This window comes from Streptomyces sp. RK62 (genome assembly GCF_018070255.1).
GTDB lineage: Bacteria > Actinomycetota > Actinomycetes > Streptomycetales > Streptomycetaceae > Streptomyces > Streptomyces nigra.
Map to the genome: position 1 here is coordinate 55,812 of NZ_JAGPYD010000018.1, position 55,568 is coordinate 111,379.

General features: G+C 72.8%; 53 protein-coding genes and 1 riboswitch (2 of these 54 cut by a window edge). Of the genes, 26 read left to right on the forward strand and 27 right to left on the reverse strand.

Annotation, left to right across the window (positions count from 1 at the left end; all coding sequences use genetic code 11):
• From KBY32_RS30240 to KBY32_RS30270, 7 genes are all read right to left on the reverse strand, one after another.
• On the reverse strand, positions 1–1,157 hold the 5' portion of the coding sequence (locus KBY32_RS30240) for a putative cobaltochelatase (RefSeq protein ID WP_210982344.1). It extends 838 nt beyond the left edge of the window; only the first 1,157 of its 1,995 coding nucleotides appear in the window; the start codon lies at positions 1,155–1,157; its stop codon lies off the left edge, out of view.
• Positions 1,154–4,807 (reverse strand): cobaltochelatase subunit CobN, encoded by a 3,654-nt coding sequence (gene cobN, locus KBY32_RS30245; protein ID WP_210982345.1) that lies wholly within the window; start codon positions 4,805–4,807, stop codon positions 1,154–1,156. The genes KBY32_RS30240 and cobN overlap by 4 nt, the downstream gene beginning before the upstream one ends.
• Positions 4,804–6,312 (reverse strand): cobyric acid synthase, encoded by a 1,509-nt coding sequence (locus KBY32_RS30250; RefSeq protein WP_210982346.1) that lies wholly within the window; start codon positions 6,310–6,312, stop codon positions 4,804–4,806. Before KBY32_RS30250 ends, cobN begins: the two co-directional genes overlap by 4 nt.
• On the reverse strand, positions 6,309–7,271 hold the full coding sequence (locus KBY32_RS30255) for a cobalamin biosynthesis protein (protein ID WP_210982347.1): 963 nt from the start codon (positions 7,269–7,271) through the stop codon (positions 6,309–6,311). The genes KBY32_RS30250 and KBY32_RS30255 overlap by 4 nt, the downstream gene beginning before the upstream one ends.
• A gap of 100 nt (positions 7,272–7,371) precedes the next feature.
• A riboswitch (cobalamin riboswitch) is annotated at positions 7,372–7,524 on the reverse strand.
• Positions 7,525–7,619: 95 nt separating this feature from the next.
• Positions 7,620–7,841 carry a hypothetical protein gene (locus tag KBY32_RS30260; RefSeq protein WP_210982348.1) on the reverse strand — a complete coding sequence of 74 codons (222 nt, stop codon included), beginning with the start codon at positions 7,839–7,841 and terminating at the stop codon, positions 7,620–7,622.
• Positions 7,842–7,881: 40 nt separating this feature from the next.
• Positions 7,882–9,114 carry an inorganic phosphate transporter gene (locus KBY32_RS30265; protein WP_055621370.1) on the reverse strand — a complete coding sequence of 411 codons (1,233 nt, stop codon included), beginning with the start codon at positions 9,112–9,114 and terminating at the stop codon, positions 7,882–7,884.
• A 153-nt stretch (positions 9,115–9,267) separates the two neighbouring features.
• Positions 9,268–10,035, reverse strand: coding sequence for a lysozyme (locus KBY32_RS30270; RefSeq protein WP_210982349.1), 768 nt, complete (start codon positions 10,033–10,035; stop codon positions 9,268–9,270).
• 198 nt (positions 10,036–10,233) lie between these two features.
• Between KBY32_RS30270 and KBY32_RS30275 the strand changes: the two genes are divergently transcribed.
• The 3 genes from KBY32_RS30275 (at position 10,234) to KBY32_RS30285 (ending at position 13,890) form a co-directional block, all read left to right on the forward strand.
• Entirely contained in the window at positions 10,234–10,953 is a 720-nt protein-coding gene (locus KBY32_RS30275) for a class II aldolase/adducin family protein (RefSeq protein WP_210982350.1), read from the forward strand.
• Positions 10,954–11,023: 70 nt separating this feature from the next.
• Positions 11,024–12,148: a S9 family peptidase gene (locus tag KBY32_RS30280; protein WP_210982351.1), complete on the forward strand. Its 1,125-nt coding sequence runs from the start codon at positions 11,024–11,026 to the stop codon at positions 12,146–12,148.
• A gap of 338 nt (positions 12,149–12,486) precedes the next feature.
• Positions 12,487–13,890 (forward strand): hypothetical protein, encoded by a 1,404-nt coding sequence (locus KBY32_RS30285; protein ID WP_181890299.1) that lies wholly within the window; start codon positions 12,487–12,489, stop codon positions 13,888–13,890.
• A 16-nt stretch (positions 13,891–13,906) separates the two neighbouring features.
• On the opposite strand, the gene KBY32_RS30290 is transcribed toward KBY32_RS30285, so the two are convergent.
• The gene (locus KBY32_RS30290) at positions 13,907–14,320 is read right to left on the reverse strand and encodes a VOC family protein (protein WP_055621366.1); all 414 of its coding nucleotides are present in this window, start codon (positions 14,318–14,320) and stop codon (positions 13,907–13,909) included.
• 208 nt (positions 14,321–14,528) lie between these two features.
• On the opposite strand from KBY32_RS30290, the gene abc-f reads away from it, so the two are divergent.
• The 3 genes from abc-f to KBY32_RS30305 all read left to right on the forward strand — a co-directional run bounded on the left by abc-f (position 14,529) and on the right by KBY32_RS30305 (position 17,655).
• Entirely contained in the window at positions 14,529–16,127 is a 1,599-nt protein-coding gene (abc-f, locus tag KBY32_RS30295) for a ribosomal protection-like ABC-F family protein (RefSeq protein ID WP_055621365.1), read from the forward strand.
• Positions 16,128–16,462: 335 nt separating this feature from the next.
• Complete coding sequence (locus KBY32_RS30300) at positions 16,463–16,684, forward strand: helix-turn-helix domain-containing protein (protein ID WP_004002281.1); 222 nt, start codon at positions 16,463–16,465, stop codon at positions 16,682–16,684.
• Between the two features lie 167 nt (positions 16,685–16,851).
• A complete protein-coding gene (locus KBY32_RS30305) occupies positions 16,852–17,655 on the forward strand; it encodes an enoyl-CoA hydratase/isomerase family protein (protein ID WP_055621364.1) in 804 nt (267 codons plus the stop codon).
• Between the two features lie 12 nt (positions 17,656–17,667).
• Here the strand turns inward: KBY32_RS30305 and KBY32_RS30310 are convergent, their stop codons facing one another.
• The gene (locus KBY32_RS30310) at positions 17,668–18,396 is read right to left on the reverse strand and encodes a nucleopolyhedrovirus P10 family protein (RefSeq protein ID WP_210982352.1); all 729 of its coding nucleotides are present in this window, start codon (positions 18,394–18,396) and stop codon (positions 17,668–17,670) included.
• 87 nt (positions 18,397–18,483) lie between these two features.
• Here KBY32_RS30310 and KBY32_RS30315 point away from each other — a divergent pair, with 87 nt between their 5' ends.
• The 5 genes from KBY32_RS30315 to amaP are packed head-to-tail and all read left to right on the forward strand — an operon-like array spanning position 18,484 to position 20,794.
• Complete coding sequence (locus KBY32_RS30315; RefSeq protein WP_055621362.1) at positions 18,484–18,930, forward strand: Asp23/Gls24 family envelope stress response protein; 447 nt, start codon at positions 18,484–18,486, stop codon at positions 18,928–18,930.
• 49 nt (positions 18,931–18,979) lie between these two features.
• Complete coding sequence (locus KBY32_RS30320; protein ID WP_055621361.1) at positions 18,980–19,165, forward strand: hypothetical protein; 186 nt, start codon at positions 18,980–18,982, stop codon at positions 19,163–19,165.
• Positions 19,162–19,545, forward strand: a complete 384-nt coding sequence (locus tag KBY32_RS30325; RefSeq protein ID WP_210982353.1) for an Asp23/Gls24 family envelope stress response protein — start codon at positions 19,162–19,164, stop codon at positions 19,543–19,545. The genes KBY32_RS30320 and KBY32_RS30325 overlap by 4 nt, the downstream gene beginning before the upstream one ends.
• Positions 19,542–20,210, forward strand: a complete 669-nt coding sequence (locus KBY32_RS30330) for a DUF6286 domain-containing protein (RefSeq protein ID WP_055621359.1) — start codon at positions 19,542–19,544, stop codon at positions 20,208–20,210. Before KBY32_RS30325 ends, KBY32_RS30330 begins: the two co-directional genes overlap by 4 nt.
• Positions 20,207–20,794 (forward strand): alkaline shock response membrane anchor protein AmaP, encoded by a 588-nt coding sequence (amaP, locus tag KBY32_RS30335; protein ID WP_055621358.1) that lies wholly within the window; start codon positions 20,207–20,209, stop codon positions 20,792–20,794. Before KBY32_RS30330 ends, amaP begins: the two co-directional genes overlap by 4 nt.
• Before the next feature lie 21 nt (positions 20,795–20,815).
• On the opposite strand, the gene KBY32_RS30340 is transcribed toward amaP, so the two are convergent.
• The 5 genes from KBY32_RS30340 to KBY32_RS30360 form a co-directional block, all read right to left on the reverse strand.
• Positions 20,816–21,571, reverse strand: a complete 756-nt coding sequence (locus KBY32_RS30340; protein ID WP_210982354.1) for an SDR family oxidoreductase — start codon at positions 21,569–21,571, stop codon at positions 20,816–20,818.
• A 5-nt stretch (positions 21,572–21,576) separates the two neighbouring features.
• Positions 21,577–23,364 (reverse strand): glycoside hydrolase family 15 protein, encoded by a 1,788-nt coding sequence (locus KBY32_RS30345; RefSeq protein ID WP_210982355.1) that lies wholly within the window; start codon positions 23,362–23,364, stop codon positions 21,577–21,579.
• 84 nt (positions 23,365–23,448) lie between these two features.
• Complete coding sequence (locus tag KBY32_RS30350; protein ID WP_210982356.1) at positions 23,449–24,252, reverse strand: SURF1 family protein; 804 nt, start codon at positions 24,250–24,252, stop codon at positions 23,449–23,451.
• A 49-nt stretch (positions 24,253–24,301) separates the two neighbouring features.
• Complete coding sequence (locus KBY32_RS30355) at positions 24,302–24,535, reverse strand: hypothetical protein (protein WP_079033591.1); 234 nt, start codon at positions 24,533–24,535, stop codon at positions 24,302–24,304.
• A 79-nt stretch (positions 24,536–24,614) separates the two neighbouring features.
• Positions 24,615–25,604, reverse strand: a complete 990-nt coding sequence (locus tag KBY32_RS30360) for a DEDDh family exonuclease (RefSeq protein ID WP_055621353.1) — start codon at positions 25,602–25,604, stop codon at positions 24,615–24,617.
• Positions 25,605–25,786: 182 nt separating this feature from the next.
• Here KBY32_RS30360 and KBY32_RS30365 point away from each other — a divergent pair, with 182 nt between their 5' ends.
• The gene (locus tag KBY32_RS30365) at positions 25,787–26,497 is read left to right on the forward strand and encodes a VIT family protein (protein ID WP_210982357.1); all 711 of its coding nucleotides are present in this window, start codon (positions 25,787–25,789) and stop codon (positions 26,495–26,497) included.
• Positions 26,498–26,661: 164 nt separating this feature from the next.
• A complete protein-coding gene (locus tag KBY32_RS30370; RefSeq protein WP_055621351.1) occupies positions 26,662–27,705 on the forward strand; it encodes a zinc-dependent alcohol dehydrogenase family protein in 1,044 nt (347 codons plus the stop codon).
• 4 nt (positions 27,706–27,709) lie between these two features.
• Here the strand turns inward: KBY32_RS30370 and KBY32_RS30375 are convergent, their stop codons facing one another.
• The 3 genes from KBY32_RS30375 to KBY32_RS30385 all read right to left on the reverse strand — a co-directional run bounded on the left by KBY32_RS30375 (position 27,710) and on the right by KBY32_RS30385 (position 31,740).
• Positions 27,710–28,723, reverse strand: coding sequence for a CopD family protein (locus KBY32_RS30375; RefSeq protein WP_210982358.1), 1,014 nt, complete (start codon positions 28,721–28,723; stop codon positions 27,710–27,712).
• A gap of 85 nt (positions 28,724–28,808) precedes the next feature.
• Entirely contained in the window at positions 28,809–30,176 is a 1,368-nt protein-coding gene (locus tag KBY32_RS30380; protein ID WP_210982359.1) for a CoA transferase, read from the reverse strand.
• 22 nt (positions 30,177–30,198) lie between these two features.
• The gene (locus KBY32_RS30385) at positions 30,199–31,740 is read right to left on the reverse strand and encodes a S8 family serine peptidase (RefSeq protein WP_210982360.1); all 1,542 of its coding nucleotides are present in this window, start codon (positions 31,738–31,740) and stop codon (positions 30,199–30,201) included.
• A gap of 367 nt (positions 31,741–32,107) precedes the next feature.
• On the opposite strand from KBY32_RS30385, the gene KBY32_RS30390 reads away from it, so the two are divergent.
• From KBY32_RS30390 to moaA, 4 genes are all read left to right on the forward strand, one after another.
• A complete protein-coding gene (locus tag KBY32_RS30390) occupies positions 32,108–32,464 on the forward strand; it encodes a DUF485 domain-containing protein (RefSeq protein WP_115506198.1) in 357 nt (118 codons plus the stop codon).
• Positions 32,461–34,080 carry a cation acetate symporter gene (locus KBY32_RS30395; protein ID WP_210982361.1) on the forward strand — a complete coding sequence of 540 codons (1,620 nt, stop codon included), beginning with the start codon at positions 32,461–32,463 and terminating at the stop codon, positions 34,078–34,080. The genes KBY32_RS30390 and KBY32_RS30395 overlap by 4 nt, the downstream gene beginning before the upstream one ends.
• A 121-nt stretch (positions 34,081–34,201) precedes the next feature.
• Positions 34,202–34,567, forward strand: coding sequence for a DUF2750 domain-containing protein (locus KBY32_RS30400; RefSeq protein ID WP_210982362.1), 366 nt, complete (start codon positions 34,202–34,204; stop codon positions 34,565–34,567).
• Between the two features lie 148 nt (positions 34,568–34,715).
• On the forward strand, positions 34,716–35,705 hold the full coding sequence (moaA, locus tag KBY32_RS30405; protein ID WP_181890300.1) for a GTP 3',8-cyclase MoaA: 990 nt from the start codon (positions 34,716–34,718) through the stop codon (positions 35,703–35,705).
• Between the two features lie 38 nt (positions 35,706–35,743).
• Here moaA and KBY32_RS30410 read toward each other — a convergent pair whose 3' ends face one another.
• Together KBY32_RS30410 and KBY32_RS30415 are read right to left on the reverse strand one after the other, a co-directional pair.
• Entirely contained in the window at positions 35,744–35,968 is a 225-nt protein-coding gene (locus tag KBY32_RS30410; RefSeq protein WP_079033590.1) for a hypothetical protein, read from the reverse strand.
• A 214-nt stretch (positions 35,969–36,182) separates the two neighbouring features.
• Positions 36,183–36,581 (reverse strand): DUF3099 domain-containing protein, encoded by a 399-nt coding sequence (locus KBY32_RS30415; protein ID WP_210982363.1) that lies wholly within the window; start codon positions 36,579–36,581, stop codon positions 36,183–36,185.
• Between the two features lie 245 nt (positions 36,582–36,826).
• Here KBY32_RS30415 and KBY32_RS30420 point away from each other — a divergent pair, with 245 nt between their 5' ends.
• Complete coding sequence (locus KBY32_RS30420; protein ID WP_055621342.1) at positions 36,827–37,108, forward strand: GlsB/YeaQ/YmgE family stress response membrane protein; 282 nt, start codon at positions 36,827–36,829, stop codon at positions 37,106–37,108.
• Positions 37,109–37,179: 71 nt separating this feature from the next.
• On the opposite strand, the gene tyrS is transcribed toward KBY32_RS30420, so the two are convergent.
• From tyrS to KBY32_RS30435, 3 genes are read right to left on the reverse strand one after another with little or no spacing between them, the layout of a single operon-like run.
• Positions 37,180–38,448 (reverse strand): tyrosine--tRNA ligase, encoded by a 1,269-nt coding sequence (gene tyrS / locus KBY32_RS30425; RefSeq protein WP_055621341.1) that lies wholly within the window; start codon positions 38,446–38,448, stop codon positions 37,180–37,182.
• Between the two features lie 55 nt (positions 38,449–38,503).
• On the reverse strand, positions 38,504–39,898 hold the full coding sequence (locus KBY32_RS30430) for a metallopeptidase TldD-related protein (RefSeq protein ID WP_115506202.1): 1,395 nt from the start codon (positions 39,896–39,898) through the stop codon (positions 38,504–38,506).
• Entirely contained in the window at positions 39,895–41,418 is a 1,524-nt protein-coding gene (locus KBY32_RS30435; RefSeq protein ID WP_115506203.1) for a TldD/PmbA family protein, read from the reverse strand. Before KBY32_RS30435 ends, KBY32_RS30430 begins: the two co-directional genes overlap by 4 nt.
• Positions 41,419–41,657: 239 nt before the next feature.
• On the opposite strand from KBY32_RS30435, the gene fabG reads away from it, so the two are divergent.
• From fabG to KBY32_RS30450, 3 genes are all read left to right on the forward strand, one after another.
• Positions 41,658–42,377 carry a 3-oxoacyl-[acyl-carrier-protein] reductase gene (gene fabG / locus KBY32_RS30440; protein ID WP_055621338.1) on the forward strand — a complete coding sequence of 240 codons (720 nt, stop codon included), beginning with the start codon at positions 41,658–41,660 and terminating at the stop codon, positions 42,375–42,377.
• Positions 42,378–42,382: 5 nt separating this feature from the next.
• Positions 42,383–43,150 (forward strand): enoyl-ACP reductase FabI, encoded by a 768-nt coding sequence (fabI, locus tag KBY32_RS30445; protein WP_055621337.1) that lies wholly within the window; start codon positions 42,383–42,385, stop codon positions 43,148–43,150.
• Between the two features lie 160 nt (positions 43,151–43,310).
• Entirely contained in the window at positions 43,311–43,655 is a 345-nt protein-coding gene (locus KBY32_RS30450) for a hypothetical protein (RefSeq protein ID WP_210982364.1), read from the forward strand.
• On the opposite strand, the gene KBY32_RS30455 is transcribed toward KBY32_RS30450, so the two are convergent.
• Positions 43,633–44,325: a FadR/GntR family transcriptional regulator gene (locus tag KBY32_RS30455; protein ID WP_210982365.1), complete on the reverse strand. Its 693-nt coding sequence runs from the start codon at positions 44,323–44,325 to the stop codon at positions 43,633–43,635. The two genes, KBY32_RS30450 and KBY32_RS30455, sit on opposite strands and share 23 nt — an antisense overlap.
• Before the next feature lie 70 nt (positions 44,326–44,395).
• On the opposite strand from KBY32_RS30455, the gene KBY32_RS30460 reads away from it, so the two are divergent.
• From KBY32_RS30460 to KBY32_RS30470, 4 genes are all read left to right on the forward strand, one after another.
• Complete coding sequence (locus KBY32_RS30460) at positions 44,396–45,724, forward strand: CynX/NimT family MFS transporter (RefSeq protein WP_210982366.1); 1,329 nt, start codon at positions 44,396–44,398, stop codon at positions 45,722–45,724.
• Positions 45,725–45,772: 48 nt separating this feature from the next.
• Positions 45,773–45,889 (forward strand): SGM_5486 family transporter-associated protein, encoded by a 117-nt coding sequence (locus tag KBY32_RS35745; protein ID WP_107096728.1) that lies wholly within the window; start codon positions 45,773–45,775, stop codon positions 45,887–45,889.
• Between the two features lie 194 nt (positions 45,890–46,083).
• Entirely contained in the window at positions 46,084–46,290 is a 207-nt protein-coding gene (locus KBY32_RS30465; RefSeq protein ID WP_115506207.1) for a hypothetical protein, read from the forward strand.
• A 65-nt stretch (positions 46,291–46,355) separates the two neighbouring features.
• Entirely contained in the window at positions 46,356–46,874 is a 519-nt protein-coding gene (locus KBY32_RS30470; RefSeq protein WP_055621332.1) for a histidine phosphatase family protein, read from the forward strand.
• Between the two features lie 72 nt (positions 46,875–46,946).
• On the opposite strand, the gene serB is transcribed toward KBY32_RS30470, so the two are convergent.
• Positions 46,947–48,155, reverse strand: coding sequence for a phosphoserine phosphatase SerB (gene serB, locus KBY32_RS30475; RefSeq protein WP_055621331.1), 1,209 nt, complete (start codon positions 48,153–48,155; stop codon positions 46,947–46,949).
• A 480-nt stretch (positions 48,156–48,635) separates the two neighbouring features.
• Positions 48,636–50,672: a streptophobe family protein gene (locus KBY32_RS30480; RefSeq protein ID WP_210982367.1), complete on the reverse strand. Its 2,037-nt coding sequence runs from the start codon at positions 50,670–50,672 to the stop codon at positions 48,636–48,638.
• 239 nt (positions 50,673–50,911) lie between these two features.
• On the opposite strand from KBY32_RS30480, the gene KBY32_RS30485 reads away from it, so the two are divergent.
• Positions 50,912–53,446: an FHA domain-containing protein gene (locus KBY32_RS30485; protein ID WP_210982368.1), complete on the forward strand. Its 2,535-nt coding sequence runs from the start codon at positions 50,912–50,914 to the stop codon at positions 53,444–53,446.
• 102 nt (positions 53,447–53,548) lie between these two features.
• Here the strand turns inward: KBY32_RS30485 and KBY32_RS30490 are convergent, their stop codons facing one another.
• Positions 53,549–54,310, reverse strand: a complete 762-nt coding sequence (locus KBY32_RS30490; RefSeq protein ID WP_055621328.1) for a transglycosylase SLT domain-containing protein — start codon at positions 54,308–54,310, stop codon at positions 53,549–53,551.
• 297 nt (positions 54,311–54,607) lie between these two features.
• Positions 54,608–55,568, reverse strand: partial view of an S-adenosylmethionine:tRNA ribosyltransferase-isomerase gene (locus KBY32_RS30495; protein ID WP_210982369.1) — the 3' portion only. 161 nt of this gene lie beyond the right edge of the window; the window shows 961 of its 1,122 coding nt (coding positions 162–1,122); its start codon lies beyond the right edge, outside the window; its stop codon occupies positions 54,608–54,610.

Genomic DNA, 55,568 nt, shown 5'->3' on the forward strand with positions numbered 1-55,568 from the left:
CCCGAGGGCCGCGGCTGCCCGTTCTCGCCGGCCTCGGGGCGGGCCGCGGTGTCCCCGTCGCCCTGGGGCGCGTCGTCGGGGTCCGGCTGACCGCCGCCCCCGCCGGGGCCGTCCGGGCCGGGGTCCGGGTCCGGATCGTCGTCCGGGCCGCCGAACTCCTCCAGCGTCTCGTCCAGCTTGTCCTCGTCCAGGCCCGGCGCGTCGAAGGGGTTGCGGCGCCTGCGGTGCGGCAGCGCGAGCAGCGCCGCCTGCCGGACGTCCTCCGCGAGCACATCGGTGCGCCCGGCCCACGCGGCCAGCGCGACGGCCGTCCGGGCCATCACGATGTCCGCCCGCATACCGTCCACCTCGAACGCGGCACAGGTCGCCGCGATCTGCCGCAGCGCGCCGTCACCGAGCCGCACCGACGGCAGCAACTCGCGCGCCGCGACGATCCGTTGCCGGACCGCGGACTCCTCGTCCGCCCAGCGGGCCGCGAAACCGGCCGGGTCGTCGTCGTAGGCGAGGCGCCGCCGGACGACCTCCACCCGCTGGCCCGGCTCCCGGGACGCCGCGACCTCCACGGTCAGCCCGAACCGGTCCAGCAACTGCGGCCGCAGCTCGCCCTCTTCGGGGTTCATCGTGCCGACGAGCAGGAACTTCGAGGCGTGCCGCACGGAGACACCCTCGCGCTCCACGTACGACGCGCCCATCGCCGCCGCGTCCAGCAGCAGATCGACCAGGTGGTCGTGGAGGAGGTTCACCTCGTCGACGTAGAGGATGCCGCGGTGCGCGTCGGCGAGCAGGCCCGGCTCGAACGCCTTCACGCCCTCCGCGAGCGCCCGCTCGATGTCCAGGGCGCCGACCAGCCGGTCCTCCGAGGCGCCGACGGGGAGCTCGACCATACGGGACGGCCGGGAGGCACCCGTGCCCGCCTCGTGCGGCCCGTCCGGGCAGCCCGGGTCGGGCGCCGCCGGATCGCACGAGAAACGGCACCCGGCGACGACGGACACCTCCGGCAGCAGCGCCGAAAGGGCCCGGACCGCCGTCGACTTGGCGGTGCCCTTCTCGCCGCGCACCAGCACCCCGCCGACCGCCGGGGACACGGCGTTCAGCAGCAGCGCGAGCCGCAGGTCGTCCTGGCCGACCACGGCCGTGAAAGGAAAGGGGGTGGTCACTTCTCGTCGCCCTCCAGGTCGCCTTCGAGCTCCAGATAGGTGGCCCGCAGCCGGTCCAGCGTCTCCGCGTCCGGCTCCGCCCACAGGCCGCGGTCGGCGGCCTCCAGCAGCCGCTCGGTGATGCCGCGCAGCGCCCACGGGTTGGACTTCCTCATGAAGTCCCGGTTCTCCGCGTCGAAGACGTACGCGGCCGAGAGCTTCTCGTACATCCAGTCGTCGACCACGCCGGCCGTGGCGTCGTAGCCGAACAGGTAGTCCACGGTCGCCGCCATCTCGAAGGCGCCCTTGTAGCCGTGCCGGCGCATCGCCGCCATCCATCGCGGGTTCACCACCCTGGCCCGGAACACCCGGTGGGTCTCCTCGCCGAGCGTGCGGGTGCGCACCTGGTCGGGCGTGGCCGAATCGCCCACGTACGCCTCCGGGCTGCTGCCCGTCAGATGCCGCACCATCGCGACCATGCCGCCGTGGTACTGGAAGTAGTCGTCGGCGTCGACGAGGTCGTGCTCACGCGTGTCGACGTTCTTCGCGGCGATGTTGATCCGCCGGAACGCCGTCTCCATGTCGCCGCGCGCCGCCCGCCCGTCCAGCCCGCGCCCGTAGGCGTAGCCGCCCCAGACCGCGTACACCTCCGCGAGGTCGGCGTCCGAACGCCAGTTGCGGGCGTCGATCAGCGGCAGCAGCCCGGCGCCGTACGCGCCCGGCTTCGAGCCGAAGACCCGGGCCGTGGCGCGCCGCCGGTCGCCGTGCGCGGCGGTGTCCTCGTCGGCGTGCGCCTTCACGAAGTTCTGCTCGGCCGGCTCGTCCAGCTCGGCGACCGCCCGTACGGCGTCGTCGATCAGCCCGACGACGTGCGGGAACGCGTCCCGGAAGAACCCGGAGATCCGGACGGTGACGTCGATGCGGGGCCGCCCCAGCTCCGCCAGGCCGACCACCTCGAAGCCGGTGACCCGGCGCGAGGCGTCGTCCCACACCGGGCGGCAGCCCAGGAGCGCCAGGATCTCCGCGATGTCGTCGCCCTGGGTGCGCATGGCCGACGTGCCCCACACCGTCAGGCCCACCGACTTGGGGTACTCGCCCGTGTCCTGGAGGTAGCGCTGCACCAGCGAGTCGGCGAGGGACTGCCCGACCTCCCAGCTCAGCCGGGACGGGATCGCCTTGGGGTCGACGGAGTAGAAGTTCCGGCCGGTCGGCAGCACGTTGACCAGACCGCGCGTCGGGGAGCCCGAGGGGCCCGCCGGGACATAGCCGCCGTCGAGCGCCTTGAGGATGTGCCCGATCTCGTCCGTGGTGCGGGCCAGCCGCGGCACGACCTCGGTACAGGCGAACTCCAGCACCCGCAGGGCGTCCGGGAGTTCGGCGCCGAGGACCGCGCGCAGCACGTCCCGGCTCTCGGCGACCGCCCAGCCCCGGTCCTCCAGGCCCTCCGCGATCCGCCGGCACAGCTGCTCCAGCAGATCGATCGCGTCGGACGCCGTGCGCGCCGGGCCGTCCACCAGGTCCGTCAGCTCGGCCGGGACCTTCACCGGCGCCCCCGGCTCGGCCAGCAACTCCGCCTCGACCAGGCCGAAGTGGGCGGCCAGCGAGGCCCGCAGCCCCGGGATCGCGTTCGCCTGCCCGCCCCACACCTGGGAGGCGCGCAGCACCGCAAGCACCAGGTTCACCCGCGGCTCGCCCACCGGGCCGCCGCCCAGGATGTGCAGCCCGTCGCGGATCTGCACGTCCTTGATCTCGCACAGATAGCCGTCGATGTGCATGACGAACTCGTCGAACGCGTCGTCGTCAGGCTGCTCGTCGACATGCAGGTCGTGGTGGAGTTCGGCCGCCTTCACCAGCGTCCAGATCTGCGCGCGCACCGCCGGCGCCTTCGTCGGGTCCAGATCGGAGACGAGCGCGTACTCGTCCAGCAGCTGCTCCAGCTTGGCCAGGTCGCCGTAGGTGTCGGCGCGGGCCATCGGCGGGACGAGGTGGTCGACGACGGTGGCGTGGCCGCGCCGCTTGGCCTGGGTGCCCTCGCCGGGGTCGTTCACGATGAACGGGTAGACCAGCGGCAGTTCGCCGAGGACGGCGTCCGGGGCGCAGCCTCGGCTCAGCCCGAGGCCCTTGCCGGGCAGCCACTCCATCGTGCCGTGCTTGCCCATGTGCACGATCGCGTCGGCGCCGAAACTGTTCTCCAGCCAGCGGTAGGCCGCCATGTAGTGGTGCGAGGGCGGCATGTCCGGGTCGTGGTAGATCGCGATGGGGTTCTCGCCGAAGCCGCGCGGCGGCTGGATCATCACGACGACGTTCCCGAACCGGAGCGACGCCAGCACGATGTCGTCGCCGTCGACGTACAGCGAGCCCGGCGGCTCGCCCCACGCGTCCAGCATGGCCTGCCTGAGGTCCGTGTCCAGCGTGTCGAACCAAGCGCGGTAGTCGGCGAGCGGCACCCGCGCGGGCGCCGACGCCAGCTGCTCCTCGGTCAGCCACTCGACGTCGTGGCCGCCGGCCTCGATGAGCCGGTGGATCAACTCGTCGCCGTTGTCCGGGTATGCGGTGAGCGCGTAGCCCGCCTCGGACAGCGCGTCCAGCACCCGTACCGCCGAGGCGGGTGTGTCCAGGCCGACCGCGTTGCCGACGCGGGAGTGCTTGGTCGGGTAGGCGGTGAAGACGAGCGCCAGCCTCTTCTCGGCGTTCGGCTTGTGCCGCAGCCGGGCGTGCCGGACGGCGATCCCGGCGACCCGCGCGGCCCGCTCCGGGTCGGCCACGTACACCGGCACGTCGTCCGGGCCCTGCTCCTTGAACGAGAACGGCACGGTGACCAGGCGCCCGTCGAACTCGGGGATCGCCACCTGCATCGCCGCGTCCATCGGGGACAGCGCCGCGTCGGACTCCTCCCAGGCGGCCCGCGAGGACGTCAGGCACAGCCCCTGCAGGACCGGCACGTCCAGCTCGGCGAGCCGGCCGATGTCCCAGGCCTCCTCGTCGCCGCCCGCGGAAGCCTGCGAGGCGTGGGTGCCGCCCGCCGCGAGGACGGTGGCGACCAGGGCGTCGGCCCGGCCCAGGATCTCGTACAGCCCGTCGTCCGCGCCGCGCAGCGAACCGCAGTACACGGGCAGCGCGTTGGCGCCCCGGGCCTCGATCGCGTCGCACAGCGTGTCCACGAACGCGGTGTTGCCGCTGAGGTGGTGGGCCCGGTAGAAGAGCACGCCCACCGTCGGCCGGCCGTCCCGCCACGGACGCGAGCCGTGCACGCCGTACTCGGGCATCGGGCGCGGCTCCAGGAACCCCTCGCCCGTCAGCAGCACGGTGTCGGACAGGAAGCGGGCCAGCTCGGTGAGGTTGGCGGGGCCGCCCGCCACCAGGTACTTCAGCGCCTCCGCGACCACACCGGCCGGCACCGACGACTCGGCCATCAGCTCGGCGTCCGGCACCGACTCGCCGCCCAGCAGGACGGTCGGCACCCCCGACGCCTTGAGTGCGGCGAGCCCGTCCTCCCAGGCCCGTTTCCCGCCCAGCAGCCGTACGACGGCGATGTCGGCGCCCTCGATCAGCGCGGGCAGCTCGCCCTCGACGTCCAGCCGGGTCGGGTTGCCGATCCGGTACGCGGCGTCGCCGGCGCGTGCCGCCAGCAGGTCGGTGTCGGCGGTCGACAGCAACAACACAGTGCTCATGCGGGCGCTCCCGGTAGGATGAAGGGCAGTCCTCGCGGCGCGCCCGACTCGATGAGCCGCCACAGCGCGTCCGTGTCCGCGTGGTGTTCGATGAGATCGCCGAGCCGGTCGAGCTGCTCCTCGCGCAGCGCGGCGAAGGAAGTGCCGGGCGCCGGCACGAAGCGGCGGCCCGCGGCGGCCGCCACCTCCCGCAGGAAGGCACGCCGGAAGCCGTCCGACTCCAGCGAGCCGTGCCAGTGCGTGCCCCAGGTCTGCCCGACCCGGCAGCCGTCCAGGAAGGGTTCCCCCGCCAGGACCTCGGCGACGCCGTGGTGGATCTCGTAGCCCTCGACGGGTTCGCCGAGCGCTTCGCCGACGGGCCGGGTCAGGGTCTTCTCGCGGGCGAACCGCACCCGCACGGGCAGCACACCGAGGCCGTCGACATGGCCGGCGCGGCTCTCGACGTCGTCCTCGATGTGCTCGCCGAGGACCTGGAAGCCGCCGCAGATCCCGAGGATCGGCCGGCCCTCCGCGGCCCGTCGGACCAGAGCCGCCGCCAGCCCCCGCTCGCGCAGCCAGCGCAGCGCCTTCACGGTGCCGCGGGTGCCGGGCACGACCACCAGATCGGCGTCGGCCAGCTCCTCCGGCCGGTCCACGAACCGCACGATCACGCCCGGTTCGGCGGCGAGGGCGTCGACGTCGGTGAAGTTGGACATCAGCGGCACCGCGCACACGGCGACCCGCAGCACGTCCTCGCCGACCGGGGCGGCCACCTCGGACTCGCGCACCGCCCCGCGCAGCGACACCCGCAGGCCGTCCTCCTCGTCGATGCCGAGGCCGTGCTGGAAGGGCAGCACGCCGTACGTCCGCCGGCCGGTGAGGCCGTGCAGCATGTCCAGGCCCGGTTCCAGCAGCGAGACGTCCCCGCGGAACTTGTTGACGAGGAACCCGGCGACCAGCTCCTGGTCCTCGGGCGCCAGCAGTGCCACGGTCCCGAAGAACGAGGCGAAGACACCGCCGCGGTCGATGTCGCCGACGACCAGCACGGGCAGGCCCGCGCCGCGCGCGATCCCCATGTTCACGATGTCGGTGCGGCGCAGGTTGATCTCGGCCGGGGAGCCCGCGCCCTCGCAGATCACCGCGTCGTACGCGCCCCGCAGTTCGGCGAGCGAGTCGAGCACGGTGCCGAGCAACTGTTCCTGCCTGCCGCCGTGGTAGCCGCGGGCGCTCATCTCGCCGACCGGCCGGCCGAGCAGCACGACCTGGCTGCTGCGGTCGCCGCCGGGCTTGAGCAGCACGGGGTTCATCAGCGCGGTCGGCTCCACCCGGCAGGCCTGGGCCTGCATGGCCTGCGCGCGCCCGATCTCCGCGCCCTCGCGGGTCACGAACGAGTTCAGCGACATGTTCTGCGCCTTGAAGGGCGCCACCTTCACGCCCTGCCGCACCAGCCACCGGCAGATCCCGGCGGTGACGACGCTCTTGCCGGCGTCGGAGGTGGTGCCGGCGACCAGGAGTCCACCGTTCACGAGGTCCGTCCTCTCGTCCCGCGCCGGCGCCCCAGCAGCAGCCGGGCGCCGGCGCACACGCCCAGCGCGAGCACGCCCACCCGCTGCGAGAGCCGGACGGCCCGCTCGATGTCCCCGACCTCGACGGCCCGTCCGGCGGCGCCGTTGAGCACGGGCCGGTGCTCCACTCGGCCGCCGTACGACAGCGTCCCGCCCAGCCGCACGCCGAGCGCCCCCGCGAACGAGGCCTCCACGGGGCCCGCGTTGGGGCTCGGATGACGGTGGGCGTCGGCCCGCCAGGCCCGTACGGCGCCCCGGGGGTCGCCCCCGGCGACGGCGGCCAGCGCGGCGGTCAGCCGGGCGCCCGGCCAGCCGGCGACGTCGTCGAGGCGCGCCGAGGCCCAGCCGTAGCGGCGGTACCTGGGGGAGCGGTGCCCGACCATGGCGTCGAGGGTGTTGACGGCCCGGAAGCCCGCGAGGCCCGGCACCCCGGCGACGGCTCCCCACACCAGGGCGCCGACCACGGCGTCCGAGGTGTTCTCGGCGACGGACTCCACGACGGCCCGCGCGATCCCGTCGGCGTCCAGCGCCTGCGGGTCCCGTCCGCACAAATGCGGCAGCCGCGCCCTGGCCGCCTCGACGTCCCCGGCCTCCAGGGCGCGCCCGATCGTCCGGGCCTCCCGGGCGAGTGACGTACCGCCGACGACGGCCCAGGTGACGGCGCCGGTCAGGGCGACGGAGGCGGCGGGGGAGGGGCGCACGGCGCGTGCGGCGAGCCCGGCGGCCGCCACGGCGCCACCGGCGCACACGGCGGTGTGCAGCAGACCCCAGGCGCGGTCGTCGCGCCACAACACCCGTTCCACGGCGCCCGCGGCACGTCCGAACGCGGCGACCGGATGCCCCCGGCGTGGATCGCCGAGCAGCAGGTCACCGAGGAGTCCGGCGGCGGCGCCGTACGCGAAGACGCGTTCGGCACGCACGGGGTTCAGCCGGTGGTGGCGTCGGACAGGGGTCCGGTACTGCGTGACGATCGGCAGGCGAGCATCGCGTGATGTCCTCACTCAGGGTGTCCACGCCCTGGTTCGACGAGACCGGCGGCGAGAGTTCCTGGCTCCCGGGGGTATCTACCCCGGTGACAGTGGCGGGACCGCGCCGGATTCGCACCGGCTTCCTCTTCTGCCGCCGTAGATGGCTCCGGAAGTCCACCACGGGTCGCGACGACCGTCAACTTGCCTGTGACCTGCGACGGGAGAGTGTGCGCAGGCCCACACACACCGAAGGTGCGCGACGGAGTTCCGTCACGCACCTCAGGAGTCGAAGGCCGTACGTCAGGCCACGATGAGATAGATGCCGTAGGCCACGGCCGCCGTGCAGGCGGCGAAGCACGCGTAGGCGCCGGTGACCGCGAGCGCGGCCGAGCCGCCCTGGGCGACCGCCCGTTCGCGGCGCGAGAGACCCGCGATGCCGAGGGTGAACAGGCCCACGAGGGCCACCGTGACCACGAGACTGACACCGAAGACGGAGCCGAGAGCCGCCCAGTCGATCTTCATACTGCTGCTTCCTTGGGTTGCCGGGAGGAGTGACCGGGAGTCAGACGCCGAGCTTGGTGGGCTTGGGTCCGGTGGCCGGAGCCGGGACGGTGACCGCGAGGTCCTCGGTCACCGTGCCCGTGGGAGGCGGGGTCACGGCGGCCATGGCGGTGGTCACCACACCGGCCGGCTCTTCGTCGGCGTTGACGTTGGTGTGGTCGACGACCTCGCGGCGGGAGATCTTCCAGATCGCGAAACTGGAGGCGACCAGGAAGACCGCGACGACGGCGGTGCCCCAGCTGCCGAGGCCGGTCACGTACTCGGCGAGCGCGGCGACCAGCGCGGCGGCCGGCAGCGTCAGGCCCCAGGCGACGAACATCCGGGTGGCCGTGGACCAGCGGACCACACCGCCCTTGCGGCCGAGGCCCGCGCCCATCACGGCGCCGGACACGGAGTGCGTGGTGGACAGCGAGAAGCCGAGGTGCGAGGAGGCCAGGATGACCGTCGCGGCGCTGGTCTGGGCGGCGAAGCCCTGCTGCGGCTGGAGGTCGGTCAGGCCCTTGCCCATGGTGCGGATGATGCGCCAGCCGCCGAGGTAGGTGCCGAGCGCGATGGCCAGACCGGCGGAGAGGATGACCCAGGTGGGCGGGTCCGAGTCGGGGGCGAGGGCGCCGCCCGCGACCAGGGCGAGGGTGATGATGCCCATGGTCTTCTGCGCGTCGTTGGTGCCGTGGGCGAGCGAGACGAGGCCCGCGGAGGCGATCTGGCCGGCGCGGTAGCCCTTCTTCGCGGCCTCGCCGTCGGCCTTCCGGCCGAGCCGGTAGGTGAGCCGCGTGGCCAGCAGGGCCGCGACGCCCGCGACGATCGGGGCGGCGATGGCCGGGAGCAGGACCTTGGTGACGAGCACGTCGCCGTGGACGGCGCCGACGCCGGCCGAGGCGATGGCGGCGCCGATCAGGCCGCCCATGAGGGCGTGCGACGAACTGGAGGGCAGGCCCACCAGCCAGGTCAGGAGGTTCCAGAGGATCGCGCCGACCAACGCGGCGAAGATGACCTCGGGACGGATGCCGGTCTCGTCGACGAGACCCTTGGAGATCGTGTTGGCGACCTCCACCGAGAGGAAGGCGCCCACAAGGTTGAGCACGGCGGACATGGCCACCGCGACCTTGGGCTTGAGCGCACCGGTCGAGATGGTGGTGGCCATCGCGTTGGCGGTGTCGTGAAAACCGTTCGTGAAATCGAACGCGAGCGCGGTTACCACCACGATCGCGAGGATCAGCGAGAAGTTTTCCATTTACCCAGGCAATCGTTCGAGGTCATTGGCTCGATGAACGTAGGAAACCTGAGTGAACGGAAGGTGAACTGGGGCGGGCCGCACGGTGTCCGGGAGGGAGGGTTTCCCCGATGAACGGAAGCCCTCCGTCCGCACGGCCCGGGCGGGGCCCGGCTAGCGGCCCCGGGCGAACCTCTTGAGCTGTGCCGGCGACCCGTTGAAGAGATTCTGGTCACCCGGCAGGCTGCCGGCGTTGTCGTACTGCCAGAAGGTCCAGGCGCGCCATCCGGAAGGCAACGTTCCGGGGCTCGATGCATCGTAGCGGGCCACCCACAGCGCGTGGTCGCCGGCGAAGGCGCGGGAGGACCCGGTGCAGGTGTTCCACCAGTGGGCGGTGGTGTAGATCACCGGGCGGCGGCCGGTCAGCCGGCGCACCTCGTCGCTGAACGCCCGGACCCAGGAGGCCATCGCCGCCTTCGGCAGCCCGTAGCACTTGTGCTTCTCGCTGTACGGGTTGTACTCGATGTCGAGCGCCGGCGGCAGGGTCCAGCCGTCGGGCCGCCAGCCGCCGCCGTTGCGCACGAAGAACGCCGCCTGCGCCCGGCCCGAGGAGCGGTCCGGCAGGGCGAAGTGGTAGGCGCCGCGCACCAGGCCGGCGGCGCGGGAGCCGTCGTACTGCTGGGCGTAGTACGGGTTTCGGTAGGTGTGTGACTCGGTCGCCTTGACGTAGACGAACCGGGCGCCCTCCGCCCGGCCGGCCTCCCAGTCGACGTTCTTCTGGTGCGAGGAGACGTCGTGGCCTCTCGGTTTCCCGGCGGCGGCGGCCGGGGTCCCGGCGAGGGCGGTGGCGCTCAGCGCCAGCAGCGCCGCGCAGGCCGCCGCGAGACGGGAGTGGTGGGTGCGCCGGTCACGGCGACGGGACGGTTTGCGGGCACGGGCCATGGTTCCCCCCGGAATGGCGACGTGTGCGGCAAATCACCCGGAGATTATCGGAAGATCGTTGAACTCTGATCGATTGCACGCCAAGAAGATGGTGTGGGTGATATGTGCCGCTATGCGCCCTCCCGGAGGTCGCCCCTCCGCCCTAAAGTGCCCCCGCGCACCGGCGACTTCGCGCACCCCGCCTGGCAGGATCGCCGTATGGCTGAGGAACGGTGGGAGCAGGGGGACGCACGGGAACCGCGGGCCGGGGAGGCCGCGGACCGGCGCACGGTGCGGCCCGAGGAGGCGGCGGCCTGGGAGGCACTGGTCGCGACGGCCCGGCGGACCGTCACCGAGGGCCTCGTGGTCGGCACTTCCGGGAACGTCTCTGTCCGCGTCGGGGACACCGTGCTGGTCACCCCGTCCGGCGTGCCCTACGACCGGCTCACACCCCGGGACGTCACCGGCGTCGACCTCGACGGCCGGCAGGTGCTCGGCACGCTGGTGCCGACCAGCGAGCTGCCCATGCACCTGGCCGTCTACGGCGCCGGCGACGCCCGCGCGGTCGTGCACACCCACGCCGTCCACGCGACGGCCGTCTCGACCCTCGTGACCGAGCTCCCGCTGATCCACTACATGGCCGCAGCCCTCGGCGGACCCGTCCGGGTCGCCCCCTACGCGACGTACGGCACGCGGGAGTTGGCCGAGAACATGCTGCGGGCCCTCACCGGCCGCACCGCCTGCCTCCTGCGCAATCACGGCACCGTCGCCCACGGCGCCACCCTGGACCAGGCGTACGACCGCACGGCCCAGCTGGAGTGGATGTGCCGCGTCTGGCTCACGGCCTCCTCGGTCCCCGGCCTGACCCCGGCCCTCCTCTCCGAGGAGCAGGTGGCGGAGGTGGGGGAGCGGCTGAAGGGGTACGGGCAGCGGGGCTGACACCGGGGCCGCGTCACCCCGCCCCGCCCTCCCACTGGCCGACCGACCCGTCGTTCCGGACACTGGACGGGTGCGCACTGTCCGAACGACGGCCGCAGCCGTCACCGTGGCCCTGGCCGCCGGCGCCGCGAGCGTCGCCGCCGGGCGGCTCGCCAGCGGCGCCGCCCTGACGGCGCCCCCCGGCCGCCCGCTGCCCACCGAACCCCGGCTCACCGTGCACGCCACGGCCCCCGGGCAGATCACCCTCACCCGCGACCTGGCCTCGCTGCGCCCCGGCACCTACGGCCTGGCCGGTGACGGCTCGCACGCCGTCGTCGGGCCCGTCCTCGACGACGCGCCGCACTCCGCCGACACCGTCGTCCGGCGCCTGGAGCGCGTCACCCACGGCGACCTCAAGCCCGGCGACAGCGTCTGGCTCACCCCCAACGTGTACGTCGGCAACCCCCGCGCCACCCTCGGCCTCGACCACGCCGACATCGACATCCCCGGTGAACTCGGGCCCCTGCCCGCCTGGTTCGTGCCCGGCGCCCGGGGCACCTGGATCATCGCCGTGCACGGCCTGGGCACCACCCGCGAACACGCCATGAACCTCATGCGGCCCCTGCACGCCCGCCATGTCCCGGTGCTCGCCCTCGCCTACCGCGGCGACCTCGGCGCGCCCCGCTCCCCGGACGGCCTGAACCACCTCGGCGAGACCGAGTGGCGCGACGTCGACGCCGCGATCCGCTACGCCGTCCGCTACGGCGCCCGCAAGGTCGTGCTGCTCGGCTGGTCCACCGGCGCCACCATGGCGCTGCGCGCCGCCGCCCGCTCCAGCCTGCGCGACCGGGTCGCCGGGCTCGTCCTGGACTCCCCGGTGCTCAGCTGGGAGACCACGCTGCGTGCCCTGGCCGCCGCCCGGCACACCCCGAGCGCCCTGCTGCCCCTCGCCGTCCGCGCCGCCCAGGGCCGCGCGAACCTCACCGCCGACCGCTCCGGCGCCGATGTCTTCGAGGGCGTCACGGTCCCCACCGTCGTCTTCCACGGCCCCGGCGACCGGGTGGCCCCCTGGACCCTCTCCCGCCGCCTGGCCAGGGCCCACCCCGACCTGGTCACCCTGCACACCGTGCGGGACGCTCCGCACGCCGCCATGTGGAACGCCGACCCGGAGTTCTACGAGGAGTCGCTGCGCCGCTTCCTGACCCCGCTGGTCTGAGACACCCCTAGGGCCTTTCCTTTGGATCAGGCCGGGCTCGCGGGGTCTGGCACCGCGCCTCGCCGCGTTGTCGTCGGTTGCCATGGCTCCGCCATGGCGCCCTCCTCCGCCTTGCGATGCACGGCACCAGACCCCGCTCCCTGATCCGGCCTGATCCAAACGAAAGGCCCTCGCCGAAGCCGCGCCCCCGCCCGCTGCCGTGCCATTCCGTTTAAGGCCGTACCGCTGGCCTGTTCCCGGCGCCCGGGCACCCGTCGGACCCCCTGCGCGGCCCGCCCCCGGAGCCGCCCACGGCATTCCGTTTGGGTTTTCGGACCGTCAACCGGAAGACTGCACCCGTGACGTCCCGTATCCCGCGCGACTCCAGGCTTCGACTCGTCCGCCCGCGACCCCTGGCCGCCGCCCCCGGAGCAGTGAACCAGCGGCGCCCGCGCCGGCCCGCGCCCCGGCCGCCGGAGGGCACACCGGCCCGCTCCGAGCTGGCCGGAACGGCACGCTCCCTGCTCGCCGGCGCGGTCCGTGTCGCCCTCTGGGCCGACACCGCCCTGCGGCCCGGCCGGACGAACGCGAACCCCGACGGCAAAGGCACCCTCTCCGACGAGACCGCCGAACGCGCGGCCCGCGCCCTCGGCCTGACCGTGACTCAGGTCCGCGCCGACTGGGACACCGCCCGGCTCGCCGGCCTCGTCGAGGTGCACGGCGACAGCGCCCGCCCCAGCTGGCGGCTGCGCGCCTGGGACCGCGACGACAGCGCCGTCCTGCGCGGCTGGGTCGCCCTCTTCGACGCCTGGTCGCTGGCCCACCCCGAGCCCGCCCACCTCGACCACGCGGCCGTCGCCGACGTCGTCTCGGCCCTGCCCCAGGTGCTGTCCTTCCTCCAGCTGTCCGCCGGGCCCGTCCCCGTCGAGCAGCTCCTGGACCTGCTGGAGCAGCGCGTCACCGAGCTGCGCACCGAACGCTGCGAGATCCCCTACGGACCCCAGCCCGAGCCGCTGCCCGACGCGAGACCCGCCGAGGACACCCCGCTCGCCCCGCTGCTCGACTGGGCCCTCACCGCCCTCGCCTCCGTCGGCGCCCTCACCTACGGCGCCGCCCAGGCCACCCTGACCCCGCTCGGCAGCTGGGCGGTCTGGGTCAAGCTGGAGCAGATCTGCGTGGCCGCCCAGAGCCCCGCCGGGAACTTCGAGCGGTCCGCCGAGGACATGCTGCGCGGCTGCGCCCAGCTGCGCCCCAACGCCGCCCGCGACGAGTACCGCGCCTGGCTCGCCGCCCGCCCCGTCGGCAGCGCCGTCACCGAGCTGCTGGCCGCCGCCCGCGGCGACGACGCCCTGCTGCGCGGCCTCGCCTTCGAGGCGCTGCGCGTCGTCGGCGCCCCCGCCGAACCCGATGTGCGCGCGGTCGCCGACGAGCCCGCCCTGCGCCCCTACGCCCTGCTGTGGCTCGCCGAGCACGACGGCGTCGACCCCGAGGACGCCCACGAGGTGCTGACCCGCGAGGAGGCCACCTGGCTGTGGGTCGACACCGCCGCCGCGGTCGCCGACCACGGCGAGGCCCCGATGCTCGTGCGGCACCTGGAGTCCGCGGTGCAGCCGACCGTGCCCGCCCTCCTCGACGAGGTGCGTGCCGTCGGCCACCCCCGCACCGTGCAGGTCCTGGTCGCCCTCGCTGCCGCGCACCCCGACCCGGCGCTCGCCAAGGCCGTGCGCCGCGCCGCCTTCCAGGTGCACACCGGGGGCAGCTGAGCCGGGCCGGCGCCCCTCAGCCGGGCGTCCCGGGGACGTAGGTGCCGAAGCTCCACACGTTGCCCTCCAGATCGCGGGCCATGTAGTCCCGGCCGCCGTAGTCCTGGTCGGTCGGGGGCATCAGGATGTCCGCGCCGTGCTCCACGGCCCGCCGGTGGTGTGCGTCGACCTCGTCCACGACGACGTACACCCCGGCCGGGCCCGCGCCCTTCATCGCCCGGTCGAAGGCGCTGCCGGTGCCCCGGGAGCCCAGCATCACCACCCCGTCGCCCTGCGCCAGTTCGGCGTGCACGACCTTGCCGTCGTCGCCCTCGTACACCGCGAGCGCGGTGAACCCGAAGGCGTTCGTGAGCTGTTCGACCGCCGCCTTGGCGTCCGTGTAGAGCAGCGTCGGGCTGATGCCCGGACGCCCACCGCCCGTACCCGCCATGCCGTCACCCTTCCGTGCCGTACGAAAACCGGGCGGCCGTCGCCGCCGCCGGTGTGATGCATGACCCGTCGCCGGTCGTCCGAACCCGGGAAAAGCGCTTGCACGGCCCCGTTAGACTGGCCCCATGGCCATTCTCCTCGCGCATTAGACGGCGGGACTGTCCTTCAGCCGCCCATACCGCCACCTAGCCCCGCCCTGGAGTCTGACCGTGATCTCCGCCACCGGTATCGAGCTGCGCGCCGGCGCGCGCGTCCTCATCGAGTCCGCGACCTTCCGGGTCGCCAAGGGCGACCGCATCGGCCTCGTCGGCCGCAACGGCGCGGGCAAGACGACCCTCACCAAGTGCCTGGCCGGCGAGGGCATCCCCGCCGCCGGACAGATCACCCGCTCGGGCGAGGTCGGCTACCTCCCGCAGGACCCCCGCACCGGCGACCTCGACGTCCTCGCCCGCGACCGGATCCTCTCCGCGCGCGGCCTCGACGTGCTGATCCGCAAGATGCGCGACAACGAACAGCGCATCGCCAACGGCAAGGGCGCCACCCGCGAGAAGGCCCTCAAGCAGTACGAGCGCCAGGAGACGGAGTTCCTCACCAAGGGCGGCTACTCCGCCGAGGCCGAGGCCGCGACCATCGCCGCCGCGCTCAACCTGCCCGACCGGGTGCTCGGCCAGCCGCTGCACACCCTCTCCGGTGGTCAGCGCCGCCGTATCGAGCTCGCCCGCATCCTCTTCTCGGACGCCGACACCCTGCTCCTCGACGAGCCCACCAACCACCTCGACGCCGACTCGATCGTCTGGCTGCGGGACTACCTGAAGACGTACCGCGGCGGCTTCATCGTGATCTCCCACGACGTCGACCTGGTCGAGACGGTCGTGAACAAGGTCTTCTATCTGGACGCCAACCGCGCCCAGATCGACGTCTACAACATGGGCTGGAAGCTCTACCAGCAGCAGCGCGAGGCGGACGAGAAGCGCCGCAAGCGCGAGCGGCAGAACGCCGAGAAGAAGGCCGCCGCGCTCAACGCCCAGGCCGACAAGATGCGCGCCAAGGCCACCAAGACGGTCGCCGCCCAGAACATGGCCCGCCGCGCCGAGCGCCTGCTGTCCGGTCTGGAGGAGGTCCGCCAGTCCGACAAGGTCGCCAAGCTGCGCTTCCCCGAGCCCGCCCCCTGCGGCAAGACCCCGCTCACCGCCGAGGGCCTGTCGAAGTCGTACGGCTCCCTGGAGATCTTCACCGACGTCGACCTGGCCATCGACAAGGGCTCCCGCGTGGTCATCCTCGGCCTCAACGGCGCCGGCAAGACGACCCTGCTCCGGCTGCTCGCCGGGGTGGAGCAGCCGGACACCGGCGCGGTCATCCCCGGTCACGGGCTGAAGGTCGGCTACTACGCCCAGGAGCACGAGACCCTGGACCCCGACCGCACCGTCCTGGAGAACATGCGCTCGGCGGCCCCCGACATGGACCTCGTCGAGGTCCGCAAGGTGCTCGGCTCGTTCCTGTTCTCCGGCGACGACGTCGACAAGCCGGCCGGCGTGCTCTCCGGCGGCGAGAAGACCCGTCTCGCCCTCGCCACCCTGGTCGTCTCCTCGGCGAACGTCCTGCTGCTCGACGAGCCCACCAACAACCTCGACCCGGCCAGCCGCGAGGAGATCCTCGGCGCGCTGCGCACCTACAAGGGCGCCGTCGTCCTCGTCACCCACGACGAGGGCGCCGTCGAGGCCCTGCAGCCGGAGCGGATCATCCTGCTGCCCGACGGTGTCGAGGACCTGTGGGGCGCCGGCTACGCGGATCTCGTCGCCCTCGCTTGATCGAATGCGTGATCCACGGGCTATGGATCATTCGGCCCACGGGTGATCCACCATCTGTGTGAGATCTCCTCGTACCGAGGTGTGTAGTACATCGATTTCGCGCCCTCGTCGGTTATCGGCGGGGGCGCGCGCATGCCAGGACGCTGACCTGGGAATTCACAAATGAACCCGTTCGGCTGTACGGACGCGAGATCACGGAATTCCCTATTCCGTATGTGGGGACGCACTCCTGTCGTCACAACCATGTCTCACGGACCTTGCCGAATGGGTGGCCATGTAGCCCCGGAGGGGTGATCATGAGGAGACCAGAGCGCACTTCCCATGAGGAGGCACGGGTGGCCGAGACTCTGAAGAAGGGCAGCCGGGTGACCGGCGCCGCGCGCGACAAGCTCGCGGCAGACCTGAAGAAAAAGTACGACTCCGGTGCGAGCATCCGGGCACTGGCCGAGGAGACCGGCCGCTCGTATGGCTTCGTCCACCGGATGCTCAGCGAATCGGGCGTCACGCTGCGTGGGCGTGGCGGGGCGACGCGAGGCAAGAAGGCCGCATCGTCCTGATCCCGGGCGGTCCATCGTCTTCGATGGTGACCACCCGGCCGGTCCTCCCCTGAGCCCTTGAGGGGCCCGGCGGGACTCCGGATCGACCGGGTGGTTACTGTGCAGTCACTTAGTGGGTGCCTTCAACTCGGCATCCGCAGGCTGACCGCACGCATCGGAGGCACCCCATGGCTTCGCCCGACCAGGAACTCGCTCCCCTGCTCGACAAGGACAACGTCCGGCTCACCGTCGACGGCGCGATCGCGACGGTGACCCTGACCAACCCGGCCAAGCGCAACGCGCAGAGCCCCGCCATGTGGCGGACGCTCGCCGAGGCCGGGCGCGTCCTGCCGGGCAGCGTGCGGGTCGTCGTGCTGCGCGGTGAGGGCCAGTCCTTCTCCGCCGGGCTCGACCGCGCCATGTTCACGCCCGAGGGGATCGAGGGCGAACCCTCCTTCATCGACCTCGCGCGCAGCAGCGACGGCGAGCTCGACGCCGCGATCGCGGGCTACCAGGAGGCGTTCACCTGGTGGCGGCGCAACGACCTGGTGTCCATCGCCGCCGTGCAGGGACACGCCATCGGGGCGGGCTTCCAGCTCGCGCTCGCCTGTGACGTGCGCGTCGTCGCCGACGACGTGCAGTTCGCCATGCGCGAGACCGGCCTCGGGCTGGTTCCCGACCTGACGGGCACGCATCCGCTCGTCGGGCTCGTCGGCTACGGCCGCGCGCTGGAGATCTGTGTGACGGGCCGCTTCGTGTCGGCCGAGGAGGCAGTGACCAGCGGGCTCGCCAACCTCGCCGTGCCCGCGGACCAGCTCGACGACGCCGTACGGGACCTGGCCGGGGCGATCGTCGCCGCGCCGCGGGACGCCGTCGTGGAGACCAAGGCGCTGCTGCGCGGTGCCACGGACCGGACCTACGACGAGCAGCGCGGCGCCGAGCGGGCCGCGCAGGCCCGCCGGCTGCGGGACCTGGCCGGCCTCGGCGAGTGAGCCGCGCGCCGGTCAGCCGGCGGAGGTGACCACCACGGCCACCGTCGGCCGGTCCGCGAGCGCCCGGCCGACCCGCTCGCGCACCTCCCGGGCAACCTCCACGGCCCGGTGGTCCGCGGCGACCGCCACCTCCACACGCACATGCCGATGCGGCAGGGCGGCACCCTCCTGCCGCGTCTCGACGTGCACGGAACGCCCCGGCCCGCCCAGCGCCCCCGTGAGCCCGGCGACCCCGGGGACCGCCAGCGCGACGGCCGTCACCCGCTCCTCGTCCGGGTTCGCGGGCCGGGCGGGCGGCATCGGCTCGGGCGCCCGCACCGGGGCGGGTCCCTCGTCCGAGCCGTCCTCGTCGAACAGGGCCGTCACCCGCAGATCCACCTCGGTCACCGTCAGACCGAGGTGATCCGAGGCGGCGGACAGCGCTGCGCGCAGCCGGTCCGCCGTGACCGGGAGCGGCTCGGCGCCGGCCGCCGCGCACTCAGCCGTGATCCGCAGCGGGCCCGGCGGCAGGGCGCTCGGCGGGGGCGGCACCACCGGCTCGGCGGTGCCGTCCGGACCGGCCGGCCCGATCCGCAGCGCGCCCAGCCGGGCGTCGCGCACCGGCTCCGCCGCGCGCCGCAGCACCGCCTCGGCCGCCTTCTCGAAGATCCACGCGCCGTCGCGCGCGCCGCCCAGCGGCAGTAGCCGTCCGAGTCCGGTCTGGCGCCGCACCGCCCGCTGCAACCGATCTGCCGTCGTCATTCCTCCAGCCTGCCGTATCCATGGCGCGGTATCCCGTAACCATGCTTACGGTGGTCGAGGGACGACGACCGAAAGGGACGGACGGCCATGACCGAGATGACGGAGCAGAAGATCCAGGGGGCCGGGCGCGGCGGCACGGACACCGGTGCCCGGGGCAGGACCACCATCGCCGACGGCGTCGTGGAGAAGATCGCCGGAATGGCCACCCGCGACGTGGAGGGCGTGCACGCGATGGGCAGCGGCCTGTCGCGGACCATCGGCGCCATGCGGGACCGGGTCCCCGGAGGCGGGACGGACAAGTCGGTCACCCGCGGGGTCAAGGCCGAGGTCGGCGAGAAGCAGGCCGCGCTCGACCTGGAGATCGTCGTCGAGTACGGCGTGTCGATCGCCGACGTCGCCCGCGACGTACGCGAGAACGTGATCACCGCGGTGGAGCGGATGACCGGTCTCGAGGTCGTGGAGGTCAACATCGCGGTGACCGACGTGAAGCTGCCGGACGAGGAGGAAGAGGAACCGGAGCGCCGCATCCAATGAGCCACCGGGGCAGGGTCCGTAAAGGCGCCGAGAAGCTGAGGAGCGCAGCATGAGCATGGCCGTGGTCGGCATGATCGCCGGCATGGCACTGGCCTTCGCCGGGTACTTCGGCGGATTCGGCGCCTTTGTGCTGGTGGCGGCCCTGGGGGCCGTCGGGTTCGCCGTCGGCCGGTTCCTGGAGGGGGACTGGGAGCTCGGCGACTTCTTCCGCCCCCGCGACGAACGGCGGCGATGACGGCCGTGAGCGGCGGGGCGGCGGAGGTCCGCAGACCCCCGGCCGAGATCGCTCCCGGCGAGCGCGGCTCCCTGCGGATCGCCGACCGGGTCGTCGCGAAGATCGCCTCGCAGTGCGCCCGGGAGGCCGTCGGGCCGCCGGTCCCGGGCGCCGAACGCCCCTACGCCAACGTCGTCGTCGCGCACGACACCGTCCGCGCCCGCGTCCACGTCGAGCTCGACCACCCCACCGACATCGGCGCGCGCTGCGCCGCCGTGCGTCGCCATGTCACCGAACGGGTAGGCGCGTTGGTGGGCATGGAGGTGACCGAGGTCGCCGTGCACGTCGAGCGGCTGCACCCGGCGGCCACGCGCGACGCGGCCCAGGGGAGGACGCGATGACCGAGTCCCAGGGGACCGACGGCGCCACCGAGCGGCTGCCGGTCCTGGAGAAGACGACCGGGTCCGGCGACTACGGCCAGTCGTCCTCGGCGGCCGACTACGAACCCCCGCCCCCCGCCGGCCGCGAGGGCCGCTTCTGGTCGGCGCGCCGGATCCCCGCCGCGCTCACCGCGCTGGCGGTGTTCGTCGTCGCCGGCTTCTTCCTGTACGACATCGTCTCCGTGCGCGCCGGCCGGCCCGGCATGCGCTGGCGCCGGGAACTGGCCGACCAGCTCGCCCACCGCCCCCTCGACGACACCTGGGTGCTGGTCGGCGCGGGCCTGGTCGCCGTTCTCGGGCTGTGGCTGCTCGTCCTCGCGGCCACCCCGGGACTGCGGCCCGTCCTGCCGATGCGGCGCACCCACGCCGACGTCCGCGCCGGGCTGCACCGCGACCTCGCCGCGCTGGTCCTGCGCGACCGGGCGATGGAGGTCTCCGGCGTCCAGTCCGTACGGGTCCGGGTGCGCCGCCGCAAGGCCGAGGTCCGGGCCGTCTCGCACTTCCGCGACCTGGACGAGGTGCGCGCCGAGCTGGACGCCACGCTCACCGAGACCGTGCGAGGCCTGGGGCTGTCCCGGAAGCCCGCGCTGTCCGTACGGGTACGGAAACCGGGACGGAAGGGGTGAGGGCCGTGCTCAGGACCGTGAACAGGGTGCTCGTCGGGCTCGTCGGACTCGTGCTGTTCCTGCTCGGCGGCTCGGTGTTCGCCGTCGGGCTGGGCGCGCCCGCGCCCTCCTGGTGGATCCACGACGACCGGCACGACGTGCTGCTCAGCGACGCCGAGCGGACCCGCTGGCGGGACGACGACTGGTGGTGGCCGGTCGTCATCGCCGCCCTCGCGGTGCTGGTCCTGCTCGCCCTGTGGTGGCTGACGGCGAACCTGCGCCGGCGCCGCCTCACCGAGGTCCTCGTCGACACCGGCGACGGCGAGGGCGCGCTGCTGCGGGGCCGCGCCCTGGCGGACGCCCTCGCGACCGAGGCCGCCGCCCAGGAGGGGGTGCAGCGCGCCCGTGTCCATCTGCGGGGCCGGCGCACCGCGCCCGAGACCCGGGTACGGCTCCGGTTGGAACCGCACGTGGACCCCGGGGCGGCGCTCGACACGTTCACCGAGGGGGCCCTCGCGCACGCCCGCAATTCGGCGGGCCTGGCGTCCCTGCCCGCTGAGGTCCGCCTCAGGGGCGTCAAGCATGGTGCGGAACGCGTCAGTTGAGCCCCCGCGGCCGTACGGCGCTCAGAAGCCGTGCCGCATACCGCCGTCCACCGGCAGCATGACACCCGTCAGATAGGACGCGGCCGGGGACAGCAGGAACGCCGCCGCCCGGCCGAACTCCTCCGGACGGCCGTAGCGGCGCAGCGGGATCCGCGACTCGTTCGCCGCCCGGGTGGCCTCCGGGTCGGCGGACAGCGCGTCCAGCTCCCGCACCCGGTCGGTGTCGATCCGCGCCGGCAGCAGCCCCACCACCCGGATGCCGCGCGGACCCAGCTCGTCCGACAGGGACTTGGCGAAGCCGGCGAGGCCCGGCCGCAGCCCGTTGGAGATGGTCAGCCCCGGGATCGGCTCGTGCACCGAGCCCGACAGCACGAACCCGATGACACCGCCCTCGTCGAGTTCGGCCGCCGCCGTGCGCGCGAGGCGGACCGCGCCCAGGAACACCGACTCGAACGCGGCCTGCCACTGCTCGTCCGTGTTGTCCGCGACGAACCCGGCGGGCGGGCCGCCGACGCTCACGAGGATGCCGTCGAAGCGGCCGAACGCCTCGCGCGCGGCGGCGACGAGCCGCTCCGGAGCCCCCGGGTCGGCGTTGTCGACGGCCACGCCGACGGCGCCCGGCCCCAGTTCGGCGGCCGCCGCGGCGACCCCTTCCTCGTCCCGGCCGGTCAGGACGACCTTCGCGCCGTCGGCCACCAGCTCCCGCGCGGTCGCGTTGCCCAGGCCGCGCGTGGCACCCGTGACGACGTACACCCGGTCCTTCAGTCCAAGATCCATGGCCCCTATCCTGCCCCGCCGTCCCCGGACAGGGCGAGGGCGGTGTTCACCAGGCCGATATGACTGAAGGCCTGCGGGAAGTTGCCCAGCTGGTGCCCGGCGACCGGGTCGTACTCCTCGGCCAGCAGACCCACGTCGTTGGCCAGCCCCACCAGATGGTCGAACAGCTCGCGCGCCTCCTTGGCCCGGCCCGCCATGTGCAGCGCCTCCGCCAGCCAGAACGAGCAGGCGACGAACGCGCCCTCGCTGCCGGGCAGCCCGTCCACGGACCGCCCCTCGGTGCTGTAGCGGCGCAGCATCCCGTCCTGGCTGAGCTCGGCGCGGACCGCGTCGATCGTGCCGATGACCCGCGGGTCGTCCGGCGGCAGGAAGCCGACCCGGGGGATGAGCAGCACGGCGGCGTCCAGCTCCGTGGAGCCGTAGGACTGGGTGAAGGTGTTGCGCTCGGCGTCGTAGCCCCGCTCGCACACCTCCCGGTGCACCTCGTCGCGGAACGCGCGCCAGCCCTCCAGATCGCCGTCGAGCTGCGGGTTGTGCTCCAGCGTGCGCACCGCCCGGTCCGCGGCCACCCACACCATCACCTTGGAGTGCACGAAGTGCCGGCGGCCGCCCCGCACCTCCCACAGCCCCTCGTCGGGCTGTTGCCAGTGCGCGCGCAGCCACTCCACCAGGGCCACCTGGATCGCCCACATGTGCGGCTCGGTGTGCAGGCCGGCCTCCCGGGCCAGCGCGAGGGTGTCCATGACCTCGCCGTACACGTCGAGCTGGAGCTGGTTGACCGCCTCGTTGCCGATGCGGACGGGCGCGGAGCCGCGGAAGCCGGACAGCCAGGGCACCTCGAACTCGGGCAGCCGCCGCTCACCCGCGAGGCCGTACATGATCTGCAGGTCGGCCGGGTCGCCGGCGACCGCGCGCAGCAGCCAGTCGCGCCACGCCTCGGCCTCCTCCCGGTAGCCCGCCGACAGGCCGACGTTCAGGGTGAGGGTGGAGTCGCGCAGCCAGCAGTAGCGGTAGTCCCAGTTGCGCACCCCGCCCAGCTCCTCGGGCAGCGAGGTCGTGGCGGCGGCGACGATCCCGCCGGTGGGCCGGTAGGTGAGCGCCTTCAGGGTGATCAGGGAGCGGACCACGGCGTCGCGGTAGGGGCCGTCGTAGCGGCACTGCCCGGCCCAGGCGCGCCAGTCGCGGACGCTCGCCTCCAGCGCCTCGTACGGGTCGATCAGCGCGGGCCGCGGGCGGTGCGAGGGGTGCCAGGTCAGGACGAACGCGACCTTCTCCCCCTCCTCGACCGTGAACTCGGCGTGGGTGCCGAAGTCCTCGCCCCAGGTGTGCACCTGGGGCTCGCTGCGCAGCCAGACCGAGTCCGGGCCGGCGACGGCCACCCGGTGCCCGTGGGACTCGCGCACCCACGGCATCACGGCGCCGTAGTCGAAGCGCAGCCGCAGGGTGCTGCGCACGGTGACCCGGCCGCGCAGGCCCTCGACGATCCGTACGAGGTCGGGGGCCTCGTCGCGCTGGGGCATCAGATCGGTGACCCGGATCGCGCCGTCCGCGGTCTCCCACTCGGTGTCCAGCACCAGGGTGTCCGGGCGGTAGGCGCGGCGGGTACAGGGCCCGTCGACGCCCTTCGGCGCGATCCGCCAGTGGCCGTTGTCCTTGTCGCCGAGCAGCTTGGCGAAGCAGGCGGCCGAGTCGAAGCGGGGCAGGCACAGCCAGTCGACCGAACCGTCCCTGCCGACCAGGGCGGCCGTCTGCTCGTCGCCGATCAGGGCGTAGTCCTCGATACGGGGGTGCACGCAAGTGCGGATTCCCCGGGGTTCACACCGCCAATCAGGCGGAGGCACACGGAGTGACCGGAGTGACCGGCGCCACAGCCGCCGTCAGGGCGCCGGTGTCGTCACGGCGACGGGGTCCGTCTCGGCCGGCTCCGACGCGTCCGACGCCCGCTCCCGGGCCTCGCGGCGGGCCAGGATGAACCAGCCCAGCGGGACGCCCGCGGCGAACAGCCACCACTGGAGGGCGTACGCGTAGTTCAGCGCGGCGTTCTCGTCGCCCGGCGCGCCGATCGGCTCGGGGCTGTCGCCCTTCGGCTCGGGCGCCGTCTGCACGATGTAGCCGCCGAGGACCCGGGCGTCGAGGCGCTCGGCCTCCCGGGCGCTGTCGATCAGCATGACCTGCCGCTCGGGCAGGCCCTCGAGGTTCTTGATGCCGCTGGCCTCGGTCGTCTCGTCCGGCATCAGCCGGCCGGTGACGGTGATCCGGCCGGCGGGCGGCGCGGGGATCTTCGGGAAGGCCGTCTGGCTGGGGCCGTCGGCGGGGATCCAGCCGCGGTTGACCAGCAGCACCCGGCCGTCGGTCAGCACGAACGGGGTCAGGACGTGGAAGCCGACCTTGTCGTCGGAGCTGACGCGCCGGCGGACGACCACCTCGCGGTCCGGGTCGAAGCGGCCCACGGCGGTCACGGTCCGGTAGCGCTGCCCGGTGGTGACGGTGTGCCCCGGCGAGGTCAGCCGCTGCACCGGCACCGGCTTCGCCTCGAGGGCGGCGGCCACCAGGTCGTTGCGGGCGCGACGCTCCTCGTAGCGGTGCATCTGCCAGAAGCCCAGCTCGATCATCGTGGGGATGAGAAGCAGGGCGATCAGCGTGAGGATCACCCACTGCCGGGACAACAGGAAGCGGTACACCCCACGACCGTACAACTCGGTCGAGGGGTGTCTTCACGCGGGTACCGGGTCACACCTTGTCGACGATGCCCGCCTTTCCCTCGGCGCGGGCGCAGTGGGCACCGCAGTACCAGTTGCCGTCGACCTCGACTCCCTGCCCGATGATCTGCACACGACAGTGCTCGCAGATGGGGGCCATGCGATGGATCGCACAGGAGAAGCAGTCGAAGACGTGCACCGCGCCCTGCGCGTGCACCTCGAAGGTCATGCCGTAGTCGTTTCCGCACACTTCACATGTCGCCATGCGCCACAGGGTGGGCCGTCGCCGCGGCCGGGGCGAGACCGCTCCTGGCGAGTCGCGCGTCAATCACCCGTCCGTACGGTCACCCCTGCGTGGCCGGTTCGACGTCCTCCAGAAGCTGCCCGAACGCCGCCTCGTCCACGACCGGCGTCCCGTACTGGCGGGCCTTGAGCACCTTCGAGGTGCCCGAGTCCGGGTCGTTCGTGACGAGCAGGCTGGTCAGCCGGGACAGGCTGGTCGACACATGGAGCCCGGCGTCCACCGCCCGGTCCTCCAGCAGATCCCGCTCGGTGGACGTGTCGCCCGAGAACGCCACCCGCATCCCCTGCTTCAGCCGCCCGCCCGCTACATAGCGCCCCGGGTTGGGGTAGGGGCAGGCGGGCCGCTTGCGGGACGGGCGCCAGCTGGTCGGGCGGTAGCCGCCGGCCCCGCCCGGCTGACGGCCGATCCGGGGCGCCGAGTCCCGCCACTCGGTCAGCGGCAGGCACTCCTGCAGCGGCAGCCGCACCATGCCGGCCGCCGCGGCCCGCAGACTCGGCCGGAACGCCTCCGCCAGCACCCGCGCGTCGTCCAGCGCGTGGTGCGCCCGGCGCTGTACGACACCGAAGTGCGCGGCCAGCGTGGCCAGCTTGTGGTTGGGCAGGGGCAGGCCCAGCTCCTTGGAGAGCGCGATGGTGCACAGCCGCTGCCGCACCGGCGCCCGCCGCTCGGCGCGCGCGTACTCCCGGGCGATCATCTGCCAGTCGAAGACGGCGTTGTGCGCGACGAGCACCCGTCCGTCGAGCCGGGCCGCGAACTCCTCGGCTATGTCCGCGAAGAGGGGGGCGCCCTCGAGGGCCTCGCTCGTCAGACCGTGGATCCAGACCGGGCCCGGGTCCCGCTCCGGATTGACCAGCGTGTACCAGTGGTCCTCGACCTCGCCCAGCGCGTCCAGCCGGTAGACGGCCGCGGAGATGATCCGGTCGTCCCGGGCGAGGCCGGTGGTCTCCACGTCAACGACCGCGTATCCCTGCGGATACGCGGCCGGCCACGCAGTCGGGGAGGACGCTGTGGTCGTCGGGTCTTCGAGCATGGTCACTGAGGATACGGGCCGGGACTGACAGGTCCGGCCGTCAGGTACCCGGCCCCGCCCGTCCGTTCGGGCCCGCCGAACACCTGGCCGCCAATCGGGCGGCGTCCACGCGGTGTTGCGGAGTGCCGGGACCGGGAGCGTCGGTACGTCCCCGATGTCCCCGGCGGTGCGATCCTCCCCATATGACCGAACCGAAGCGCGACCAGGTCCACGAAGGCGCCCTGGGGGAGCGGTTGAACTGGCTGCGCGCGGCCGTCCTCGGCGCCAACGACGGCATCGTGTCGACGGCCGGCCTCGTCGTCGGCGTGGCCGGCGCGACCGACACCCGGTCCGCCCTGCTGACCGCGGGCCTGGCCGGGCTGCTCGCCGGGTCGGTGTCCATGGCGGCGGGGGAGTACGTGTCGGTCTCCACCCAGCGCGACTCGGAGCGGGCCGCGCTGGCCCACGAGCGGCGCGAGTTGAGGGAGCGTCCGCAGGCCGAACTGGAGGAGCTGGCGGAACTCCTGCGGCGCAGGGGGCTGTCGCGCGAGGTGGCCCACGAGGCCGCCGTCCAGCTGACGGAGCGGGACGCGCTGCGGGCACACGCGCGCGTGGAGCTCGGCATCGACCCGGACGCGCTGACCAACCCCTGGCACGCGGCGTGGGCGAGCTTCCTGGCGTTCACGGCGGGGGCGCTGCTGCCGCTGCTCGCGATGGTGCTGCCCCCGGCCGACACCCGGCTGGCCGTCACCGTGGTCTCCGTCCTTGCGGCTCTCGCCCTGACCGGCTGGAGCAGCGCCCGCCTCGGCGCCGCCGCCCCCGGCCGCGCGATCCTGCGCACGACGGCGGGCGGGGCGCTGGCCATGGGCGTCACCTATGCGGCGGGCAGCGCGCTGGACGTGGCGGGGGTGTAGGCCCGGCGGGCGGGGCCGGGCCTCCGGCGGCTCCCCGAAGCGCGCCGCCCCCCCCGCCCCGGCCACAGCTCCCCGAAGCGCGCCGCCCCCCTGCCCGGACGTACCGTGAGAGGCGCGCCCGCGCACCCCCGGGCGCACGGACGCCCCACGAGAAGGACCCCCGCATGCGAGCCACCACGATCCACGCCCCCTTCGACATGCGGGTCCAGGACGTGCCCGACGCCGCCGTCCAGCACCCCACGGACGCCGTCGTACGGGTGCTGCGCGCCTGCATCTGCGGCAGCGACCTGTGGGCCTACCGGGGCGAGTCGGCCCGCAAGCCGGGGCAGCGGATCGGCCACGAGTTCCTCGGCCTCGTCGAGGAGACCGGCGCCGATGTGAGCGGGCTGCGGCGCGGCGACCTCGTCGTCGCCCCCTTCATGTGGTCCGACGGCGTCTGCGACTACTGCCGCGAGGGCCTGACGACGTCCTGCGAGCACGGCGGCTTCTGGGGCTCCGAGGGCTCCGACGGCGGCCAGGGCGAGGCCGTCCGGGTGCCGTTCGCCGACGCCACCCTCGTGAGGCTGCCGGGGGACGCGGCCTCCGACGACCGGCTGCTCTCCGCGCTGCTGACACTGTCCGACGTCCTCGGCACCGGCCATCACGCCGCCCTCGGCGCGGGCGCCCGGCCGGGCGCCACGGTCGCCGTCGTCGGGGACGGCGCCGTCGGCCTGTGCGCGGTGCTCGCCGCCCGGCGGCTCGGCGCCGAACGCATCATCGCCCTCGGCCGGCACCAGGGCCGCACCGACATCGCCCGCCGCTTCGGCGCCACCGACGTCGTCGCCGAACGCGGCGAGGCGGCCGTCGAGGCCGTCCGCGAACTCACCCGCGGCCAGGGCGCGCACGCCGTCGTGGAGGCCGTCGGGACCGAGCAGTCCATGCGTACGGCCCTCGGCGTCGCCCGGGACGGCGGCGCCATCGGGTTCGTCGGCGTCCCGCACGGCAGCGGCACCGGCCTCGACCTCGGCGTCATGTTCGACGGCAACATCGCGCTGCGCGGCGGCGTCGCCCCCGTGCGCACCTACATCCCGGAGCTGCTGCCCGACGTGCTGGACGGCACGATCGACCCGTCGCCCGTCTTCGACCGGACCGTCGGCCTGGAGGAGGTCCCGGACGGCTACCGGGCGATGGACGAGCGCACCGCCCTCAAGGTCATGGTCACGCCCTGACGCCTCACCAGCGGATCGGCACCGGCAGCGCCGTCAACAGTCCCGACAGCGCGACCACCCCGGCCAGCGCGACGACCTCGGCGCGCGCGGGCGTGCACGCCGTCAGCGGATCGGCGGCCCGGCGCAGCCTGATCCTGGCCCACAGCGCCAGCCCGGCGACCACCACCATCAGGAGCACCTTCGCCAGCAGGGCCCGCCCGTACGCCGTGTCCGTCAGCTGCGTCAGGATCGTGTCCGCCGGCATCCGGCGCAGCGAACTGGTCACCCCGGTGGCCGTCAGGGCGGCCAACAGCGCGGCCGCCACGCGCGCGTAGAGGCCGAGCAGGGCCGCGCCCGCCTCCCTGGCGCCCCAGCCGCGCAGGGTCCGCAGGACGTACAGCAGCCCGCCCACCCACAGCGAGGCGCAGGTCAGATGGACCAGGGTCAGGGCCGAGCCGAGCAACGGGTCGTCCTCGGTGGTGGGATGGGCGCGCAGCGCCTCCGCGACCACCAGCGCGCCCAGCGGCCACACCTGGGTGCCGGGCCGGCCCGACAGCGCGCACAGCCCGGCCACCACGAACGCGTTGACCTCCAGCAGCGCCAGCTTGCCGTCACGCGTGGCGTACAACCCGCCCACGTCCAGGTCGGCGGGGCTGTGCGGCACCAGATTGCCCGTCGACACGACCGAGGCCAGCCCGAGCGCGGCGACGAACCCGACGGCCGCGGCGTACGGCGCCCAGCCGCGGGGCAGCGCCGCCCGAGCCCCCGGCACCGACCGCACCAGCCGCCGTACGAACAGCTCGCCCAGCGGGACGCACAGCGCGGCGAACAGCACCGTGCGCAGCAGCCCGATCCCCGCCGTGCCCGGCGCGGCGGCCTCACCGGTCCCCCGCAGCGCGGCCGACGGCCCGAGCAGCGGGACGCACGCGGCGGCGGCCACCAGAACCAGCACGGCGACCGCCCGCCCCACACCGGGGCGGGACCCGGGCCCGCTCCCCTCGGGGACACCGGGCGCACCGGGCAAGGATCTCGTCGACATCACCTCGAGATCTTCACAAAGCAGCGCAGAGACGCACAAGTGCCGGAAAAGAACTGGCGGTAGGTCGTTCCGCCGCCGTGTCCGCTCACCGCCAGGCCGCCGGGTCCGCGCCCCACACCCCCGGAGGCCGCGCCCAGTCGTGCGGGCCGCCCTCGAAGGCGACCGGCGGCAGGGCGTACCGCAGTCGGCCCCGCGCGCTGTCCCGCTCGGCGAGCCAGGCGTCCGGGGCGTCGTACACCGCGTCCCCCGCCGGGCCCGGTGCGACCTCCTGGGTCAGCCAGTGCGCCGTACGCGCCAGGGACACCTCGACACGGGAGCCGTGGCCGTCCTCGCCGCGCTCGGTCAGCGCCCGCAGGACGGCCGCCGCCAGCAGATAGCCGGTGCCGTGGTCGAGGGCCTGCGCGGGCAGGGCGCCCGGCCGCTCGGCCGAACCCTCCGTCACCGCGATGCCGGTGGCGACCTGGACGAGGCTGTCGAAGCCGCGCCGCCCGCCCCAGGGGCCGTAGGCGCCCCACGCCGACAGCTCCGCCACGATCAGTCCGGGCCGCCGCTCGGCCAGCGCCCGCGCCGAAAGCCCGAGCCGGTCCAGGGCGCCCGGCCGGTATCCGGTGACCACCACGTCCGCCGCCGACAGCAACTCCTCGAAGGCGCGCCGGTCCACGGCCGCGTCCAGCAGCACCGAGCGCTTGCCGAAGCCCGTGTCGGTGTGCTGGTCGGTCAGTTCGGGCAGCCGGGGCGGGTCCAGGCGCAGCACGTCGGCGCCGAGCAGGGCGAGGGTGCGGGTGGCGACCGGCCCCGCGATGACCCGGGTCAGATCCAGGACCCGTACCCCGGCGGCGGGCAGCAGGGGAGTGCCGTCGAGCGACGGGAGGGCACGCGCGCGTGCCGGGGCCGTCCGCTCCCGGACGATCAAAGGGCGCCGGGCGACCTGAGCCGCCTGCTCGTGCGCCGCCCACTCCCCGGGCGTGCGCAGCGCCACCGCGAGACCGCCGGCGGCGTACACGGCGTCCTCCACCTCGCGCGCGGGCCGTTCGGCGACGGCCGCCGCCACGGCGTCCGGGTCTTCCCCGGGCACCCCCAGCGCGGCCAGCAGGGCGGCGCGGTGGTGCGGATAGTTCGCGTGGGTGCGCACCCAGCCGTCGGCGGCCTGCCAGAACCGGGACAGCGGCGCGAACCAGACGGGCGCGCGCCCGTCGACCAGCAGATGCCGCTCGCTCACGAACGCCGTGGCGACCGCCCCGTCGTCCAGCAGGACCCGGGGCACCTCGGCGCGACCGGCCCGCCGGGCGCCCGCCTCCGCCGCGGCCAGGGCGCACGCCCCCACGCAGGCGCGCGCCGCCTCCCGCACGGGAAGGCGCGCGACGAGCGCGCCCTCCCGCACCACGGGTGACACCTGTCCTAGCAGGGCGGCGTCGCCGCCCACCGCCGACCAGGCGGATTCCAGTGCGGTCATGACCGCACTATGCACCCTTCGGCTAGTCGACGGCGTCGAGGGCGTCGACGATGCCGGCTCCGTAGAAGCCGTTGAGGCGCTTGCCGCCCTCGCACACCGCGTCCTGGGTGCCGTCGCCGTTCTGGTCGTAGGAGTCCGGGCAGCCCGGGTTGTCCGCCTGGACCTTCAGCAGGGCCGTCAGCTGCGCCGGAGTCGCCTTCGGATAGCGGGACTTGAGCAGCGCGGCGACGCCCGCGGCGTGCGGGGACGCCATCGAGGTGCCCTGCAGGAAGCCGTAGCCGCCGTCCGGCAGCGTGGACAGGATGCGCCCGTTCTTCGACGGGGTGTCCGGCACCTGGTAGCGGCCGTCACCGCCCGGCGCGGCCACGTCGACGACACGGTGACCGTAGGACGAGTAGTACGACTTGGCCTTCTGCACACCGGTCGCGCTGACCGTCAGGACGCCCGGCAGCTGCGTCGGGATGTCGAGGCACACCGACGGGTCGATGGTGCGCGGCACCGGGGTGGTGTCGTTCGGGCTGGACGCGTCCTCGATGGCGTCGGAGGCCAGGTCGTGGTTGGAGTTGCCCGCCGAGGCGACATGCAGGGTGCCCTTGCGCTGGGCGTACAGCTGGGCCCGGTTGACCGCGTCGACGATGGCCTTCTGGTCCGGGTCGGTCTTGCAGTTGTACAGCCACGGGTCCACGTAGTAGCTGTTGTTCGTGATCTCCACGCCGTGGTCGGCGGCGAACACGAAGGCGCAGACGACGTTCTCCGGGTAGAACAGCCCGCTGTCCGGGTCGCTCACCTTGATGCCGGCCACCTTGACGCCGGGCGCGACACCGGCGACGCCGACGCCGTTGCGGGCCGCGGCGATCTCACCGGCCACATGGGTGCCGTGGTAGTCCCCGCTCGTGTACGGCCGCCAGGCGCCCTCGCTGGTGTCCGCCTTGCCGCCGACGCAGTTGGCCGACTGGGAGGCGGAGAAGTTCGGGGCGAGGTCCGGGTGGGTGTCGTCGACGCCGGTGTCGATGACGGCGACGGTCACCTTGCGGCTGCCCGGGTTGATCTGCGCGGCCTTGTCGGCGCCGATCGCCCGCAGGTCCCACTGGTCCGCCTCGAGCGGCTCCGGGGTGGCCGTACCGGTGGTGGCGCCCTCGGCCGCGCCGGCGATCTTCGCGGCCTGCTGCTTCGTCAGGGGCTGGACGGGCCCCTCGTCGGTCGTGCCGGCGGCCTTCAGTGGCGCCGTACGGGTCGCTCCCGCGGACTGCACGCCGCGCACCGCCCGTATCGTCCGGGCGAATTCGGGGTTCGCCGAGTGGACGACGATGACGCCGATCCGCTCGTAGGCGGTCACGACGGTGCCGCCGGCCGCCCGGATCGCCTTCTTCACGGACTCGATCGTGCGGTGGTCCGTCCTGGTGTTGACGACGTACGCCAGGGAGGACGCGTCCGTGGCCTGGGCGGCGGGCTCCGTGAGCGGGGCCGCGGACGACGCCGTCGGCAGGAAGCCGAGCGTGGCGGTCAGCGAGAGGACCAGCGGGACCGCGAGGCCGAGACGGCGTCTGGACCGCAGATGAGTCATGGGATCTCCACATCATCCGGAACGGAACGGCCCGGGACGCCGATCGGCGCCCGGGCAGGTACATGACGAGTGGTGCAGCCCGAAGCTATCCCCGAACTCCCTGGCCAGCAATCCGGACGCGGCATCTTCGGAAAGTGGCGAGGGGAGTTGAACCGGTCCCCGCGCGGCGCCGTGACCTTGGGCAGGAGGCGCGAGGTCGAGCGTGCCCCCTTTTGGATCACTGGCCGGGGCCCTACCATCGCCAGCCGGTCACGTGATCCATATCACTGCGATGAACAGAGCCGTCATGTCCGTACCCACCCCGCCCCCGACCCCCGAACCGTCCCCGTCCACCGCCGCACCAGCGCCCGCAACGCGAGGAGACTCCGTGGCTACCGACGCACCGCCCCCCTCGAAAGAGACACACCGACTCCCGACCACCGAGGAGTTCAGCGAGGTGCAGAAGAGCGCGGAGTTCGCCGAACTGCGCAGCTCCTACCGCAACTTCGCCTTCCCGCTGACCGTCGCCTTCATCGTCTGGTACCTGCTGTACGTGCTGCTCTCGAACTACGCGGGCGGCTTCATGGGCACCAAGCTGTTCGGCAACATCAACGTCGCATTCGTCTTCGGTATCGCCCAGTTCGTCACCACGTTCCTCATCGCCTGGTGGTACGCGCGGCACGCGAACGCCAAGCTCGACCCCAAGGCCGAGGCCATCAAGACACGTATGGAGGGCGGCGCATGAGCCCCACGATGACCCTCGCGGCCAACGAGGCCAGCGAGCACCGGCCGCTGATCATCACCCTGTTCGCGCTCTTCGTGGTCGCGACCCTCGTCATCACCGTCTGGGCCGGCCGCCAGACCAAGGACGCCGCCGACTTCTACGCCGGCGGACGGCAGTTCAGCGCCTTCCAGAACGGCCTCGCCGTCTCCGGCGACTACATGTCCGCCGCGTCCTTCCTCGGCATCGCCGGCGCCATCGCCCTCTTCGGCTACGACGGCTTCCTGTACTCCATCGGGTTCCTCGTCGCCTGGCTGGTCGCCCTGCTCCTGGTGGCCGAGCCGCTGCGGAACTCCGGCCGCTACACGATGGGCGACGTCCTCGCGTACCGCATGCGCCAGCGCCCCGTGCGCACTGCGGCCGGCACCTCCACCATCGTCGTGTCGATCTTCTACCTCCTGGCCCAGATGGCCGGTGCCGGTGTCCTGGTCTCGCTGCTGCTCGGCATCATCACCGACGCGGGCAAGATCCTCATCGTCGCCCTCGTCGGCGTCCTGATGATCGTGTACGTCTCCATCGGCGGCATGAAGGGCACGACCTGGGTCCAGATGGTCAAGGCCGTGCTGCTCATCGGCGGCACGATCCTGATCACCTTCCTGGTGCTGCTGAAGTTCAACTTCAACGTCTCCGACCTGCTGGGCAAGGCCGCCGAGAACAGCGGCAAGGGCTCCGCCTTCCTGGAGCCGGGCCTGCAGTACGGCGCCGACAACATCACCAAGCTGGACTTCATCTCCCTGGGCATCGCCCTGGTGCTCGGCACCGCCGGCCTGCCGCACATCCTGATCCGCTTCTACACGGTGCCCAACGCCAAGGCCGCCCGTAAGTCGGTGAACTGGGCGATCGGCATCATCGGCGGCTTCTACCTGATGACCATCGCGCTGGGCTTCGGCGCGGCGGCGCTGATCAGCCAGAAGGAGATCATCGCGTCCAACCCGTCGGGCAACACCGCGGCCCCGCTGCTCGCACTGCACCTGGGCGGCGTCGACTCGGCCTGGGGCGCGATCCTGCTCGCCACGATCTCGGCGGTCGCCTTCGCGACGATCCTCGCGGTGGTGGCCGGCCTCACCCTGGCGTCGTCCTCGTCGTTCGCCCACGACATCTACGCGAACGTCATCAGGAAGGGCACGGCCACGGAGAAGGAGGAGGTCCGGGCCGCCCGCCTGGCCACCATCGGCATCGGCGCCGTCTCCATCCTCCTCGGCGCCCTCGCCCGCGACCTCAACGTCGCCGGCCTGGTCGCCCTGGCCTTCGCGGTCGCCGCCTCCGCCAACCTGCCGACGATCCTCTACAGCCTGTTCTGGAAGCGCTTCACCACCCAGGGCGCCCTGTGGTCGATCTACGGCGGCCTCATCGTCGCCGTCGGCCTGGTCCTCTTCTCCCCGGTCGTCTCCGGCGACCCCAAGGCGATGTTCCCGGACGTCGACTTCGCCTGGTTCCCGCTGAAGAACCCGGGCATCATCTCCATCCCGTTCGGCTTCCTCATGGGCTGGCTCGGCACGGTCCTCTCCAAGGAGGAACCGGACACCGGCAAGTACGCGGAACTGGAAGTCCGCTCCCTGACCGGCACGGGCGCCCACTGATCCGTCCTTTCCCAGGCGGCCGCGTCGCAGAAAATCGCGACGCGGCCGCTTCGCGTGCCGGGCCAGAGCGGAGACTGAGCGGGTCGTTTCCGTCGGTGCGAACAAGTGAGGTTCCGTCCGGATGAGTGTCAGTGGAGCCCAGGCGGCGGCCTTCTTCCGGGAGGTCGCCCGGACCCGTACGGTCTGGTGGGTGCGGGACGACGCCGGCAGTCCGACGCCCGTCTCGGGTTCCGGACGGCCCGCCTTCCCCTACTGGTCGTCGCAGGCCCGCGCGCAGCGTGCCGCCGAGCTGTGGGGGCCCGCGTTCCGCGCTGTCCCGATGCCGCTGGAACACTGGCGGAGCGCGGCCCTGCCGGATCTCGCGAAGGACGGCCTCCGGGTGGGCATCAACTGGAGCGGGACGCGTCTCACCGGATGGGACTTCACCGTCGCGGACGTGGTCAACCGGCTCGCACACGCCCTCGCCGAGCCGCCGTACGACTCGTAGACGCCGGCCGCCGGACCCCACCTCGTACGTCCCTACCACCACCCGCGTCCCAGCTCGTGGGATCGGACCCGTGTCACTGTCCGTGCGGTCACGTAGGCTCGCAGGTGACGGACGTCGAGAACTGGTCATGACCAGGAGGGGGCCCCACGTGCTCATCGACACCTACGGCCGGGTGGCCACGGACCTGCGGGTCTCGCTGACCGACCGCTGCAATCTGCGATGCACGTACTGCATGCCCGAAGAGGGCCTGCAGTGGCTGGCCAAGCCCGATCTGCTGACCGACGACGAGATCGTGCGGCTCATCGACATCGCCGTCACCTCCCTCGGTATCGAGGAGGTCCGCTTCACCGGCGGTGAGCCGCTGCTGCGCCCCGGACTGGTCGGCATCGTCGAGCGGGTCGCCGCGCTCGACGCCCGCCCCCGGATGTCCCTGACGACGAACGGCATCGGGCTGAAGCGCACGGCCCCCGCTCTCAAGGCCGCCGGGCTGGACCGGGTCAATGTCTCCCTCGACACCCTGCGGCCCGACGTCTTCAAGACCCTCACCCGCCGCGACCGCCACAAGGACGTCCTGGAGGGTCTGTACGCCGCCCGCGAGGCCGGTCTGACGCCGGTCAAGGTCAACTCCGTGCTGATGCCGGGGCTCAACGACGACGAGGCCCCCGACCTGCTCGCCTGGGCCGTCGAGCACGACTACGAGCTGCGCTTCATCGAGCAGATGCCCCTCGACGCCCAGCACGGCTGGAAGCGCGACGGCATGATCACCGCCGGGGACATCCTGGCCTCCCTGCGCACGCGCTTCGAGCTGACCGAGGAGGGCGCCGAGAAGCGGGGCTCGGCCCCGGCGGAGCGGTGGATCGTGGACGGCGGACCCCATGTCGTCGGCGTGATCGCCTCCGTCACCCGCCCCTTCTGCTCGGCCTGCGACCGCACCCGGCTCACCGCCGACGGACAGGTCCGCACCTGCCTCTTCGCCACCGAGGAGACCGACCTGCGCGCGGCCCTGCGCTCCGGGGCGCCGGACGAGGAGATCGCCCGGATCTGGCGGCTGGCGATGTGGGGCAAGAAGGCGGGCGCGGGCCTCGACGACCCGTCGTTCGTACAGCCGGACCGGCCGATGTCCGCCATCGGGGGATAGGCCTCCTGTCCAGACCCTGGCCGGGTATCAAGGGGGCTCTACGCCCCCTGCGCCTCCCATTCCTCCAGCCGTACGACGTCCTTCAGGAACCCTCGCACCCCGAGGAACTGCGACAGATGTTCGCGGTGCTCCTCGCACGCCAGCCACGTCTTGCGGCGGTCCGGCGTGTGGATCTTCGGGTTGTTCCACGCAAGGACCCACACGGCGTCGGCACGGCAGCCCTTGGCGGAACAGACGGGGGTCTCGGGGGTCTCGTCACTCACGATTTTCGTCTCACAGATTTGCGCACAAAAAGGCGACGCCGAGCAGCCACGGGGGGAGCTGCCCGGCGTCGGTCCGTCGCTCCGACGGGGGATGCGGAGCGCCTACGAAGTATGTCACGGGTAACCCGCCGCCCGGCACCTGAACAACACTATTGATCTGAGGTTTTACTGAGGTTGGCGCGCCCCGACTTCCGGAGTGCAACGCTCCGGGACATCACGCCCGGTCGCGTGGTTCGCTTTGTCCGCCGGGCCCCGCAGCACCCGCCACATCTTCCGGAGACGGTTCCGCGAAACCGTCATTCGTCCGCGACGGATCGATCATGGGACGCGTCGGCATGGCCACGAAGGTCGACGGCAGCGACGGCGCGTTCTCCCGCCCCGCGTTGGCGATCACCACGGCGATGTACGGCAGGACCAGTCCGAGCACCAACGCCACGACGGCGACGTGCCGTTCGACGTTCCACAGCGTGGCCGCGAGGATCACCGACAGGGTGCGGATCGACATCGAGATGACATAGCGGCGTTGGCGACCGCGTACGTCCTCCTGCAGCCCGGTCCGGGCTCCGGTGATCCGGAACACCTGGGCGCCACCACCCGCATGCAGCTTCCGCATCAGATTCCACCATCCGCCCGCATCGGACCCTCCCCCTGCTCTCACCCGTCCACCGCCGGTCGGGGGGCCGGACCGGGACAAGTCCCACCGTACGCCTCGTCTGCGCCGCCTACGAGACCGGGTCTCCCGGCGCCGGGGCGGTACCACCTGGGCCCTCACACGTACGGCTGTGCCCGGCATGCGGCGTACCCCGACCGGACCAAGACTGGCCGTACTGCTCCACCCGAGCCGTACAAGGAGGCAGCATGGGCTGGTTGTGGGCGATCATCGTGGGATTCGTGCTGGGCCTGCTGGCCAAGGCACTGATCCCGGGCAAGCAGCACAGCCCTCTCTGGCTGACCACGATCTTCGGCATCCTCGGCGCGATCGTCGGCAACTCCATCGCCCGGGCGTTCGGCGTCGAGTCGACCCGCGGCATCGACTGGAGCCGGCACATCTTCCAGATCGTCGCCGCCGTGGTCATCGTCTATGTGGGCGACATGCTCTATATGGCCACGCTGGGCAAGAGACGCAAGGAACGGGCCTGAGCAGGACACGGTGAACAGGACACGGCGAGGGGCCTCCGGCTGCCGGAGGCCCCTCGCCGCGCACCCGTCGCTCAGACGCCGGTGACCTCGACCGCCGCCAGGTTCTTCTTGCCGCGCCGCAGCACCAGCCAGCGCCCGTGCAGCAGGTCCTCCTTCGCGGGGACCGCGTCCTCGCCGGCCACCTTCACGTTGTTCACGTAGGCGCCGCCCTCCTTCACGGTGCGCCGCGCGGCCGACTTGCTGGCCACCAGACCCACCTCGGCGAACAGGTCGACCACCGGGCCGAGCCGGTCGACCTGGATGTGCGGCACCTCGGACAGCGCCGCCGCCAGCGTCCGGTCGTCCAGGTCCGCCAGCTCGCCCTGGCCGAACAGCGCCTTGGACGCGGCGATCACCGCGGCCGTCTGGTCGGCGCCGTGCACCAGCGTCGTCAGCTCCTCGGCCAGCGCGCGCTGCGCCGCCCGGGCCTGCGGACGCTCCTGCGTCTGCTTCTCCAGCTCCTCCAGCTCCTCCCGGGAGCGGAAGGACAGGATGCGCAGGTACGTGGAGACGTCCCGGTCGTCCGCGTTCAGCCAGAACTGGTAGAACGCGTACGGCGTCGTCATCTCCGGGTCGAGCCAGATGGCGCCGCCCTCGGTCTTGCCGAACTTGGTCCCGTCCGCCTTCGTCATCAGCGGCGTCGCCAGCGCGTGCACCTGGGCGTGCGGCTCCAGCCGGTGGATCAGGTCCAGACCCGCCGTGAGGTTGCCCCACTGGTCGCTGCCGCCCTGCTGGAGGGTGCAGCCGTACCGCCGGTACAGCTCCAGGAAGTCCATGCCCTGCAGCAGCTGGTAGCTGAACTCGGTGTAGCTGATGCCCTCCTCCGACTGCAGGCGGCGGGCCACGGAGTCCTTGGTGAGCATCTTGTTGACGCGGAAGTGCTTGCCGATGTCCCGCAGGAACTCGATGGCGGACAGACCGGCCGTCCAGTCGAGGTTGTTCACCATCGTCGCCGCGTTGTCCCCCTCGAAGGAGAGGAACGGCTCGATCTGGGCGCGCAGCCGGTTCACCCAGTTCGCGACGGTCTCCGGGTCGTTCAGCGTGCGCTCGGCCGTCGGGCGGGGGTCGCCGATCTGGCCGGTGGCGCCGCCGACCAGCGCGAGCGGGCGCAGGCCCGCCTGCTGGAGGCGGCGCATCGTGAGCACCTGGACCAGATGGCCGACGTGCAGGCTGGCCGCCGTCGGGTCGAAGCCGCAATAGAACGTGACGGGACCGTCCGCGAGCGCCTTGCGCAAGGCGTCCTCGTCGGTGGACAGGGCGATCACGCCGCGCCACTTCAGCTCGTCGACGATGTCCGTCACGGTTCTCGTGTCTCCTTGATGATCTCGGGCAGTCGAGTGACAGCCGCCTACGAGGTTATACGCCCTGACTGACAGAGCTCATGTTGAAATCGGGGACGCGCAGCGCCGGCATGGCCGCCCTGGTGAACCAGTCGCTCCACTCCCGCGGCAGCGTCTTCTCCGTCCGGCCCGCCTCGGTGGCCCGGCCCAGCAGGTCCACCGGCGACTCGTTGAACCGGAAGTTGTTGACCTCGCCCGCCACCTCGCCGTTCTCGACCAGATACACACCGTCCCGGGTGAGGCCGGTCAGCAGCAGAGTCGCCGGGTCCACCTCGCGGATGTACCACAGGCAGGTCAGCAGCAGCCCGCGTTCGGTGTTCGCCACCATCTCCTCCAGCGAGCGGTCCTCGCCGCCGTCCAGGATCAGGTTGTCGATGCCCGGCGCGACCGGCAGACCGGTCAGCGCGGCGCTGTGCCGGCTGGTCGTGAGGTGCCGCAGCTCGCCCCGGTGCATCCAGTCGGTGGCGGTCAGCGGCAGTCCGTTGTCGAACACGGACTGGTCGCCGCCCGAGGAGTGCGCGATCACGAAGGGCGCGGACTCCAGGCCCGGCTCGTTCGGGTCGCTGCGCAGGCTCAGCGGAAGCTCGGTCAGCCGCTCGCCCACGCGCGTACGGCCGCCGGGCTGGGAGAAGACCGTACGGCCCTCCACCGCGTCCCGCCCCGACGCCGACCACAGCTGGTAGATCAGCAGGTCGGCCACGGCCGTCGGCGGCAGCAGCGTCTCGTAACGGCCCGCCGGCAGCTCCAGGCGCCGCTCGGCCCAGCCCAGGCGCACCGCGAGCTCGGCGTCCATGGCGGTGGGGTCGACGTCCTTGAAGTCACGGGTGGAGCGGCCCGCCCAGGCGGAACGGGTGCGGTCCGGCGACTTGGCGTTGACCTCCAGCGTGCCGTTCGGCTGGTCGTGCCGCAGCCGCAGCCCCGTGGAGGTGCCCAGGTACGTCGAGACGAGCTCGTGGTTGGCGAAGCCGTACAGCTCCCGGCCGCCCGCACGCGCGCGTGCGAACGCCTCGCCGAGCGCCGGGGCGAAGTCGGCGAACACCGTGGACGACGTCTCGGCCGGCGCGTCGGTGAAGTCGGGCGACGCCGGTACGTCCCGCACCAGCGGCTGCGCGTCCTCGGCGGGCCCCGCCGCCCGCGCGGCTGCCTCCGCGGCCCGTACCAGCGGCTCCAGCTCGTCCGCGGTCACCGCGGCCCGCGAGACGACACCGGAGGCGGTGCCCTCCTGGCCGTCGACGGTCGCGACGACGGTGAGCGTGCGCCCGCGCGTGACGCCGTTCGTGGTGAGGGCGTTGCCGGCCCACCGCAGGTTCGCGGTCGACTGCTCGTCGGCGATCACGACACAGCCGTCCGCCCGGGACAGCTCCAGGGCGCGCTCGACGATCTCGTGCGGCTTGTTGGTCGGGGCGCTCATCGGCCGGCCTCCTGGGTGGTGTTCAGAATGTTGACGCCCTTGAAGAGGGCCGACGGGCAGCCGTGCGACACCGCCGCGACCTGCCCGGGCTGGGCCTTGCCGCAGTTGAAGGCGCCGCCGAGCACATAGGTCTGGGGGCCGCCGACGGCCGCCATGGAGCCCCAGAAGTCCGTGGTGGTCGCCTGGTAGGCGACGTCCCGCAGCTGGCCGGTGATCCGGCCGTTCTCGATCCGGAAGAAGCGCTGCCCGGTGAACTGGAAGTTGTAGCGCTGCATGTCGATCGACCAGGACCGGTCGCCGACCACGTAGATCCCCCGGTCCACGCTGCCGATCAGGTCCTCCGTGGACATCCCCGCCGGATCGGGCTGGAGCGACACGTTGGCCATGCGCTGCACCGGCACATGCCCGGGGGAGTCGGCGAACGCGCACCCGTTGGACCGCTCGAACCCGGTGAGCCTCGCGATGCGCCGGTCCAGCTGGTAGCCGACCAGGGTGCCGTTCTTCACCAGGTCCCAGGACTGGCCGGCGACGCCCTCGTCGTCGTACCCGATGGTCGCGAGGCCGTGCTCGGCGGTGCGGTCACCGGTGACGTTCATCAGGTCGGAGCCGTAGCGGAGCTTGCCCAGCTGGTCGAAGGTGGCGAAGGAGGTGCCGGCGTAGGCGGCCTCGTAGCCGAGGGCGCGGTCCAGCTCGGTGGCGTGCCCGATGGACTCGTGGATGGTCAGCCACAGGTTCGACGGGTCGACGACGAGGTCGTACGAGCCGGCCTCCACGCTCGGCGCCCGCATCTTCTCGGCGAGCAGCTCGGGGATCTGCGCCAGCTCGGACTCCCAGTCCCAGCCGGTGCCGGTCAGGTACTCCCAGCCGCGTCCGACCGGCGGCGCGATCGTGCGCATGGAGTCGAACTCGCCGCTGGACTCGTCCACCGCGACGGCCGTCAGCTGCGGGTGCAGCCGGACGCGCTGCTGGGTGGTGACGGTGCCGGCGGTGTCGGCGTAGAACTTGTTCTCGTGGACGGTGAGCAGCGAGGCGTCCACGTGGTTGACGCCGTCCGCCGCGAGCAGCCGCGCGCTCCAGTCGGCGAGCAGCCCGGACTTCTCCTCGTCGGGCACCGTGAACGGGTCGATCTCGTACGACGAGATCCACGTCCTGTCGCTGTGCACCGGCTCGTCCGCGAGCTCGACGCGCTCCTCGGACCCGGCCGCCTTGATCACCTGCGCGGACAGCTTCGCCATCGCCACCGCCTGCGAGGCGACCTTGGCGGCGGCGTCCATCGTGAGGTCGACACCGGAGGCGAAGCCCCAGGTCCCGCCGTGCACGACCCGTACCGCGTAGCCGAGGTCGGTGGTGTCCGACGACCCGGCGAGCCGGGCGTCCCGCAGCCGCCAGGAGGCGCTGCGCACCCGCTCGAACCGGAAGTCCGCGTGCTCGGCGCCCAGCGCACGCGCGCGTGCCAGGGCCGCGTCGGCCAATGCGCGCAGCGGAAGCGCTGTGAAGGCTTCGTCGATGGTATGGGGCACGGGGGTCTCCCTGCTGTCGTGGCCTGTCGGCACCGATCATGTCGCGCGGGCGGCGCCGGGGACCACACGTTTCCGGCGGGAACCGCGGAGTTTCTGTAGGGACCCGACAGTGACTTCCCCGCGCCACTGTCGGTGCCCGAATGTCCGCCGCCCAGGCACGACCGATAGGTTTTCGGAGAAGCCGCCTGTCATCCAGCTGTCCGGGCGGAGTGTCAGACCCCTATCGAAAGGGTGATCCGTTGAGCCGCTCGGTTCTCGTCACCGGAGGCAACCGGGGCATCGGCCTCGCCATCGCCCGCACGTTCGCCGAAGCCGGCGACAAGGTCGCCATCACGTACCGCTCCGGTGAGCCGCCGGCCGCCCTGACGGACCTCGGCGTCCTCGCGGTCAGGTGCGACATCACCGACACCGAGCAGGTGGAGCAGGCCTACAAGGAGATCGAGGACGCGCACGGGCCCGTCGAGGTGCTCGTGGCCAACGCCGGCATCACCAAGGACCAGCTCCTGATGCGGATGTCCGAGGAGGACTTCACCTCGGTCCTCGACACCAACCTCACCGGCACCTTCCGCGTCGTCAAGCGCGCCAACCGCGGCATGCTGCGCGCCAAGAAGGGCCGCGTCGTGCTGATCTCCTCGGTGGTCGGCCTCCTCGGCGGTCCCGGCCAGGCCAACTACGCCGCCTCCAAGGCCGGCCTGGTCGGCTTCGCGCGTTCCCTCGCCCGTGAGCTGGGCTCGCGCAACATCACCTTCAACGTCGTCGCGCCCGGCTTCGTCGACACCGACATGACCAAGGTGCTCACCGACGAGCAGCGCGCGAACATCGTGTCGCAGGTCCCGCTCGGCCGTTACGCGCAGCCGGAGGAGATCGCCGCGGCGGTGCGGTTCCTCGCCTCGGACGACGCCTCGTACATCACTGGAGCCGTCATCCCCGTTGACGGCGGACTGGGAATGGGTCACTGATCACCATGAGCGGAATTCTCGAGGGCAAGCGCGTCCTGATCTCCGGTGTGCTGATGGAGTCCTCCATCGCCTTCCACGCGGCAAAGCTGGCCCAGGAGCAGGGCGCCGAGATCATCCTCACCGCGTTCCCGCGGCCCACGCTGACCGAGCGCATCGCCCGGAAGCTCCCCAAGCCCACCAAGGTCATCGAGCTCGACGTCACCAACGACGAGCACCTCGGCCGCCTCGCGGACATCGTCGGCGAGGAGCTCGGTGGCCTCGACGGCGTCGTGCACTCCATCGGCTTCGCGCCGCAGGACGCGCTCGGCGGCAACTTCCTGAACACGCCGTTCGAGTCGGTCGCCACCGCCATGCACGTCTCGGCGTACTCCCTGAAGTCGCTGACCATGGCCTGCCTGCCGCTGATGCAGAACGGCGGCTCCGTCGTCGGCCTCACCTTCGACGCGCAGTACGCGTGGCCGCAGTACGACTGGATGGGCCCGGCCAAGGCCGCCCTGGAGGCCACCAGCCGCTACATCGCGCGTGACCTGGGCAAGCAGAACATCCGCTGCAACCTGATCTCGGCGGGTCCGCTCGGCTCCATGGCCGCCAAGTCCATCCCGGGCTTCAGCGACCTCGCCGCGGTGTGGGACACCCGCTCCCCGCTGGAGTGGGACCTGAAGGACCCGGAGCCGGCCGGCAAGGGCATCGTCGCCCTGCTGAGCGACTGGTTCCCGAAGACGACCGGCGAGATCATCCACGTCGACGGCGGTCTGCACGCCATCGGCGCCTGATCACGGCACTTCACGACGCCCCGTTCCCCGCCGCGCGCGGGGGGCGGGGCGTCACCCGTTCGGCCCACCCGGCCGGGCGGCCAGGGCCCTCGACCAGGCACCCTGGAGTAAGCGTTCACCACGCGAGCCCCTCACCAGCAACGGCCGAGGAGGTCCCCTTGTGCGCTTCTCCCGCCGCTTGGCCTCAACGACCGTCGCCGTCGCTCTCGTGCTTCCCCTGTCGTACGAGGCGGCGGCCCACGCCCCCGCACAGGTGCCGGCCGCCGAGGAGCCCTTCGGCGCCGAGTGCCGGATACGGGTCACCGGTTCCGAGGTGACGGCGTTCTGCCACAACCCCTATCCGAGGACCGACCGCGTGCGTCTGCACGTCGAGTGCGCCCGTTGGTGGGACCTCGACACCGACGGCTCCGCAGTCCGGGCCGCGCCCGCGCAGACCGTCCGGCTGACCGGCCGCTGCTGGAAGGAGGTCGAGTCGGCCTGGATCAGTCACCGTCCGGACCGCTGAGCCGCTCCGCACGGCACAGGAACGGATAGCTCGCCGCCTCCGCGGCGGCCGCCTCGGCGTCGCCCGCGCGGATCGCGTCCAGGAGGCGGGAGTGGTCCATGTGCGTCTCCGGCGTCAGCCGCGGGCCCACGTCGTCGCGCAGCCAGTCCCGCAGCACCTCGCCGAGGTCGGCGTACATCGCGCTCATCACGTCGTTGTGCGAGGCCGCCACGACCGCCAGATGGAAGGTGGCGTCGGCCGTCACGAACGCCTCCGCGTCACCCGACTCCCACGCCTCCTCACGCCGCACCAGCAGGGTGTCCAGCTGCTTGAGGTCCTTCTCGGTGCGCCGCTCGGCGGCCAGCTTCGCGGCGGCCGACTCCAGCGTGGCGCGCAGCTCCGCGATGTGACGCGGGTCGGCGTCGGCGAAGCGGCGGTGCATCACACCGGCCAGCTCGCTGGTGGCGGCCACATAGGTGCCGGAGCCCTGGCGGATGTCCAGCAGGCCGTTGTGCGCGAGCGCCCGGACGGCCTCACGGACGGTGTTGCGGGCGACCCCGAGCTGCTCGACGAGCTCCGGCTCGGTCGGGATACGGGAGCCGACCGGCCATTCGCCCGACGTGATCTGGTTGCGCAGGGCCGCGATGACCTGCTCGGACAGGGCCGAGCGGCGGGGGTGGCTCAGGGGCATGACACACCTTCGCACGACGGGGGCGGAACGGGGCAGCCCCAGGGTGGACAACCAATCATCCCATGATTCTATGATGGCTCCCATGGCACGCGAGGAGAACCGGGCGACGACGTCCACACGGATACGCACCGCCGAGACCCCCACCCCGGTGCGGCCCGCCCCGCGCGCGTGGACGACCCGGCTGCTCATCGCCGGCATCGTCCTCACCGCGCTGAACCTGCGCCCCGCCATCACCAGCCTCGGCGCCCTCCTCGAAGAGGTCCGCGACGCGCTCGGCATGAGCGGCAGCGTCGCCGGACTGCTGACCTCCGTGCCCCCGCTCTGCTTCGCCGTCTTCGGCGTCACCGCGCCCCGGCTGGCCCGCCGCTTCGGGCCCGCCGCCGTGGTCTGCGCGGGCATGGTCGCCATCGCCGCCGGCCTGCTGATACGGCCCTTCACCGGCGGCACCGCCGGATTCCTGGCCGCCAGCGCCCTCACCCTCATGGGCATCGCCGTCAGCAACGTCCTGATGCCCGTCATCGTCAAGCGCTGGTTCCCCGACCGGGTCGGCTCCATGACCGGCCTGTACTCCATGGCCCTCGCCCTCGGCACCGCCTCCGCCGCCGCCGTCACGGTGCCCATGACCGAGGCGCTGGGCGGCAGTTGGCAGACCGGACTCGCCGTCTGGGGCGGCCTCGGCGCGGCCGCCGTCCTGCCCTGGCTGCCCTTCGTACGGGACCGGGGCACGACGCCCGCCCAGGACGCGCACGCGCGGGTGGACGACCGGGGTGCGGCACCCGCCCGGGACGCGCACGCGCGCGTGGACGCCCCCCGGCTGCGCGTCACCCGCAGCCGCACCGCCTGGGCCCTCGCGGTCTACTTCGGCCTCCAGGCCACCGGCGCCTACATCACCATGGGCTGGATGGCGCAGATCTTCCGGGACTCCGGCGTGCACGCCGGCACGGCCGGGCTGCTGCTCGCCGTCACCATGGTCATGGGCGTGCCCCTGGCCTTCGTCATCCCGCGCCTCGCCACCCGGCTGCCCCACCAGGGCCCCATCGTGCTCGCGCTCGGCGTCTGCGGCCTCGCCGGCTACGCCGGGCTCTACCTCGCGCCCGCGGGCGGCTCCTGGCTCTGGGCCCTGCTGCTCGGCGTCTCGAACTGCTCGTTCCCGCTGGCCCTGACCATGGTCGGCATGCGGGCCAGGAGCAGCGCGGGCGTGGCCCAGCTGTCCGGCTTCGCCCAGAGCACCGGCTATCTGATCTCCATCCCCGGGCCGCTCCTGGTGGGCGTCCTCTACCAGCACAGCGGCGGCTGGGGCCTGCCCATCGCCCTGATGGCCGGTCTCATGATCCCGCAGATGGCCGTGGGCGTCCTGGCAGGACGCGACCGTACGGTGGAGGACGAGGCGACGCGCTGAGCGCACCCCCGCCGGGGCCCGTGCGGCCGGGGGTGGGACACTGAGCGTATGCCCGTGCTCGACCCGAACCCCCAGAACGGCCAGAAGAAGCTGCTGCTCGTCTTCGGCACGTTCCTCGCCATTTTCGTGATCATCGGAATCATCGCGACGATCGCCGCGCCCTGACCCGGCCGCCCCGCCGGGCACCGTCCGCCCCCTCGGCAGCCCCGGGGGTGGGGCTAGCCCCCGCATCCCCTAGGGGGTGAGTGTCAGGGTCAACTGGGTGGATCACCGGATGGGTTGACGGCCCCGCGCTCCGTACCTTCGAGATGTGCCCGCTTCCAGGCGGCCACGGAGGCTCGAGGACCCACGGAGGCAGCATGTCGGCCCGCACGCACACCCCGCACCGGCCGGCGTCCACGGGCCGTGCCGACACCCGGCTGCCGTGGTGGGCCCTCGCCCTGCCGACGCTCGCCTTCGTGACGCTCCTGCTGCTCATCCTGAACCCGTCCGAGGCACAGGCCGCCCCCACCGAGCCCGGGATCAGCCTGCTCCTGGAGCGCGTACAGCAGCTGGTCACCCGCTGAGCACACCCAAAGGGGCCGGTCAACTCCCTGCGCCCCATGGCCTGTTTCATGCGAAGCTGGATCTCATGAGCGTCGCAGAACCCCGCAGGATTGTCATCTTCCGGCATGCGAAAGCCGACTGGCCCCAGGTGACGGACCACGAGCGTCCCCTCGCCGAGCGGGGCCGCATGGACGCGGCCGAGGCCGGGCGCAGGCTGGCGGACACCGCCATCCCGTTCGACCTGGCCCTGTGCTCCACCGCGGTCCGCACCCGCGAGACCTGGAAGCTCGCCGTCCATGAGTTCCAGCACCGGCCGAAAACGGTCTATGAGGAGCGGATCTACGAGGCCTCGCCCGGTGAGCTGATCGCCGTGCTCAACGAGACCCCCGACGACGTGCAGAACCTCCTGCTGATCGGCCACAACCCCGGCGCCCAGGGTCTCGCCGAGGTCCTCGCGGGCTCCGCCGAGGGCGACGCCCGTGACCGGATGAACCGCCGGGGGTTTCCCGCCGCCGCCTTCGCGGTCCTCACGTTCAGCGGCACCTGGAAGACCCTGGAGCCCGGGGTGGCCACGCTGGTCGACTACTGGGCGCCCTCCGAGTGACCGACGCGCACATGCAAGGGCCCGGCGCCGTGGCGGCGCCGGGCCCTCATGCGTTTCCGCCTCCGTGGGGCGTCACTCCCCGTCGACCATGTCCGCCGCCTCGACCTCCTCGCGGGTGACGCCCAGCAGATACAGGACCGTGTCCAGGAACGGCACGTTCACCGCCGTGTGCGCCGCCTCGCGGACCACCGGCTTGGCGTTGAAGGCGACCCCGAGGCCGGCCGCGTTCAGCATGTCCAGGTCGTTGGCGCCGTCACCGATCGCCACCGTCTGCGCCAGCGGGACGCCCGCCTCCGCCGCGAACCGGCGCAGCAGCCGCGCCTTGCCCGCGCGGTCCACGATCTCGCCCGTGACCCGGCCCGTGAGCCGGCCGTCGACGATCTCCAGCGTGTTCGCCTGGGCGAAGTCGAGCCCCAGGCGCTCCTTCAGATCATCGGTGACCTGGGTGAACCCGCCCGACACCACGCCCACTTGGTAACCGAGCCGCTTCAGGGTCCGGATCAGCGTGCGGGCGCCCGGCGTCAGCCGTACCTCGCTGCGCACCTTGTCGACCACCGAGGCGTCCAGCCCCTCCAGCAGCGCCACGCGCGCGTGCAGCGACTGCTCGAAGTCCAGCTCCCCGCGCATCGCGGCCGCCGTGACCTCGGCGACCTTGTCCTCACAGCCGGCGTGCGCCGCGAACAGCTCGATGACCTCGTCCTGGATCAGCGTCGAGTCGACGTCCATGACGACCAGGCGCTGGGCCCGGCGGTGCAGGCCCGCCGCGACGACGGCGATGTCGACACCGAGGGCCGCCGCGTCCGGCGCCAGCGCGGTGCGCAGCGGCTCGGTCTCGGCACCGGACACCGCGAACTCCACGGCCGTCACGGGGTACTTGGCGAGCCGGAAGATACGGTCGATGTTGGCGCCGGAGCCGGTGATCCGGGAGGCGATCGCGGCCGTCGCCTCCGCGGTGAGCGGGTGCCCGAGCACGGTCACCAGGGAGCGACCGACGCCTCGCGGACGGTTGTCGCCCAGGCCGGAGATGATCTCCGCCTGCATCTTCATCGACTCCGCCCAGCTGTGGACGGTCGCCCGCAGATCCCCCTCGAGTCCGGCCGGCGGCTCGGTCACGAGCGCGCACAGGGTGATCCGGCCACGGGTGACGACCTGCTCGATGTCGACCACGTCGACCGCGTAGGCGGCCAGCGTGTCGAAGAGTCCGGCCGTGATGCCCGGCCTGTCCTTCCCGAAGATCTTGACGAGAAGGGTGGGGAGGTCTGAGGTCTGCGAAGCGCTCATGGTCCCTCCACCGTATCCGGCACTCCGTGCCTCCCGCCCCCGAGGTCCGCCACCCGGACACCAAACCCCGGCCCCGGCCCGGCCGGCGCGGCCCTCGCGCCCTGCTTCCGCCTGCCTCCAGGCACCCCCGCAGCCGCGCCAGAAATCACCCGGCCCGAAGGCCGCACGTCCCGGCCCCCGCGCCCCGCCGAAGGCCCCGCCCCGTCCCACCGCCTTCGGCCCGCCCCTGGGCCGGGCTCTTGTGCGTGCCGGGTGAGCGCCCTCACCGGAGGGCCGCATGTCCCCCCGGCCCCCGCGCCTCGCTGACGGCGCCGCCCTTTCCCGTCCCCGGGCCGGCTGAGCGTGCCGCCCGCTACCGCCTGCCTCAGGCGTCCCCGGGGGCAGGAGCCCGTTGTCCGCGCTGGGGACCGCAGCCGCCGGGGCGCTACACGCCAGCCGCCACCCGCCGAACCTCCTCGGACCAGCAGCGGCGTGCCGCCCCTACCGCCTGCCTCCAGGCGTCCCCGGCGGTGGCGGAGGAGGCGGAGGTCCGTCCTCCGTGCCGGGGGAGCGGCGGCGTGGTGGCTCGATGGGGCGTACGACCGTGGGGGCGCCGTACACGTCCCCGTCCCGGGGAGGCGGGGGCTCCGGGGGCGCGGCGCCCTCGGGATTCCGCGCCCTGCCGGACGCCCCCGCGCCCCCCTGCGCTTCCGTGCGTCCGGAGGACCCGGGCTGTCCGGACCGCCCGGCGCCCGGCGGACGCGCGTCCTCGGGCTCGCGCAGCTCCTCCGGCACCCGCAGGTACGGGTTCGTCGCCGGGTTGGGTGGCCGGTACGGGGTGCCGGGGCGGTACGGCCCGCTCTCGTACGCGGCCCCCGCCCCGGCCCCCGCGTGAGCCTCGGCGTCCGTGCCCGCCAGGGCCAGCCGCGCCGCCCGCACCCCCGCCGCCCCCGACAGCCGCGCCGCCAGCGCTCCCACCGCACCCGCCCCGGCGCCCCACGCGGCCCCCAGCAGCAGGGCCATGGCCAGGCTGCCCCGCAGCTCCACGCTCGCGCCGAACGCGTCGAAGCCCAGGACCGACAGGGAGGCGTCCGCGGACACCGCGGTGAGCCGCACCAGCAGGGCCAGCGCCAGCGCCGTCACGGTCCCCAGCCGCAGCGCACAGCGACCGGCGAACCGCAAAGCCCCCGGATCCCATACGCCTCCGGGCCCCGCCACCGAGGGCCCGGCGAACCCCAGAGCCCTCGGATCCTGTACGCCCCCGGCACCCGCCACGGGCCGCCCGGCGGACCGAGAAGCCCCCGGCTCCGGTGCGCCCCCGGCACCCGCCCCCGGGTGCCCGGCGAACCCCAGAGCCCTCGGATCCCGTGCGCCCTCCGCACCCGCCACCGGCTGCCGCCCGGCGAACCGCCCAGCCCCCCGCTCCCATCCGCCCCCGCGTCCCGCCACCGGCGTCCGCGCCGCCGTGAGCACGCCCGCGAGCAGCATCATCAAGGCCGCCGCCACCCCCAGGAGCCACACTCGGCCGTCCAGTTCCGCGAGTCGGGGCAGCGTCACGGAGCGGTCGGTGGCGTCGGTCAGGAGGTCGTCCAGGGGGTCGGGGAGCAGGCGGGTCAGGGGGCCCGTCGCGCGGCCGTCGAACGGGACGAACAGGCCGATCGGCACGCCGAGCCACACCCCGTTCGGGGCGCCGAGCAGCGCGGCCCCCGCGATCCGTTTCGGGTGGTCGTCGCCGACCGCCGCCCAGGCCGCCGCGGCGAACCCGGCGGCGACCGCGACCAGCAGGACCGTGACCAGGGCGGACACCGCGGGCCGTACGACCCGGTGCACGGCGTCCCAGCCGCGCGGCAGCGGTGTCCGGCGTGAGGCCAGCAGGGCGATCAGGAGGACCCCGACGCACCAGGCCAGTCCGCCGAGCAGGGTCGGAGCCGTGTCCACCGTGAAGCCGACGGCGGCCTCCGCGCCGACCAGGTCGCCGATCCGGTCGGGCAGCAGCCCCCCGATGTCCCCGAGCCCCGGCACCTCGACGCCGCCGCCGGCGCCCGGCACGTCGTCGAGGCCCAGCGCACCGCCGTCGATCGTGACGACGTCGTGCCCCGCCCAGGCCAGCCCGCCCAGCATCGCCACGAACAGGGCGACCACCGTGCCCGCGCGCGCGAGGAGTTCGGACGGCGCGATCACATCCCCCGCCGCCCGCAGCGACCGCAGGAACAGCCACGCCAGCAGCAGCGCGCCGACCAGCCCCACCCCCAGGGGCGTGACGTCGACGGCCGTGGCCGCCTCCGCGCCGGTCAGGCCGAACGCGGAAACGTCCCCGGACGGCGTGACCGAACCGCCCACGCCGAGCGCCACCACCGCCGCGGACATCGGCCCCAGCGCGGCCGTCTCGTCCGCGCCCAGCAGATGCAGCCCCAGGGCGGCCGTACCCGCCATCCCGATCAGCGCCCAGCTCACGGCGACGACCGCGGACAGCAGGACGTCGACCCACGGCGGCCCGGTGCCCCGCCCCGAGTCCCCGGCGTTCTTGGACGCGCCCATGGCAGACCCCCCGATCCGCTGCGCGGTCGTTCGCCGCGCATGTCCCCCTCGCGTGGATTACCACTCTCCGGACTGATTTCCACCCCGTCAACGGAACCGGCGGAACCGCATACGCGTGCTCCTCACAAGGTCCGACTTTCGGTCAGGGGGCGGAGCCTGAAATAGTTCCCGACGATGTTCGACATCCCTAGACTCCCTGTGATGGGGGTAACTCGGGGGACTACTCAGTGGGGCATGGAGTGCCGGAACTCGTACTGGAATTGAATGGACGGACCTGGACGCTCGACGCGTCCAGGCCCTACACCCTGGGACGCGATCCCCAGGGCGACATCGTGCTCGACGACGCCAGGGTCTCCTGGCGTCATGCCACGATCAGCTGGAGCGGCCGCAGTTGGGTCATCGAGGACCACGGCAGCACCAACGGCACGTTCGTGCAGGGCCATCGCATCCACCACCTGGAGATCGGCCCCGGTTCGGCCGTCCATCTGGGCAACGCGACCGACGGACCGCGTCTGAACGTCTCCGGCGCCGCGGCCTCCGCCGCCCCGCAGCAGGCACAGCCGCAGCAGCAGCCGTACGCCGCGCAGGGAGCGCAGGGCGGTTGGGCCCAGGCGGCGCCCGCCCAGCCGGTGCCGCAGCAGCAGGGAGGGCAGGCCGGACAGGCCGGGTGGCAGCAGCCCCAGCAGCGGGACGCGCACATCCCGCAGCAGCAGGGTGCCGGTGGTGGCGCGGGGGCGCCGCCGGTCTACGGCGATCGCAGCCCGACCACGTTCCACCAGTTCTCCGTCGGCCGTGTGATGCGCATCGGCCGTGCCCTGGAGAACGACCTGGTCGTCTCCGACCTCCAGGTCTCCCGGCACCACGCCGAGTTCCACTCGACGCCCGACGGCCGGATGGAGATCCGTGACCTCGGCTCCCACAACGGCACCTACGTCAACGGTCAGCCGATCGCCAAGGGCGGCTCGCAGCTGCTCGGCCCCACCGACATCGTCGGCGTCGGCCACTCCACGTTCCGTATCGTCGGCGACCGCCTCGAGGAGTTCGTCGACACCGGTGAGGTCTCGTTCTCGGCCCGCCATCTGACCGTCACGGTCGACGGCGGCAAGCAGATCCTCAAGGACGTCTCCTTCGGCGTCCCCGAGAAGTCCCTCGTCGCGGTCATCGGCCCGTCCGGCTCCGGCAAGTCGACGCTGCTCAAGGCGCTCACCGGCTACCGGCCCGCCAACCAGGGCGACGTCCTCTACGACAACCGCAACCTCTACAAGCAGTTCGCCGAGCTGCGCCAGCGCATCGGCCTGGTCCCGCAGGACGACATCCTGCACAAGGAACTGACCGTCAAGAAGGCCCTCAAGTACGCGGCCAAGCTGCGCTTCCCCGCCGACACCACGGCGCAGGAGCGCGAGAACCGCATCGACGAGGTGCTGCGCGAACTGAAGCTGGACATCCACAAGGAGAAGAAGGTCACCTCCCTCTCCGGCGGCCAGCGCAAGCGCGTCTCGGTGGCCCTGGAGCTGCTGACCAAGCCGTCGCTGATCTTCCTGGACGAGCCCACCTCGGGCCTCGACCCGGGCATGGACCGCGATGTGATGCAGCTGCTGCGCGGCCTCGCCGACGACGGCCGTACGGTCCTCGTGGTCACCCACTCCGTGGCCGAGCTGGCGCTGTGCGACAAGCTGCTGGTGATGGCGCCGGGCGGCGCGGTGGCCTACTTCGGCCCGCCCGAGGAGGCGCTGAACTTCTTCGGCTACGACACCTGGGCCGACGTCTTCTCCGCCTTCGAGAACTACCGCGACTACGACTGGGCGGGCCGCTGGAAGGGCTCGCAGCACTACCAGATGTACGCAGCGGACATCGACGCGATAGCCCCGCAGTCCGTACAGGTGCCGCCGATGCAGGCGATGCGCCCGCCGAAGCCGCAGGGCTGGATGTCCCAGTTCGTCACGCTGGTGCGGCGCTATGTGTCGGTCATCGTGTCCGACAAGGGCTTCCTCGCGCTGATGGTGATCCTGCCGGGCGTGCTCGGCGCGGTGAGCCTGCTGATCGACTCCGGCAAGGGCCTGCTGCCGAACCCGGCGAACCCGCAGACCGGCCGGATCATCCCGAACGGCACGGCCACCACCGTCCTGCTGATCCTCGCCGTGGGCGCCTGCTTCGCCGGCGCCGCGAACTCGGTGCGAGAGCTGATCAAGGAGCGGGTCATCTACGAGCGGGAGCGCGCCACCGGCCTGTCGCGCTCCGCGTATCTGATGTCCAAGGTGTTCGTGCTCGGTGTCATCACCGTGCTCCAGGGCCTGATGGTCGGCGTCATCGGCTTCTCCAGCCGGGAGATCCCCGAGGAGGGCCTGGTCCTGGGGAACCTGACGATGCTCGAGCTCTCAGTGCCGATCATGGCGCTGGGCTTCACGTCGATGATGTTCGGCCTGATCATCTCGGCCCTGGTGAAGACCGCCGAGAAGACCATGCCGCTGCTGGTCATGTTCGCGATCATCCAGGTGGTGTTCACGGGCTGTCTCTTCGCCCTGAACGGCTCGATCGGCGCCAACCAGATCTCGTATCTGATGCCGTCGAGGTGGGCGGTGGGCGCGGCCGGCGCCACGCTGGACTTCAACAAGATCAGCCCGCCCGACAAGGGTGAGAGCGGCGATCCGCTCTGGGAGCACACCGTCGGCGCCTGGACCATGGACATGCTGGCCCTGATCGCCCTCGGCGTGGTCTGCGGCATCTTCGTGGCCCGCTTCCTGCGGCGCCACGAGCCGGAGGTCATGCGGAAGTAGTCCGCGTACGACGGGACCGGCCTCCGCGAGGCGAAGCGCGGCACCCCCGCCGGGGTGCCGCGCTTCCGCGTGTCGCTGAGACGGAGAGGTCCGCCGAGTGCCTCAGTACGCGCTGTTGACGTTGTCGATCGAACCGTAGCGGTCGGCCGCGTAGTTGGCGGCGGCGGTCAGGTTCGCGACCGGGTCGTACTGGCTCCACGCGGTGCCGGGGACGTGGTAGGCGTCGAACGTCGGCTTGATGACCTGGAGCAGACCGATCGACGGGACGCCGTTGATGGCGTTGATGTCCCAGTCGTTGATGGCGTTCGGGTTGCCCGAGGACTCGCGCATGATGTTCTTGTGCAGGCCGTGGTAGGTGCCCGGGATGTTGTGCTTCTTCATGATGTCCAGGGCCTCACGGATCCAGCCGTCGAGGTTGTTCGGGTAGGTCTTGGCGGCGACCTGCTTGACCTCGACCCGCTGGGCGGACCGGCTCGCGGCCTCCTTCGCCTTGCGGTCGGCCTCCGCCTTCTTCGCGGCGGCGGCCTTCTTGGCGGCGTCGGCCTTCTTCTTGGCCGCGCTGTCGGCGGCGGCCTTCTTCTTCGCTGCCGCGTCCGCCGCGGCCTTCTTCGCGGCGATCTCCTGCGCCTTCACCGACTTCGCGGCGAGCTGGTCGGTGACCTGGCCCTTGACGTCCTTGATCTGCTCGTTGCTGTACGCGACCTTGCCCGTGGGGGCTTCGGCCGTGTTCGAGCCGGCGTTGCCGGGGACGGCGGCGGAGACGGCGATGGCGGCGGCACCGAGCGTGGTGACTCCGGCCATGGCGATCTTGTGGCGCTTGGTGATCGGGCGACTGAGGATGCGGTTCTTGGTGTTCTTGAGCATGGCAGTGGGGACCTCTCTGAGTTGCGGGAGGTCGCTCGCTGTCCGGCGGGGACACGGGTGCTTCCTGCACAAACGCCGCGGGCTGACCCACGGCGCTGAGCGACGAGAGCAATTCTTAGCGGCCGCAAAATGCCGTGGCAAAGGTGTGACCTACGATCCCCGATAGGAGACCCAGGAAGGGCAAAATAGGACAGACAGGACTGTATGGGCCGCTCAAAAGGGACACAGCCACCTACTACGGACTTTCGTACGTGACGTGGACCCTATGCGCGGGCTCACACCGCGACGGCTCCCGTCTTACGCGCAGTTGCTGACGCAACGCTCTGCGTGAGGCCCTTCCGGGGGCAGCACGAGATGGACGTCCCCGAACTCGTGCCACAGGTACCGCCCGTGCAGCGCCTGGGCGTAACCCCGCTCCACCGCCGCCCGCCCCGCGACGGCCTCCAGCATCAGCAGATGCGACGCCTCCGGCTCGTGCAGCCCGGTCAGCAGCCCGTCCACCACCCGCACCCCCCGCTCCGGGGTGATGACGAGATCCGTCCACCCCTCCCGCGCGCGGACGGCACCGTCGGCGTCCACCGCCGACTCCACGGCCCGCACGGCCGTCGTCCCCACCGCGACGACCCGCCCGCCCGCCGCACGCGCAGCCCGGATCAGCCGCGCCGACACCTCCGGCACCCGGAACCGCTCCGGATACGGCGGCTCGTGCGCCTCCGCCGACGCCACCCCCGTATGCAGCTCGATCGGCGCGAACTGCATCCCCCGGCTCACCAGCTCCGTCACCATCCGCACCGTGAAGGGACGCGCCGCACTCGGCATCTCCGCACTGCCCGCCCCATCGGCCGACGGCAGCGCGAACACGGTCTGATACACGGAGAGCGGCTGATCGCGCGCCGTGTAGGAGTACCGGATGGGCCGCCCGTGGGCCCGCATCACCCCCAGCACCCGCCCCGGCCCGGCGGGCGCCGGCCCCGAGCCCCCGTCGTCCACGAGCGGCCGGGCCCACCACAGGCGCCCGCCCGCCCGGTCCTGCGGCTCCACCAGCAGCAGCCGCAGGCCTCCGGGCAGACTCACCTCCGTCCCCGCGGGCCCGCCCGCACGCGCGCGCGTGGTCCCCCGCCCGTCGGGATCCCGCAGCTCCACCGCCCAGCGCCCGTCGTCCCCGCGGGTGGAGAAGTGCACCACCACACGCGCGTGCCCGATCGCCCCGTCCACCGCGGCGGGCAGCGTCTCCGACGTGTTGACGACCAGCACGTCC

What these genes read in the sequence shown, in the direction of transcription:
- KBY32_RS30330 (WP_055621359.1), top strand. Translation starts at nt 19,542, where the DNA reads ATGACCGAGTCCCAGGGGACCGACGGCGCCACCGAGCGGCTGCCGGTC.
- KBY32_RS30430 (WP_115506202.1), bottom strand. Translation starts at nt 39,898, where the DNA reads ATGAGCGCCCCGACCAACAAGCCGCACGAGATCGTCGAGCGCGCCCTG.
- KBY32_RS30325 (WP_210982353.1), top strand. Translation starts at nt 19,162, where the DNA reads ATGACGGCCGTGAGCGGCGGGGCGGCGGAGGTCCGCAGACCCCCGGCC.
- KBY32_RS30270 (WP_210982349.1), bottom strand. Translation starts at nt 10,035, where the DNA reads ATGGCCCGTGCCCGCAAACCGTCCCGTCGCCGTGACCGGCGCACCCAC.
- KBY32_RS30375 (WP_210982358.1), bottom strand. Translation starts at nt 28,723, where the DNA reads ATGTCGACGAGATCCTTGCCCGGTGCGCCCGGTGTCCCCGAGGGGAGC.
- KBY32_RS30290 (WP_055621366.1), bottom strand. Translation starts at nt 14,320, where the DNA reads ATGGCGGGTACGGGCGGTGGGCGTCCGGGCATCAGCCCGACGCTGCTC.
- KBY32_RS30340 (WP_210982354.1), bottom strand. Translation starts at nt 21,571, where the DNA reads ATGGATCTTGGACTGAAGGACCGGGTGTACGTCGTCACGGGTGCCACG.
- KBY32_RS30260 (WP_210982348.1), bottom strand. Translation starts at nt 7,841, where the DNA reads ATGAAGATCGACTGGGCGGCTCTCGGCTCCGTCTTCGGTGTCAGTCTC.
- KBY32_RS30365 (WP_210982357.1), top strand. Translation starts at nt 25,787, where the DNA reads ATGACCGAACCGAAGCGCGACCAGGTCCACGAAGGCGCCCTGGGGGAG.
- KBY32_RS30320 (WP_055621361.1), top strand. Translation starts at nt 18,980, where the DNA reads ATGAGCATGGCCGTGGTCGGCATGATCGCCGGCATGGCACTGGCCTTC.
- KBY32_RS30395 (WP_210982361.1), top strand. Translation starts at nt 32,461, where the DNA reads ATGAGCCCCACGATGACCCTCGCGGCCAACGAGGCCAGCGAGCACCGG.
- KBY32_RS30360 (WP_055621353.1), bottom strand. Translation starts at nt 25,604, where the DNA reads ATGCTCGAAGACCCGACGACCACAGCGTCCTCCCCGACTGCGTGGCCG.
- KBY32_RS30315 (WP_055621362.1), top strand. Translation starts at nt 18,484, where the DNA reads ATGACCGAGATGACGGAGCAGAAGATCCAGGGGGCCGGGCGCGGCGGC.
- KBY32_RS30305 (WP_055621364.1), top strand. Translation starts at nt 16,852, where the DNA reads ATGGCTTCGCCCGACCAGGAACTCGCTCCCCTGCTCGACAAGGACAAC.
- KBY32_RS30355 (WP_079033591.1), bottom strand. Translation starts at nt 24,535, where the DNA reads ATGGCGACATGTGAAGTGTGCGGAAACGACTACGGCATGACCTTCGAG.
- KBY32_RS30470 (WP_055621332.1), top strand. Translation starts at nt 46,356, where the DNA reads ATGAGCGTCGCAGAACCCCGCAGGATTGTCATCTTCCGGCATGCGAAA.
- cobN (WP_210982345.1), bottom strand. Translation starts at nt 4,807, where the DNA reads ATGAGCACTGTGTTGTTGCTGTCGACCGCCGACACCGACCTGCTGGCG.
- KBY32_RS30400 (WP_210982362.1), top strand. Translation starts at nt 34,202, where the DNA reads ATGAGTGTCAGTGGAGCCCAGGCGGCGGCCTTCTTCCGGGAGGTCGCC.
- KBY32_RS30310 (WP_210982352.1), bottom strand. Translation starts at nt 18,396, where the DNA reads ATGACGACGGCAGATCGGTTGCAGCGGGCGGTGCGGCGCCAGACCGGA.
- KBY32_RS30465 (WP_115506207.1), top strand. Translation starts at nt 46,084, where the DNA reads ATGTCGGCCCGCACGCACACCCCGCACCGGCCGGCGTCCACGGGCCGT.
- KBY32_RS30490 (WP_055621328.1), bottom strand. Translation starts at nt 54,310, where the DNA reads ATGCTCAAGAACACCAAGAACCGCATCCTCAGTCGCCCGATCACCAAG.
- KBY32_RS30275 (WP_210982350.1), top strand. Translation starts at nt 10,234, where the DNA reads ATGGCTGAGGAACGGTGGGAGCAGGGGGACGCACGGGAACCGCGGGCC.
- KBY32_RS30380 (WP_210982359.1), bottom strand. Translation starts at nt 30,176, where the DNA reads ATGACCGCACTGGAATCCGCCTGGTCGGCGGTGGGCGGCGACGCCGCC.
- KBY32_RS30420 (WP_055621342.1), top strand. Translation starts at nt 36,827, where the DNA reads ATGGGCTGGTTGTGGGCGATCATCGTGGGATTCGTGCTGGGCCTGCTG.
- KBY32_RS35745 (WP_107096728.1), top strand. Translation starts at nt 45,773, where the DNA reads ATGCCCGTGCTCGACCCGAACCCCCAGAACGGCCAGAAGAAGCTGCTG.
- KBY32_RS30385 (WP_210982360.1), bottom strand. Translation starts at nt 31,740, where the DNA reads ATGACTCATCTGCGGTCCAGACGCCGTCTCGGCCTCGCGGTCCCGCTG.
- KBY32_RS30455 (WP_210982365.1), bottom strand. Translation starts at nt 44,325, where the DNA reads ATGCCCCTGAGCCACCCCCGCCGCTCGGCCCTGTCCGAGCAGGTCATC.
- KBY32_RS30265 (WP_055621370.1), bottom strand. Translation starts at nt 9,114, where the DNA reads ATGGAAAACTTCTCGCTGATCCTCGCGATCGTGGTGGTAACCGCGCTC.
- KBY32_RS30415 (WP_210982363.1), bottom strand. Translation starts at nt 36,581, where the DNA reads ATGCGGAAGCTGCATGCGGGTGGTGGCGCCCAGGTGTTCCGGATCACC.
- fabI (WP_055621337.1), top strand. Translation starts at nt 42,383, where the DNA reads ATGAGCGGAATTCTCGAGGGCAAGCGCGTCCTGATCTCCGGTGTGCTG.
- KBY32_RS30370 (WP_055621351.1), top strand. Translation starts at nt 26,662, where the DNA reads ATGCGAGCCACCACGATCCACGCCCCCTTCGACATGCGGGTCCAGGAC.
- serB (WP_055621331.1), bottom strand. Translation starts at nt 48,155, where the DNA reads ATGAGCGCTTCGCAGACCTCAGACCTCCCCACCCTTCTCGTCAAGATC.
- KBY32_RS30480 (WP_210982367.1), bottom strand. Translation starts at nt 50,672, where the DNA reads ATGGGCGCGTCCAAGAACGCCGGGGACTCGGGGCGGGGCACCGGGCCG.
- KBY32_RS30460 (WP_210982366.1), top strand. Translation starts at nt 44,396, where the DNA reads ATGATGGCTCCCATGGCACGCGAGGAGAACCGGGCGACGACGTCCACA.